The sequence below is a fragment of the Crenobacter intestini genome (genome assembly GCF_004919095.1).
GTDB classification, from domain to species: Bacteria; Pseudomonadota; Gammaproteobacteria; order Burkholderiales; family Chromobacteriaceae; genus Craterilacuibacter; species Craterilacuibacter intestini.
Genome location: NZ_STGJ01000010.1, coordinates 56,816 through 110,762, shown reverse-complemented (window position 1 = coordinate 110,762; position 53,947 = coordinate 56,816). Strand labels below are relative to the sequence as shown.

General features: G+C 66.9%; 58 protein-coding genes (2 of these 58 cut by a window edge). 23 read left to right on the top strand and 35 right to left on the bottom strand.

Annotated elements, in window-relative coordinates; genetic code table 11:
- On the bottom strand, positions 1 to 604 hold the 5' portion of the coding sequence (locus tag E5K04_RS10250) for an aminotransferase class I/II-fold pyridoxal phosphate-dependent enzyme (RefSeq protein WP_136553678.1). It extends 557 nt beyond the left edge of the window; 604 of the gene's 1,161 nt are visible here — the first part of the coding sequence; the start codon lies at positions 602 to 604; its stop codon lies off the left edge, out of view.
- Between the two features lie 114 nt (positions 605 to 718).
- Positions 719 to 1,498, bottom strand: coding sequence for a basic amino acid ABC transporter substrate-binding protein (locus E5K04_RS10245; RefSeq protein ID WP_136553676.1), 780 nt, complete (start codon positions 1,496 to 1,498; stop codon positions 719 to 721).
- A gap of 239 nt (positions 1,499 to 1,737) precedes the next feature.
- On the opposite strand from E5K04_RS10245, the gene E5K04_RS10240 reads away from it, so the two are divergent.
- On the top strand, positions 1,738 to 1,875 hold the full coding sequence (locus E5K04_RS10240) for an entericidin A/B family lipoprotein (RefSeq protein ID WP_136553674.1): 138 nt from the start codon (positions 1,738 to 1,740) through the stop codon (positions 1,873 to 1,875).
- A 114-nt stretch (positions 1,876 to 1,989) separates the two neighbouring features.
- Positions 1,990 to 2,238, top strand: coding sequence for a hypothetical protein (locus E5K04_RS10235; protein WP_136553672.1), 249 nt, complete (start codon positions 1,990 to 1,992; stop codon positions 2,236 to 2,238).
- Positions 2,239 to 2,241: 3 nt separating this feature from the next.
- On the opposite strand, the gene E5K04_RS10230 is transcribed toward E5K04_RS10235, so the two are convergent.
- The 16 genes from E5K04_RS10230 to E5K04_RS10155 form a co-directional block, all read right to left on the bottom strand.
- The gene (locus tag E5K04_RS10230; protein ID WP_136553670.1) at positions 2,242 to 2,823 is read right to left on the bottom strand and encodes a methyltransferase domain-containing protein; all 582 of its coding nucleotides are present in this window, start codon (positions 2,821 to 2,823) and stop codon (positions 2,242 to 2,244) included.
- An 89-nt stretch (positions 2,824 to 2,912) separates the two neighbouring features.
- Positions 2,913 to 3,041 (bottom strand): DUF3149 domain-containing protein, encoded by a 129-nt coding sequence (locus E5K04_RS10225; RefSeq protein ID WP_136553668.1) that lies wholly within the window; start codon positions 3,039 to 3,041, stop codon positions 2,913 to 2,915.
- A 196-nt stretch (positions 3,042 to 3,237) separates the two neighbouring features.
- Positions 3,238 to 4,122: a succinate--CoA ligase subunit alpha gene (gene sucD / locus E5K04_RS10220; protein WP_136553666.1), complete on the bottom strand. Its 885-nt coding sequence runs from the start codon at positions 4,120 to 4,122 to the stop codon at positions 3,238 to 3,240.
- Positions 4,123 to 4,149: 27 nt separating this feature from the next.
- Positions 4,150 to 5,319 (bottom strand): ADP-forming succinate--CoA ligase subunit beta, encoded by a 1,170-nt coding sequence (sucC, locus tag E5K04_RS10215; RefSeq protein WP_136553664.1) that lies wholly within the window; start codon positions 5,317 to 5,319, stop codon positions 4,150 to 4,152.
- A gap of 101 nt (positions 5,320 to 5,420) precedes the next feature.
- The gene (locus E5K04_RS10210; protein WP_136553662.1) at positions 5,421 to 5,684 is read right to left on the bottom strand and encodes a hypothetical protein; all 264 of its coding nucleotides are present in this window, start codon (positions 5,682 to 5,684) and stop codon (positions 5,421 to 5,423) included.
- Positions 5,685 to 5,705: 21 nt separating this feature from the next.
- Positions 5,706 to 7,139 carry a dihydrolipoyl dehydrogenase gene (gene lpdA / locus E5K04_RS10205; protein WP_136553660.1) on the bottom strand — a complete coding sequence of 478 codons (1,434 nt, stop codon included), beginning with the start codon at positions 7,137 to 7,139 and terminating at the stop codon, positions 5,706 to 5,708.
- Between the two features lie 40 nt (positions 7,140 to 7,179).
- On the bottom strand, positions 7,180 to 7,368 hold the full coding sequence (locus E5K04_RS10200) for a hypothetical protein (protein ID WP_136553658.1): 189 nt from the start codon (positions 7,366 to 7,368) through the stop codon (positions 7,180 to 7,182).
- A 57-nt stretch (positions 7,369 to 7,425) separates the two neighbouring features.
- Positions 7,426 to 8,676, bottom strand: coding sequence for a 2-oxoglutarate dehydrogenase complex dihydrolipoyllysine-residue succinyltransferase (gene odhB, locus E5K04_RS10195; protein ID WP_136553656.1), 1,251 nt, complete (start codon positions 8,674 to 8,676; stop codon positions 7,426 to 7,428).
- A gap of 55 nt (positions 8,677 to 8,731) precedes the next feature.
- Positions 8,732 to 11,560 (bottom strand): 2-oxoglutarate dehydrogenase E1 component, encoded by a 2,829-nt coding sequence (locus E5K04_RS10190; protein WP_136553654.1) that lies wholly within the window; start codon positions 11,558 to 11,560, stop codon positions 8,732 to 8,734.
- Between the two features lie 120 nt (positions 11,561 to 11,680).
- Positions 11,681 to 12,970, bottom strand: a complete 1,290-nt coding sequence (gltA, locus tag E5K04_RS10185; RefSeq protein WP_136553652.1) for a citrate synthase — start codon at positions 12,968 to 12,970, stop codon at positions 11,681 to 11,683.
- Between the two features lie 37 nt (positions 12,971 to 13,007).
- Positions 13,008 to 13,256, bottom strand: a complete 249-nt coding sequence (locus tag E5K04_RS10180) for an FAD assembly factor SdhE (protein ID WP_136553650.1) — start codon at positions 13,254 to 13,256, stop codon at positions 13,008 to 13,010.
- A complete protein-coding gene (locus tag E5K04_RS10175) occupies positions 13,253 to 13,963 on the bottom strand; it encodes a succinate dehydrogenase iron-sulfur subunit (RefSeq protein ID WP_136553648.1) in 711 nt (236 codons plus the stop codon). The genes E5K04_RS10180 and E5K04_RS10175 overlap by 4 nt, the downstream gene beginning before the upstream one ends.
- Positions 13,964 to 13,975: 12 nt before the next feature.
- Complete coding sequence (sdhA, locus tag E5K04_RS10170) at positions 13,976 to 15,763, bottom strand: succinate dehydrogenase flavoprotein subunit (protein ID WP_136553646.1); 1,788 nt, start codon at positions 15,761 to 15,763, stop codon at positions 13,976 to 13,978.
- Entirely contained in the window at positions 15,763 to 16,107 is a 345-nt protein-coding gene (gene sdhD / locus E5K04_RS10165) for a succinate dehydrogenase, hydrophobic membrane anchor protein (protein WP_136553644.1), read from the bottom strand. Before sdhD ends, sdhA begins: the two co-directional genes overlap by 1 nt.
- Entirely contained in the window at positions 16,101 to 16,475 is a 375-nt protein-coding gene (gene sdhC / locus E5K04_RS10160; RefSeq protein WP_136553642.1) for a succinate dehydrogenase, cytochrome b556 subunit, read from the bottom strand. Before sdhC ends, sdhD begins: the two co-directional genes overlap by 7 nt.
- A gap of 203 nt (positions 16,476 to 16,678) precedes the next feature.
- Positions 16,679 to 17,407, bottom strand: a complete 729-nt coding sequence (locus E5K04_RS10155; protein WP_136553640.1) for a GntR family transcriptional regulator — start codon at positions 17,405 to 17,407, stop codon at positions 16,679 to 16,681.
- A 196-nt stretch (positions 17,408 to 17,603) separates the two neighbouring features.
- Here E5K04_RS10155 and E5K04_RS10150 point away from each other — a divergent pair, with 196 nt between their 5' ends.
- The 3 genes from E5K04_RS10150 (at position 17,604) to lysS (ending at position 21,381) form a co-directional block, all read left to right on the top strand.
- Entirely contained in the window at positions 17,604 to 18,590 is a 987-nt protein-coding gene (locus E5K04_RS10150; RefSeq protein ID WP_136553638.1) for a malate dehydrogenase, read from the top strand.
- A 113-nt stretch (positions 18,591 to 18,703) separates the two neighbouring features.
- Positions 18,704 to 19,808 (top strand): peptide chain release factor 2 gene (prfB, locus tag E5K04_RS10145; protein WP_136553772.1). Its coding sequence is split into 2 segments (ribosomal slippage): positions 18,704 to 18,784 and positions 18,786 to 19,808, totalling 1,104 coding nucleotides; the frame shifts between segments, so codons are not numbered across the junction.
- Positions 19,809 to 19,875: 67 nt separating this feature from the next.
- Positions 19,876 to 21,381: a lysine--tRNA ligase gene (gene lysS / locus E5K04_RS10140; RefSeq protein ID WP_136553636.1), complete on the top strand. Its 1,506-nt coding sequence runs from the start codon at positions 19,876 to 19,878 to the stop codon at positions 21,379 to 21,381.
- Positions 21,382 to 21,525: 144 nt separating this feature from the next.
- Here lysS and E5K04_RS10135 read toward each other — a convergent pair whose 3' ends face one another.
- The 3 genes from E5K04_RS10135 to E5K04_RS10125 form a co-directional block, all read right to left on the bottom strand.
- Positions 21,526 to 21,864 (bottom strand): YmgD family protein, encoded by a 339-nt coding sequence (locus E5K04_RS10135; RefSeq protein ID WP_136553634.1) that lies wholly within the window; start codon positions 21,862 to 21,864, stop codon positions 21,526 to 21,528.
- A gap of 44 nt (positions 21,865 to 21,908) precedes the next feature.
- Positions 21,909 to 22,250 (bottom strand): hypothetical protein, encoded by a 342-nt coding sequence (locus E5K04_RS10130; protein ID WP_168929205.1) that lies wholly within the window; start codon positions 22,248 to 22,250, stop codon positions 21,909 to 21,911.
- Positions 22,251 to 22,365: 115 nt separating this feature from the next.
- Positions 22,366 to 23,025: a Crp/Fnr family transcriptional regulator gene (locus E5K04_RS10125; RefSeq protein ID WP_136553632.1), complete on the bottom strand. Its 660-nt coding sequence runs from the start codon at positions 23,023 to 23,025 to the stop codon at positions 22,366 to 22,368.
- Between the two features lie 105 nt (positions 23,026 to 23,130).
- Here E5K04_RS10125 and E5K04_RS10120 point away from each other — a divergent pair, with 105 nt between their 5' ends.
- Positions 23,131 to 24,057, top strand: a complete 927-nt coding sequence (locus E5K04_RS10120) for a sensor domain-containing diguanylate cyclase (RefSeq protein ID WP_136553630.1) — start codon at positions 23,131 to 23,133, stop codon at positions 24,055 to 24,057.
- A 63-nt stretch (positions 24,058 to 24,120) separates the two neighbouring features.
- On the opposite strand, the gene E5K04_RS10115 is transcribed toward E5K04_RS10120, so the two are convergent.
- A complete protein-coding gene (locus E5K04_RS10115; protein WP_136553628.1) occupies positions 24,121 to 25,488 on the bottom strand; it encodes a TrpB-like pyridoxal phosphate-dependent enzyme in 1,368 nt (455 codons plus the stop codon).
- Between the two features lie 173 nt (positions 25,489 to 25,661).
- Positions 25,662 to 27,068: an oxygen-independent coproporphyrinogen III oxidase gene (hemN, locus tag E5K04_RS10110; RefSeq protein WP_136553626.1), complete on the bottom strand. Its 1,407-nt coding sequence runs from the start codon at positions 27,066 to 27,068 to the stop codon at positions 25,662 to 25,664.
- 113 nt (positions 27,069 to 27,181) lie between these two features.
- On the opposite strand from hemN, the gene fnr reads away from it, so the two are divergent.
- Positions 27,182 to 27,931, top strand: coding sequence for a fumarate/nitrate reduction transcriptional regulator Fnr (fnr, locus tag E5K04_RS10105; RefSeq protein WP_136553624.1), 750 nt, complete (start codon positions 27,182 to 27,184; stop codon positions 27,929 to 27,931).
- 1 nt (position 27,932) lies between these two features.
- Here the strand turns inward: fnr and E5K04_RS10100 are convergent, their stop codons facing one another.
- From E5K04_RS10100 to E5K04_RS10090, 3 genes are read right to left on the bottom strand one after another with little or no spacing between them, the layout of a single operon-like run.
- Positions 27,933 to 28,394, bottom strand: a complete 462-nt coding sequence (locus E5K04_RS10100; RefSeq protein ID WP_136553622.1) for an NAD(P)H-dependent oxidoreductase — start codon at positions 28,392 to 28,394, stop codon at positions 27,933 to 27,935.
- On the bottom strand, positions 28,391 to 29,269 hold the full coding sequence (locus tag E5K04_RS10095) for a DUF1853 family protein (protein WP_136553620.1): 879 nt from the start codon (positions 29,267 to 29,269) through the stop codon (positions 28,391 to 28,393). The genes E5K04_RS10100 and E5K04_RS10095 overlap by 4 nt, the downstream gene beginning before the upstream one ends.
- A complete protein-coding gene (locus tag E5K04_RS10090) occupies positions 29,238 to 29,996 on the bottom strand; it encodes an RNA methyltransferase (RefSeq protein WP_136553618.1) in 759 nt (252 codons plus the stop codon). Before E5K04_RS10090 ends, E5K04_RS10095 begins: the two co-directional genes overlap by 32 nt.
- Before the next feature lie 138 nt (positions 29,997 to 30,134).
- On the opposite strand from E5K04_RS10090, the gene E5K04_RS10085 reads away from it, so the two are divergent.
- From E5K04_RS10085 to E5K04_RS10075, 3 genes are all read left to right on the top strand, one after another.
- On the top strand, positions 30,135 to 30,926 hold the full coding sequence (locus E5K04_RS10085; protein WP_136553616.1) for an inositol monophosphatase family protein: 792 nt from the start codon (positions 30,135 to 30,137) through the stop codon (positions 30,924 to 30,926).
- A 91-nt stretch (positions 30,927 to 31,017) separates the two neighbouring features.
- Positions 31,018 to 33,555 carry a DNA mismatch repair protein MutS gene (gene mutS, locus E5K04_RS10080; RefSeq protein ID WP_235844338.1) on the top strand — a complete coding sequence of 846 codons (2,538 nt, stop codon included), beginning with the start codon at positions 31,018 to 31,020 and terminating at the stop codon, positions 33,553 to 33,555.
- Between the two features lie 112 nt (positions 33,556 to 33,667).
- Positions 33,668 to 34,093, top strand: coding sequence for a hypothetical protein (locus E5K04_RS10075; RefSeq protein WP_136553614.1), 426 nt, complete (start codon positions 33,668 to 33,670; stop codon positions 34,091 to 34,093).
- Positions 34,094 to 34,139: 46 nt separating this feature from the next.
- Here E5K04_RS10075 and E5K04_RS10070 read toward each other — a convergent pair whose 3' ends face one another.
- Complete coding sequence (locus tag E5K04_RS10070; RefSeq protein WP_136553612.1) at positions 34,140 to 35,036, bottom strand: LysR family transcriptional regulator; 897 nt, start codon at positions 35,034 to 35,036, stop codon at positions 34,140 to 34,142.
- A 38-nt stretch (positions 35,037 to 35,074) separates the two neighbouring features.
- Entirely contained in the window at positions 35,075 to 35,326 is a 252-nt protein-coding gene (locus tag E5K04_RS10065) for a hypothetical protein (protein ID WP_136553610.1), read from the bottom strand.
- Positions 35,327 to 35,484: 158 nt separating this feature from the next.
- On the opposite strand from E5K04_RS10065, the gene E5K04_RS10060 reads away from it, so the two are divergent.
- From E5K04_RS10060 to E5K04_RS10025, 8 genes are all read left to right on the top strand, one after another.
- The gene (locus E5K04_RS10060) at positions 35,485 to 35,961 is read left to right on the top strand and encodes a helix-turn-helix domain-containing protein (RefSeq protein WP_136553608.1); all 477 of its coding nucleotides are present in this window, start codon (positions 35,485 to 35,487) and stop codon (positions 35,959 to 35,961) included.
- A gap of 104 nt (positions 35,962 to 36,065) precedes the next feature.
- Positions 36,066 to 37,661, top strand: a complete 1,596-nt coding sequence (gene aceB, locus E5K04_RS10055) for a malate synthase A (protein ID WP_136553606.1) — start codon at positions 36,066 to 36,068, stop codon at positions 37,659 to 37,661.
- A gap of 243 nt (positions 37,662 to 37,904) precedes the next feature.
- Entirely contained in the window at positions 37,905 to 38,870 is a 966-nt protein-coding gene (locus E5K04_RS10050) for an ABC transporter substrate-binding protein (protein ID WP_136553604.1), read from the top strand.
- 72 nt (positions 38,871 to 38,942) lie between these two features.
- Positions 38,943 to 39,842 carry an ABC transporter permease gene (locus tag E5K04_RS10045; RefSeq protein WP_136553602.1) on the top strand — a complete coding sequence of 300 codons (900 nt, stop codon included), beginning with the start codon at positions 38,943 to 38,945 and terminating at the stop codon, positions 39,840 to 39,842.
- Positions 39,842 to 40,636 carry an ABC transporter ATP-binding protein gene (locus E5K04_RS10040; protein WP_136553600.1) on the top strand — a complete coding sequence of 265 codons (795 nt, stop codon included), beginning with the start codon at positions 39,842 to 39,844 and terminating at the stop codon, positions 40,634 to 40,636. The genes E5K04_RS10045 and E5K04_RS10040 overlap by 1 nt, the downstream gene beginning before the upstream one ends.
- Before the next feature lie 64 nt (positions 40,637 to 40,700).
- Positions 40,701 to 41,384, top strand: coding sequence for an SIMPL domain-containing protein (locus tag E5K04_RS10035; RefSeq protein WP_136553598.1), 684 nt, complete (start codon positions 40,701 to 40,703; stop codon positions 41,382 to 41,384).
- Between the two features lie 73 nt (positions 41,385 to 41,457).
- Positions 41,458 to 42,063 (top strand): glutathione S-transferase N-terminal domain-containing protein, encoded by a 606-nt coding sequence (locus E5K04_RS10030; RefSeq protein WP_136553596.1) that lies wholly within the window; start codon positions 41,458 to 41,460, stop codon positions 42,061 to 42,063.
- Between the two features lie 70 nt (positions 42,064 to 42,133).
- Positions 42,134 to 43,057 carry a DMT family transporter gene (locus tag E5K04_RS10025; RefSeq protein ID WP_136553594.1) on the top strand — a complete coding sequence of 308 codons (924 nt, stop codon included), beginning with the start codon at positions 42,134 to 42,136 and terminating at the stop codon, positions 43,055 to 43,057.
- Here the strand turns inward: E5K04_RS10025 and xerD are convergent.
- The 7 genes from xerD to E5K04_RS09990 form a co-directional block, all read right to left on the bottom strand.
- Positions 43,042 to 43,926 carry a site-specific tyrosine recombinase XerD gene (gene xerD / locus E5K04_RS10020; RefSeq protein ID WP_136553592.1) on the bottom strand — a complete coding sequence of 295 codons (885 nt, stop codon included), beginning with the start codon at positions 43,924 to 43,926 and terminating at the stop codon, positions 43,042 to 43,044. The two genes, E5K04_RS10025 and xerD, sit on opposite strands and share 16 nt — an antisense overlap.
- Positions 43,910 to 44,380, bottom strand: coding sequence for a methylated-DNA--[protein]-cysteine S-methyltransferase (locus tag E5K04_RS10015; protein WP_136553590.1), 471 nt, complete (start codon positions 44,378 to 44,380; stop codon positions 43,910 to 43,912). Before E5K04_RS10015 ends, xerD begins: the two co-directional genes overlap by 17 nt.
- 89 nt (positions 44,381 to 44,469) lie before the next feature.
- Positions 44,470 to 44,838 carry a 50S ribosomal protein L19 gene (gene rplS / locus E5K04_RS10010; RefSeq protein ID WP_136553588.1) on the bottom strand — a complete coding sequence of 123 codons (369 nt, stop codon included), beginning with the start codon at positions 44,836 to 44,838 and terminating at the stop codon, positions 44,470 to 44,472.
- Position 44,839: 1 nt separating this feature from the next.
- Entirely contained in the window at positions 44,840 to 45,607 is a 768-nt protein-coding gene (gene trmD, locus E5K04_RS10005; protein ID WP_136553586.1) for a tRNA (guanosine(37)-N1)-methyltransferase TrmD, read from the bottom strand.
- Positions 45,607 to 46,113 carry a ribosome maturation factor RimM gene (gene rimM, locus E5K04_RS10000; protein ID WP_136553584.1) on the bottom strand — a complete coding sequence of 169 codons (507 nt, stop codon included), beginning with the start codon at positions 46,111 to 46,113 and terminating at the stop codon, positions 45,607 to 45,609. Before rimM ends, trmD begins: the two co-directional genes overlap by 1 nt.
- A 26-nt stretch (positions 46,114 to 46,139) precedes the next feature.
- Complete coding sequence (gene rpsP / locus E5K04_RS09995; RefSeq protein WP_136553582.1) at positions 46,140 to 46,391, bottom strand: 30S ribosomal protein S16; 252 nt, start codon at positions 46,389 to 46,391, stop codon at positions 46,140 to 46,142.
- 117 nt (positions 46,392 to 46,508) lie between these two features.
- A complete protein-coding gene (locus tag E5K04_RS09990; RefSeq protein WP_136553580.1) occupies positions 46,509 to 49,187 on the bottom strand; it encodes a bifunctional acetate--CoA ligase family protein/GNAT family N-acetyltransferase in 2,679 nt (892 codons plus the stop codon).
- 242 nt (positions 49,188 to 49,429) lie between these two features.
- Between E5K04_RS09990 and nadA the strand changes: the two genes are divergently transcribed.
- The 5 genes from nadA to E5K04_RS09965 all read left to right on the top strand — a co-directional run.
- A complete protein-coding gene (nadA, locus tag E5K04_RS09985) occupies positions 49,430 to 50,347 on the top strand; it encodes a quinolinate synthase NadA (protein ID WP_136553578.1) in 918 nt (305 codons plus the stop codon).
- A 167-nt stretch (positions 50,348 to 50,514) separates the two neighbouring features.
- Positions 50,515 to 51,258 carry a 5'/3'-nucleotidase SurE gene (gene surE / locus E5K04_RS09980; protein ID WP_136553576.1) on the top strand — a complete coding sequence of 248 codons (744 nt, stop codon included), beginning with the start codon at positions 50,515 to 50,517 and terminating at the stop codon, positions 51,256 to 51,258.
- Entirely contained in the window at positions 51,243 to 51,911 is a 669-nt protein-coding gene (locus tag E5K04_RS09975; RefSeq protein ID WP_136553574.1) for a protein-L-isoaspartate(D-aspartate) O-methyltransferase, read from the top strand. The genes surE and E5K04_RS09975 overlap by 16 nt, the downstream gene beginning before the upstream one ends.
- Before the next feature lie 65 nt (positions 51,912 to 51,976).
- Positions 51,977 to 53,065 carry a peptidoglycan DD-metalloendopeptidase family protein gene (locus E5K04_RS09970; RefSeq protein ID WP_136553572.1) on the top strand — a complete coding sequence of 363 codons (1,089 nt, stop codon included), beginning with the start codon at positions 51,977 to 51,979 and terminating at the stop codon, positions 53,063 to 53,065.
- A gap of 151 nt (positions 53,066 to 53,216) precedes the next feature.
- Positions 53,217 to 53,947, top strand: partial view of a histone deacetylase family protein gene (locus tag E5K04_RS09965; RefSeq protein ID WP_136553570.1) — the 5' portion only. The gene runs 235 nt beyond the window's last position; only the first 731 of its 966 coding nucleotides appear in the window; it begins with the start codon at positions 53,217 to 53,219; the stop codon falls past the right edge of the window.

Below are 53,947 nucleotides of genomic sequence, written 5' to 3'. Positions count from 1 at the left end.
CGTCGACGATCAGCCCGGCGCCCCTCTCCTTGCACAAGGCCCCGAGCGCGGCGACCTCAGCAGCGTCAAGCGAAGTGCCGGTCGGGTTGGCCGGCGTCGCGACCATCAGCGCGCGCGTATGCTCGCGCCAGGCCTCCCGCGCGAGCGCGGCGTCCAGCTGGTAGCGGGTGGCCGGCCCCACCGCGACGCTTTGCACGTCGCCGCCCAACAGGTGCACGAAGTGGCGGTTGCACGGGTAGGTCGGGTCGGCCAGCAACACGCCATCGCCCGGCGACACCAGCAGCGACAAGGCGATCAGGAGCGCGCCGGATGCGCCCGGCGTCACGATCACCCGCGCGGGGTCAAGTTCCACGCCCTGGCGCCGGTAGTCGGCCGCGATCGCCTCGCGCAGCGCCGGCAAGCCCTGCGCCGGCGTGTAGAAGGTCTGCCCGGCGCAGAGCGCCGCCTGCGCGGCGTCGATGATGGGCTGCGGCGTCGGGAAGTCCGGCTCGCCGATCTCCAGGTGGATCACGTCTCGCCCCGCCGCCTCCAGCGCGCGGGCGCGCTCGAGGATCGCCATCACCTCGAAAGGCGCGATATGCGCCAACCTTGCTGCCAACTGCATGTCGCCACCCATGACGAAATAATATCGATCTGACCACAGTTCGCCGCCGCCCACCAGCGGCGCATGAAAATGCCCCGGACGCGCCGGGGCATTGGCGGTAGCTGCCGCTGCGGCTCAGCTCTGGCCGAAGTACTTGTCGTGGATGGACTTGAAGGTGCCGTCTTCCTTGACCTTGCGGATGCCGGCGTTCAGCTTGTCCAGCAGCGCCTGGTCGCCCTTGCGCACGGCCATGCCGTAGTACTCCTTGTCGAAGTCGATGCCCTCGACGATGTCGAGCTTGTCGGCGCCGTTGTACTTGATGAAGTTGGCCACCACGCCGTTGTCGCCGATGGACGCCTGCACGCCGCCGTTCTCCAGCTCCTTGAGCGCGAGTTCGAGCGACTCGAAGCGCTTGATGTCGGTGCTGGTCGCGCCCAGCAGCTTCTGCGCGATGGTGTCGCCGGTCGAGCCGGTCAGCACCGAGACCTTCATGCCCTTGAGCGCCTCGGCGTTGGCGATCTGCTTGCCCTTGGGCAGCACCACCAGCTGGGTCGCCTCGAAATAGGGCTCGGTGAAGTCCATCGACTCCTTGCGCTGCTCGGTGATAGTGATCGCCGACATCAGGAAGTCGCTGTCACCGTTGGAGAGGCCGTTGAAGATCCCTTCCCACGGGGTGTTGCTCATCTGAACCTTGATGCCGGCCGCGTCGGCCACCGCCTGCGCAAGCTCGATCTCGAAGCCCTGCAGCTTGCCGTCGGCGCCGACCGACTCAAACGGCGCGAACGCGGCGTTCACGCCCATGCGGTAGACCTGCGGCTCGGCTGCAGCCTGCGCAGGTTCGGCCTCCTGCTTGCCGCCGCATGCGGCGAGCACGACCGAGAGTGCGACCATCGTTGCCTTGACCCAGTGTTTCATGACTTGTCCCTTCGACTTTGTTGGCGGGCCCGTTCGGACGGGATAATTTATTCAAATTGGCTAATCAGGATAAAGCAAAAGCTGCCAACAGTCTGCAAGTTGCCAAGCAAAAAATATCAAAAAACAGGAGGTTCAGCGCAGGAAAGCCTGAAGACCCCACCATCGGTGGTGGCGGAGCGCGGCGGCGCGGCCTATGTTGTCTATGGCCACCGTGCGCCACCGACAAGAGAGGGAACAAGATGAAGACGATCATGCTGGTCCTGATGGGGACCTTGCTGCTGTCCGCCTGCAACACCATGGCGGGGATGGGTCAGGATGTCTCGGCGGCGGGAAGCGCCGTCAGCAACGCGGCCGACGACGTGAAGGCCAAGATGTGAGCGGCAAGCGGCTGCGGGCTTAACAGCCGGCAATGATAGGTAGATAATCAGGCAAACGCCGCCGTATCCCGGCAGCCTGGCGCGGGACGGCGGCGCAGCCACCAGGAGTCGAACATGCCCGTCCTGCTTGGTCTTGCCCTTGCCCTGCACGCCTGCTGGCCGGTCCTTGGCCGCCAGCTCAAGGGGGTCGCCGTCACGCCCCGCCACTGCCAGCTCGCACTTATTGCCGGCTGCGTCGAGATCGGCATCGCCGGCCTCCTGCTCGCCTCGCACGACGCGCTCGCCGTCTGGCTGTTTGCCGCGCTGCCAAGCGCGGTCTACCTCGCCGCCGTCTCGATCGATGTGCTCAGCGCCGACGCGTAAGCGTCAGCGCCGCCGCCAGCTCATCCAGAACTCCCCGCCGGAAAACACCGGCAGGCTGTCGTCCATCGCCTCGCACTCCACGCAGTCGAACGCGCCGCCCAGCAAGTCGTCAAGCGCCTGCCGGCTCGCGCCGAACGGCGGCCCCTTCGGCCGCTCGGCGATAAAGAACGCGCCGGCAAGCCACCCGCCGGGGCGGACCAGGCGCGCCATCGCCTCGGCGTACGCCGGCCACAACCGGGGCGGCAACGCGCACAGGAAGGCGCGCTCGTATACCCAGTCGTAGTGCCCGGCCAGCGCGAACACGTCTGCCTGGCGCACATGGCGTGCGTAGGGGCCGAGTGCGTCGCGCGCGGCCGCGAGCGCGGCCTCGCTGAAGTCGACGCCGTCCGGCGCAAAGCCGGCGTCGGCAAGATAGGCTACCTCGTAGGCGGCGCCGCAACCGGGCAGCAATACGTCCCTGCCCGGCTGTTGCCGCGCAAGGAAGGCCGCCAGAGCGGCCGGGATGGCGCCCGCGCTGTCCCAGGGCTTCACCCCGCCCAGATAGCGGGCTTCCCAGAAGTCGGGCCGGCTGCTGTCCTGTGCCATGTCTGTTTCACGCGAAAATAAATGAATATAGCAGCAAACAAAAAAAGGCGGCCGTCACGGCCGCCAATGGCTCTTCCTTCCTGCAAGAACTACTTGCCGCCCCGGGTACGCTGGTAAATGACCATCAGGATCACGCACACGATGACGGTCGTCACCCCGATCACCGCCAGACTCGCGACACCGACCTCGTCGGACAACAACTGACGCCACAATTCCATCTCGACCTCTCGATAATGTCATTTGGATTAACGTCAGATTAGATGACCGCGCCCATGGCAGGGTTGACCAAGGTCAAGCCACGCCCACTTTCCGCGCCGGCGCGGGCACAGGCTGGCCGCGCCGATGCATGCATCGCCACACCCATGAAAAACGCCCCGCTAGGCGGGGCGTTCAGGCAGACCGGCGGGTGCCGGATCAGATCATGTTCTTGCTCTTGAGCAGTTCATACATGGTCTTGCCGATTTCGGCCGGGCTACGGGTGTAGGCGATGCCTGCTCGCTCGAAGGCCTTGAACTTCTCTTCGGCCGTACCCTTGCCGCCGGAGATGATCGCGCCGGCGTGGCCCATGCGCTTGCCCTTCGGCGCGGTGACGCCGGCAATGTAGCCGACCACCGGCTTGGTCACGTAGGCCTTGGCGAACTCGGCCGCTTCTTCTTCGGCCGAGCCGCCGATCTCGCCGATCATCACGATCGCGTCGGTGTCCGGGTCGTCCTGGAACAGCTTGAGCGCGTCGATGTGGCTGGTGCCCGGGATCGGGTCGCCGCCGATGCCGATACAGGTCGACTGGCCGAGGCCCAGCGCGGTGGTCTGCGCGACGGCTTCGTAGGTCAGCGTGCCGGAGCGCGACACGATGCCGATGCGGCCCGGGTTGTGGATGTGCCACGGCATGATGCCGATCTTGCACTCGCCCGGGGTGATGATGCCGGGGCAGTTCGGGCCGATCAGGCGCACGCCCGCTTCGTCGACGGCCTTCTTCACGTACAGCATGTCCAGCGTCGGCACGCCTTCGGTGATGCACACCACCAGCTTCACGCCAGAGTCGATCGCCTCGAGGATGGAGTCCTTGGCGAACGCTGCGGGTACGTAGATCACCGAAGCGTCAGCCTGGGTCTCGCGCACCGCATCCTTCATGGTGTTGAACACCGGCAGGCCCAGGTGCTCGGAACCGCCCTTGCCCGGGGTCACGCCGCCCACCACCTTGGTGCCGCACTTCAGCGCCTGCTCGGCGTGGAACGTGCCGTTCTTGCCGGTGAAACCCTGCACCAGCACCTTCGTGTCTTTGTTAACGAGAACGCTCATCTTGATTTCCTTGTTCGGTGCTGGTTTTTACAGGGCGGCGACCGCGGCGACGATCTTCTCGGCCGCGTCGTTCAGGCCCTGCGCGGAGGTCAGCTTCAGGCCGGACTCTTCCAGCAGCTTGGCGCCCAGCTCGGCGTTGTTGCCTTCCAGACGGACGACGACCGGCACGGTGACGTTGACTTCCTTCACGGCGGCGATGATCGCCTCGGCGATCATGTCGCAGCGCACGATGCCGCCGAAGATGTTGATCAGCACGCCCTTGACCGAGCTGTCGGCCAGGATCAGCTTGAACGCCTCGACCACGCGTTCCTTGGTGGCGCCGCCGCCGACGTCCAGGAAGTTGGCCGGCTGGCCACCCTTGAGCTTGATGATGTCCATGGTCGCCATCGCCAGGCCGGCGCCGTTGACCATGCAGCCGATATTGCCTTCCAGCGCGACGTAGTTAAGGTCGAACTCGGACGCCTTCACTTCACGCTCGTTCTCCTGGCTCTTGTCGCGCAGCGCGGCAAGGTCCGCGTGGCGGAACAGCGCGTTGGAGTCGAGGTTGATCTTGCCGTCGACGCAGGCGAGTTCGCCGTTCTCGCGCAGCGCGAGCGGGTTCACTTCGAACAGGGCGAAGTCGTTCTCGACGAAGGCCTGGTAGGCGCCCAGCATCAGCTTGCTGAACGCGGCGACCTGGCCGCCCTTCAGGCCCAGCGCGAACGCGGCGTCGCGGGTCTGGAACGGCTGCATGCCGACCAGCGGGTCGACTTCGATCTTGATGATCTTCTCCGGGGTTTCCTCGGCGACCTTCTCGATCTCGACACCACCTTCGGTCGACACCATGAACACCACGCGCTGGCTGCCGCGGTCAACCACCGCGCCCAGGTACAGTTCGCGCTCGACCGGGTACATGTCCTCGCACACCAGCACCGAGTTCACCGGCTGGCCGGCCGCGTCGGTCTGGTAGGTGACCAGGTTCTTGCCGATCAGCGTCGCGGCGACGTCGGCCGCCTCTTCGCGGGTCTTCACGACCTTGACGCCGCCGGCCTTGCCGCGGCCGCCGGCGTGCACCTGCGCCTTGACGACGGCGAACTTGCCGCCGAGGGTGTCGTACGCCGCAGCTGCCTCTTCCGGCGACTTGGCCAGAATGCCCTTTTGCACCGGCAGGCCGTAACGGGCCAGCAGCTCTTTAGCTTGGTATTCGTGCAGGTTCATCTATGGTTTCCTCTTATGGATTCGGGCAGCCGGCACAAGGCCACCCTCAGCTGTACCCCCGGGTCTCCCCTCGGGCCAGGACTTACGCTACGGGTGATTCTTCAGGCCGCGAACACGGTGCGGATCACGACAATCATCGCGCCACCGGCCGCGGCGACAATCAGCGGTCCCTTCAGCCGGCGGCGCGCGGCCGCCGACATCAGGAACACCGACACGGGAAAGGTCGCGCCGGCCAGAAACAGGCGCACGCCCCTGACGCGGTCGTACACCGACGCTTCGTCGAACGCCACCTTGACCGCCCACATCGCGCCGGCCACCACCAAAAGCACGCCGAGCATCACCGCATTGGCAATCAGGTCCGCCATGGTCCCTTCCCCTCGCCGCGCTTAGCCGTGCAGCGCGCGCTTGTCGGCTGCCAGCGCCGCCTCGTGCACCACTTCGGACAGCGACGGGTGCGCGTGGACGATGCGGGCCAGGTCTTCGCTCGCCGCCTTGAATTCGAGCGCGAGCACGCCCTCGGTCACCAGTTCGGACACCATCGGGCCGATCATGTGCACGCCGAGGACGCGGTCGGTCTTCGCGCAGGCGAGCAGCTTGACGGTGCCCTGCGCGTGGTCGAGCCCCAGCGCGCGGCCGTTGGCGGCGAAGCCCGAGGTGCCCTTCTTGTACTCGATGCCTTCGGCCTTCAGCTGCTCTTCGGTCTTGCCGACCCAGGCGATCTCGGGGCTGGTGTAGATCACCCACGGGATCGCGCCGAAGTCGACGTGAGGCTTCTGGCCGGCGATGCGCTCGGCCACCGCGACGCCCTCTTCGGACGCCTTGTGCGCCAGCATCGGGCCGCGCACCACGTCGCCGATCGCCCACATGTTCGGCAGGTTGGTGTGGCAGTGCTCGTCGACCACGACAAAGCCGCGCTCGTCGACCTGCAGGCCGACGTTGCCGGCGCCCAGGCCGTCGGTGTTCGGCACGCGGCCGATCGAGACGATCAGCTTGTCGAACTCGGCAAGCTTCTGCTCGCCGTTCAGCTCGTAGGCGACGGTCACCTTGTCGCCCAGGTTCTTGATCTCGCCGATCTTCACGCCCAGCTGGATGTCGAGGCCCTGGTCACGGGTGAAGGTGCGCAGCGCCTCCTTGGCGATCTGCTGGTCGGCTGCGGCGAGGAAGGTCGGCATCGCCTCGAGGATGGTCACCTCGGCGCCCAGACGCTTCCAGACCGAACCCATCTCCAGGCCGATCACGCCGGCGCCGATCACGCCCAGGCGTGCCGGCACGGCGGTCAGGTTCAATGCGCCTTCGTTGTCGAGCACGGTCACGTTGTCGACGGCGACGCCCGGCAGCGGACGCGGACGCGAACCGGTGGCCAGGATCACGTGGGTCGCGTGCACGGTGTCGACGACCTTGCCGTCGACGGCCACCTCGACCACCCAGCGCTCGTTCTCGCGCGACTTGAGCGAAGCGACGCCGTGCAGGCTGGCGACCTTGTTCTTCTTGAGCAAGAAGCCGATGCCGCCGGTGAGCTTGTCGACGATGCCGTCCTTGCGCTCGATCATCGCCGGCACGTCGATCTTCACGCCTTCGACGGTGATGCCGTGGCGCGCGAAGTCGTGCTGCGCGGCGTGGAAGTTCTCGCTCGACTGCAGCAGCGCCTTGGACGGGATGCAGCCGACGTTCAGGCAGGTGCCGCCGAGCGCGGGCTTGCCGCGCTTGCCGACGAAAGCGTCGACGCAGGCGGTCGAGAAGCCCAGCTGGGCCGCGCGGATGGCGGCCACGTAGCCGCCGGGGCCGCCGCCAATCACGACGACGTCAAACTGTTGACTCATGGTTTCCCCTTGTTGTGCCCGGTGCGCCACGCGCGCCGGGTCAGGATGTCTTGCTTACGGTCAGAAGCAGCAGGCCAAAACCGATCATGAACAGGGTGAGGATGATCTTGCCGAACAGCGAGAACCAGTCCTCCTTGACCCCCATGCTGCGCTTCTTCACCGTCAGGAAGGCCAGCGCGAAGCCGGCGAGGATGGAAGCGATTCCGTAGAACCAGTCAGGGATAGTCATAAAGCTCCGTTCATGTCTTGCGGCGGCCCGCCGCGCGAACGCGGCGGGCCGTCTGGATTACAAATCAAGGATGAGGCGGGCCGGGTCTTCCAGCAGGTCCTTGATGGTCACCAGCGTCAGCACCGCCTCACGGCCATCGATGATACGGTGGTCGTAGGAGAGCGCAAGATACATCATCGGGCGCACCACCACCTGACCATTTTCAACGACCGCGCGGTCCTTCGTCGCGTGCATGCCCAGGATGGCCGACTGCGGCGGGTTGATGATCGGGGTCGACATCATCGAGCCGAAGGTGCCGCCGTTGGTCACCGAGAAGGTGCCGCCGGTCAAGTCTTCCAGCGCGAGCTTGCCGTCGCGCGCCTTCACGGCGAAGTCGGCAATCTGTTTCTCGATCTCTGCGATCGACATCTGGTCGGCGTTGCGCAGGATAGGCACCACCAGGCCGCGCGGGCTGCCCACCGCGATGCCGATGTCGAAGTAGCCGTGGTAGACGATGTCGTTGCCGTCGACCGAGGCGTTGACCACCGGGTACTTCTTCAGCGCGGCGACCGCGGCCTTGACGAAGAAGGACATGAAGCCGAGCTTGACGCCGTGTTCCTTCTCGAACTTGTCCTTGTACTTGGCGCGCAGGTCCATCACCGGCTTCATGTTCACTTCGTTGAAGGTGGTGAGGATGGCGTTCTGCGACTGGCTCTGCAGCAGGCGCTCGGCGACGCGCTGGCGCAGGCGGCTCATCGGCACGCGCTGCTCCGGGCGGTCGGACAGCAAGGCGCCGACGTTGACGGCAGCCGGGGTCGACGCGAGCGCGGTGCCGCTGGCAGCGGCCGCCGGCGCGAGCACCGGGCCGGCCTGCGCCGGCGCGGCCGGGCGCGCGGCCGCCGCGGCGGCGACGTCTTCCTTCAGGATGCGGCCGTCGCGGCCGGAACCGGCCACCGCGCCGAGGTTCACGCCGGTCTCGGCGGCGAGCTTGGCGGCGGACGGCATCGCGGCACCACCGGGTGCGGCCGCCGGGGCGGCGGCGGCCACCGGAGCGACCACGGCGGCGGCCGGGGCGACGTCACCTGCCTTGGCGGCGGTGTCGATGCGCGCCAGCAATTGGCCGGAGACGACGGTCGCGCCATCCGCTTCGATCAGCTCGACGATCACGCCGGCCTGCGGTGCCGGCAGTTCGAGCACGACCTTGTCGGTCTCCAGGTCGATCAGGTTCTCGTCGCGGGCGACGGCTTCGCCGACCTTCTTGTGCCAGCTCATCAGGGTGGCTTCGGACACGGACTCGGGCAGTTGCGGGACTTTGACTTCGATGATCATGTTCTTCTCCGTGCGGGGCCGGCCACCGGCCCCGCCTTGCAGGTCAGGTGTTGTCTTACTTGCCGAACGACAGGGCTTCTTCGACGAAAGCCTTCAGTTGCGCGACGTGCTTGCTCATGTAACCGACTGCCGGCGACGCCGAAGACGGGCGGGCGGCGAACGACAGCGCCTGCTTGGCGCCCATCAGGTCTTCCAGGCGGTGGCGGATCTGGTACCAGGCGCCCTGGTTCTTCGGCTCTTCCTGCACCCACTTCACTTCGCGTGCGTTCGGGTAGCGCGCTAGTTCGGCGGCGAGCTGTTCGGTCGGGAACGGGTAGAGCTGCTCGATGCGCACGATGGCGACGTCCTGCTCGAGCTCGCGCTCCTTGCGGCCGGCGACGAGGTCGTAGTAGACCTGGCCCGCGCACAACAGCACGCGCTTGACCTTCTTCGGGTCGGCCATGCCGGTGTCGCCGATCACCGGGCGGAAACTGCCCTGGGTCAGGTCTTCCAGCGGGCTCATCGAGTCCTTGAAGCGCAGCAGGCGCTTGGACAGGAAGATCACCAGCGGCTTGCGGTACGGGCGCAGCATCTGGCGGCGCAGCAGGTGGAACATCTGCGCGGCCTCGGACGGCATCACCACCTGGATGTTGTGCTCGGCGCACAGCTGCAGCCAGCGCTCGAGGCGGGCCGACGAGTGTTCCGGGCCCTGGCCGTCGTAGCCGTGCGGCAGGATGTTGGTCAGGCCGCACAGCCGGCCCCACTTGGTTTCGCCGGAGGCGATGAACTGGTCGATCGCGACCTGCGCGCCGTTGGCGAAGTCGCCGAACTGCGCTTCCCAGATCACCAGCTGGTCGGGCGCCGAGCACGCGTAGCCGTACTCGTAGGCGAGCACCGCTTCCTCGTTGAGGATGGAGTCGATCACCAGGAAGTCGCCCTGGTTGTCCGACATGTTGCGTAGCGGCACGTAGGCGCCGTCGTCCCACTTCTCGCGGTTCTGGTCGTGCAGCACGGCGTGGCGGTGGCTGAAGGTGCCGCGGCCGGAGTCTTCGCCGGAGATGCGCACGCCGTAGCCGGACTCGACCAGGCTTGCGTAGGCGAGCGTCTCGGCCGCGCCCCAGTCGACCGGCTGCTCGCCGTTCGCCATCGCGACGCGCGCCTTGAGCACCTTGTCGACGGTCGAATGCAGCTTGAAGCCTTCCGGCACCTGGGTGAGCTTGGCGGTCAGGCGCTGCAGGTCGGCCTGCGGCAGCGAGGTGTCGGTCGGGTGCGCCCAGTGGGTGCCGAAGAACGGCGTCCAGTCGAGCGCGAAGTCGCGGTGGTAGTTGGTCAGCACGGTCTGTTCGACGTGCTCGCCCTTGTCCAGCGCGTCGCGGTAGGCCTGGATCATCGCCTGCGCCTCGTCGGCGGAGAGCACGCCCTCGGCGGCCAGGCGCTCGGCGTACAGCGCGCGCGCGCCCGGGTGCTTGGCGATCTTCTTGTACATCATCGGCTGGGTCAGGTACGGGTCGTCACCCTCGTTGTGACCGAGCTTGCGGAAGCAGACGAGGTCGATCACCACGTCCTTGTTGAACGTCATCCGGTAGTCGAGCGCGGCCTGCATCACGAAGCACACCGCTTCCGGGTCGTCGCCGTTCACGTGGAAGATCGGCGCCTCGATCATCTTGGCGACGTCGGTACAGTAGGTCGTCGAACGGATGTCGCGGGTGTCCGAGGTGGTGAAGCCCACCTGGTTGTTGATCACGATGTGCAGCGTGCCGCCGGTACCGTAGCCGCGGGTCTGCGACAGGTTGAAGGTGCCCTGGTTGACGCCCAGGCCGCCGAAGGCGGAGTCGCCGTGCAGCAGCACCGGCACCACCTGGCGGCGCTCGGCGTCCTTGCGGCGCTGCTGGCGCGCGCGTACCGAGCCTTCGACCACCGGGTTGACGATCTCGAGGTGCGAGGGGTTGAACGCCAGCGACACGTGCATCGGGCCGTTCTGGGTCGGGATGTTGGACGAGAAGCCCATGTGGTACTTCACGTCGCCGGAGGCCAGTTCAACCGCCGGCTTGCCCTCGAACTCGGCGAACAAGTCGCGCGGCAGCTTGCCCAGCGTGTTCACCAGCACGTTCAGGCGGCCGCGGTGCGCCATGCCGATGATCAGTTCCTGCACGCCCTGCTCGGTGCCGTGCTGGATCAGGTGGTCAAGCGCGGCGATCATGCTCTCGCCGCCTTCCAGCGAGAAGCGCTTCTGGCCGACGTAGCGGGTGTGCAGGTAGCGCTCGAGCGTCTCGGCGGCGGTGATCTGCTTGAGGATACGGCGCTTCTTGTCGGCGTTGTAGCGCGGGGTCGACAGTTCGCCCTCGAAGCGCTTCTGCACCCAGTGCTTCTCGGCGCTCTGCGTCACGTGCATGTACTCGACGCCGATATTGCCGCAGTAGGTCTGCTTCAGGCGGGCGAGGATCTCGGACAAGGGCAGCTTCTGCGGGCCGACCAGCGACCCCACGTTGTACTGCACCGCCATGTCGGCGTCGGTCAGGCCGTGGGTGGCCGGGTCAAGCTCGGGCACCTGCGCCTGGTCCATGCGCTTCAAGGGGTCGAGGTTGGCGTGGCGCGAGCCGAGCACGCGGTAGGCGGAGATCAGCTTGAGCACCGCGACCTGCTTTTGCATCGACTCCCACTCGGCGACCGGGCTGACGCGCTGGCCGGCGGCGGGCTTCTTGGCCAGCTCGACGAAGGACTGCTGGATCGGCGCGTGCGGCACGTCGCGCTCGGCGGCACCCGGCGCCTGCGCAAGCTTGTCGAAGTAATCGCGCCACTGGTCGGGAACTGTCGTCGGATCGGCGAGGTACTGCTCGTACAGTTCCTCGATAAAGGGGGCATTCCCACCGAACAGGTAGGAATGACCGTACATGGATTGCATCATGGGTTGGACCCTTTGATTCGGTTGTTGACTGCTACCAGAAGCGCTCTGGCAAGTGGCCCCACTTGCCGCAGCGCTCCCCGGAGAAAAAGGCTGGCCGCCTGGGCGGCCAGCCTGCCAGGCTTAGCGGTCCGACAGCTGCTGCACGTCGCGGCGCGGGGCGCCGGTGTACAGCTGGCGCGGACGGCCGATCTTCTGCTGCGGGTCGGAGATCATCTCGTTCCAGTGGCTGATCCAGCCGACGGTACGCGCCAGAGCGAAGATCGGGGTGAACATCGACACCGGGATGCCGATCGCGGAGAGCACGATGCCCGAGTAGAAGTCGACGTTCGGGTACAACTTGCGCTCGATGAAGTACGGGTCTTCCAGCGCGATCTTCTCCAGCGCCATCGCCAGCTTGAACTTCGGGTCGTCCTGCAGGCCCAGTTCGCCCAGCACCTCGTCGCAGGTCTGTTTCATGATCGCCGCGCGCGGGTCCATGTTCTTGTACACGCGGTGGCCAAAGCCCATCAGCTTGTAGCGCTTGTCCTTCACGCCCTGCATGAACTCGGCGACGTTGTCGACACTGCCGATCTCGTCGAGCATCTTCAGCACGGCCTCGTTGGCGCCACCGTGCGACGGGCCCCACAGGCAGGCGATGCCGGCGGCGATGCACGCGAACGGGTTGGCACCGGACGAACCGGCCAGGCGCACGGTCGAGGTCGACGCGTTCTGCTCGTGGTCAGCGTGCAGGGTGAAGATGCGGTCGAGCGCGCGCGCGAGCACCTTGTTCACCACGTACTCTTCGCACGGGGTGGAGAACATCATGTGCAGGAAGTTCTCGGCGTAGGTCAGGCCGTTCTTCGGGTAGGAGAACGGCAGGCCCTTGTTGTAGCGGTATGCCTGCGCGGCGATGGTCGGCAGCTTGGCGATCAGGCGGTGCGCCGACACTTCGCGGTGGTGCGGGTCGGTGATGTCCAGCGAGTCGTGGTAGAAGGCGGAGAGTGCGCCGACCACGCCGACCATCACGGCCATCGGGTGCGCGTCGCGGCGGAAGCCCTTGAACACGGTGAACAGCTGGTCGTTCAGCATGTTGTGGCGCAGGATCTTCCTGTCGAAGTCGGCCTTCTGCGCCGGCGTCGGCAGCTCGCCGTTCATCAGCAGGTAGCACACTTCGAGGTAGTCGCAGTGCTCGGCCAGTTGTTCGATCGGGTAGCCGCGGTAGTAGAGCTGGCCCAGGTCACCGTCGATGAAGGTGATCTTCGACTCGCACGAGGCGGTGGCGAGGAAGCCCGGGTCGAAGGTGAACATCCCGGTCTTGCCGAAGGTGCGGATGTCGACGACTTCCGGACCCAGGGTACCGGCGAGCACCGGCATTTCGATGGTATCGCGGCCTTCGTTGAAGGTCAGCGCAACTTTCTTGTTGGTTTCCACAGCTTAACTCCCATGTGATGGTTGGTGCAGCCCGCTCTTAAACGGAACGCAGCATGGCGACGATGGGTGCCAGTTCGGCATCTTCTGTGTCGGCCTTGCCGTTAACGAGATCCAGAAAATCGGTGTCCGGCAGCTCGAGCAGCCGCGTGTACGCGGCAAACTCGGCCGGGGTCAGCGCGTCGTAACGCGTCTCGAGGAACCGGGTCAGCACCAGGTCCAGTTCGAGCAGCCCCCGGCGCGAGCGCCAGCGGATCCGTTTCTTTTCGATCGGATCGATTTCACTCATACCGCGCGCTTGACCATCAGGTCCTTGATCTTGCCGATCGCGCGCGTCGGGTTCAGCCCCTTCGGGCAGACGTCGACGCAGTTCATGATCGTGTGGCAGCGGAACAGGCGGTACGGGTCTTCCAGGTTGTCCAGACGCTCGTTGGTCGCCTCGTCGCGGGTGTCAGCGATAAAGCGGTAGGCGGCCAGAAGGCCCGCCGGGCCGACGAACTTGTCCGGGTTCCACCAGAAGCTGGGGCACGAGGTCGAGCAGCACGCGCACAGGATGCACTCGTACAGGCCGTCGAGTTCCTTGCGGTCCTCCGGCGACTGCAGGCGCTCGCGCTCGGGCGCCGGCGAGTTGTTGACCACGTACGGCTTGATCGAGTGGTACTGCTTGAAGAACTGCGTCATGTCGACGATCAGGTCGCGGATCACCGGCAGGCCCGGCAGCGGGCGCAACTCGATCGGCTGCTTGAGGTCGCGCACGTCGGTCAGGCAGGCGAGGCCGTTCTTGCCGTTGATGTTCATCGCGTCCGAACCGCACACGCCCTCACGGCAGGAGCGGCGGAACGACAGCGTCTCGTCCTTGACCTTGAGCTTGACCAGCGCGTCCAGCAGTTTGCGGTCGGTCGAATCGATCTCGACCGCGATGTCCTGCATGTACGGCTTGTTGTCCTTCTCCGGGTTGTAGCGATAGACGCGGAACTGGATGGTTTCGGTAGTCATGGGTCTGTCGCCTCAGTAGGAACGGGTCTTCAGGGCAATCGTCTCGACGGACAGCGGCGTCAGGTTGACCGGCTTGTACTCCAGGCGGTTGCCGTCGCGGTGCCACAGCGTGTGCTTGAGCCAGTTCTGGTCGTCGCGGCCGTTCGGGGTCGCCTCGCAGTCGATCGCGTCGTCGCGCACGTGCGCGCCGCGGCTCTCGGTGCGCGCGTTGGCCGAGATCATGGTCGCCTTGGCCACCTCGATCAGGTTTTCCAGCTCGAGCGCCTCGATGCGCGCGGTGTTGAACACCTTGGACTTGTCGGCAATCTCGGTGGTCTTGACCATCTGTTCGACCTTGAGGATCTCCTCGACACCCTTGGCCAGCATGTCCTTGAAGCGGAACACGCCGCAGTGCGTCTGCATCACGCGCTGCATCGCCGAACGCGCCTCGTGCACGTTGGTGCCGTTCTGCTGGCCGTCCAGGCGCGCCACGCGGGCGAGCGAGCGCTCGACGTCACCCATCGCGAGTTCCGGCAGGTCGGCCGGCTGGGTCTTGATGAACTCGATCATCGAGTTGCCCGAGCTCTTGCCGAAGACCAACAGGTCGAGCAGCGAGTTGGTACCGAGGCGGTTGGCGCCGTGCACCGACGCGCACGCGCATTCGCCGGCGGCGTAGAAGCCCTTGACGATCGCGGAGTGGTTGTCGGTGGTCGACAGCGTGACCTCGCCCTTGAAGTTGGTCGGGATGCCGCCCATCTGGTAGTGGCAGGTCGGCACCACCGGGATCGGCGCCTTGATCGGGTCGACGCCGGCGAACTTGATCGAGATCTCGCGGATGCCCGGCAGCTTGGACATGATCACCTCGGGGTCGAGGTGGGTGATGTCGAGCAGCACGTGGTCCTTGTTCGGGCCGCAGCCGCGGCCTTCGTTGATCTCGGTGACCATCGCGCGCGACACCACGTCACGCGAGGCGAGGTCCTTGGCGTTCGGCGCGTAGCGCTCCATGAAGCGCTCGCCGTCCGCGTTGCGCAGGATGCCGCCTTCGCCGCGCACGCCTTCGGTGATCAGCACGCCCGCGCCGGCGACGCCGGTCGGGTGGAACTGCCAGAATTCCATGTCTTCCAGCGGGATGCCCGCGCGCGACGCCATGCCCAGGCCATCACCGGTATTGATGAAGGCGTTGGTCGACGAGGCGTAGATGCGGCCGGCGCCGCCGGTGGCGAACAGCGTCGCCTTGGCCTGGAACACCACCACTTCGGAGGTTTCCATTTCCATGGCGACCACGCCCTGCACCGCGCCGTCCTCGTCGCGGATCAGGTCGAGCGCCATCCACTCGACGAAGAACTGGGTGTTGGCGCGCACGTTGCGCTGGTACAGCGCGTGCAGCATCGCGTGGCCGGTACGGTCGGCCGCCGCGCACGCGCGGCGCACCGGCTTCTCGCCGAAGTTCGACATGTGGCCGCCGAACGGACGCTGGTAGATGGAACCGTCGGCGTTGCGGTCGAACGGCATGCCGAAGTGCTCGAGTTCGACGACGACCTTGGGCGCCTCGCGGCACATGAACTCGATCGCGTCCTGGTCACCCAGCCAGTCCGACCCCTTGACGGTGTCGTACATATGCCAGTGCCAGTGGTCCTGCTCGGAGTTGCCGAGGCTGGCGGACACGCCACCCTGTGCGGCGACGGTATGCGAGCGGGTCGGGAAGACCTTGGTGATCACGGCCGTTTTCAGGCCGGCTTCGGACAGTTGCAGCGCCGCGCGCAGGCCGGCACCGCCCGCCCCCACGATTACCGCATCGAAATGACGAACAGGAATGCTCATTACAGGCCCCAGACAACTTTAACCGAGTACATGAAACACGCGACCAGCCACACGATGGTGAACACGTGCAGGGTCAGGCGCAGGCCGACCGGCTTGACGTAGTCCATCCACACGTCGCGGATGCCGACCCATACGTGCAGGAACAGCGCGAGCAGCGTCACCTGGGTGAAGATGCGCACCCAAGTCTCGCTGAACAGCGCCTTCCAGCCGTCGAAGTCGGAGGGGATGGACAAGAGCAGCAGCACCAGCGCGACGGTGTAGGCGACCATGATCACCGCGGTGACGCGCTGCATCAGCCAGTCGCGCAGGCCGTAGTGCGCGCCGATAACGTGACGATTTACCATACGAGAACCCCCAGGATCACGGTCAGGGCCAGACTCACGGCGAGCACCGCCTTGGCGGTGGCGCGAGCGGTTTCAAGTTCCAGGCCCTTGTGGACGTCGAGGAACAGGAAGCGGATGCCGGCGCAGAAGTGGTGCAGGTAAGCCCACAAAAAGCCGATCAGCACCAGTTTCATCAGCGGATGGGCGATGACGGCGCGGAAGGTTTCGAAGTCCGCGGCTGAGCTCAGAGAGCCGGCGAACAGGTACATCAGAAGAGGCAGGGAGAGAAAGAGCGCGACACCACTGACCCGGTGCAGGATCGAGACAATGCCCGGCACGGGCAGCCTGATCTTGGCCAGGTCGAGGTGCTTCGGTCGTTGCTTCTGCATATGGCTTCCTAAGATTGCTTCTTGACCAAGCGGTTGTAACCAGGCTCCGCAAAACGAAGCCGCCGAGGCGGTCGACCGTCCGGTCTCCACACCCGATTCGTCATATTGATGCAATGCACTGCATGCAATATGACCGAACGATTCTAACAAAGACCACGACCCCGTTCACGCTGTCGGCATTTTTTTGCGGCAGCGCCGCAGCCTCAGACACCCACCGTGTACGCCAGCCGCTCGGTCAGACACAGGCGCTGGCGCCATACCGTGCGCCGCCCTTCGGTGTCGTCGAACAGCTCGAGCACCGACAACGCCGGCATCCCGGCCCCTACCCCGAACAGCGCCGCGTCCTCGCGTGCAAGCGTCTGCACCCGGTACTGCGCGAGCGCAGGCTTCACGCGGACCCCGAAGCGGGCCACCAGCTGGGCGACCCCCAGGGAGCGCGAGCGCAGCGTCCGCGCGTCAACCCCCTCGAAGCGCTCGGCCGACAGCAGCACCTCGTCCAGCGCGACCGCCTCGCCGCCGCGCCGCCACAAGAAGCGCAGCTGGTGCAGCGCAGCGTGACGGCGCAGGCCGAGCACCTCGGCAACCTCCTCGCTGGCGGCTACACGCGCCACGCCGAGCAACTCGCGCGACAGCGGGTCCGGGCTCTCGCCGACCAGCACCGGCGACACCAGCCGCGCGTGTCCCCAATCGCTCTCGGGCGGCGCGACAAAGGTTCCCTTGCCCTGCACCCGCTCGAGCACGCCGTCGGCGACCATCTCGCCCAGCGCCTTGCGTACCGTGCCCTGGCTGACCGAGAGCTGGGCGGCCAGCTCCCACTCGCTGGGCAGCGGCTCGCCGCCGTCCCATTCACCCTCGCACACCCGTTCGAGCAGCAGCGTGCGCACCTGCCGGTACAAAGGTTCCCGACTGACCACGCCCGCTCGCTTTCCCATGCTTTTTACCACTGAATTCCATTCGAGTAAACAGGAGTCTTATATAAGACACATGATCACAATCATAGCGCCGGCCAGAGCGGCCGGCAACACCGGAACAAAGCAGCACAAATCAATAAAGTCCCGTGTTACACTCGCTCGCACTCTTTATTGCAGAGCACAAGTGTCAAGCCGTTTATCAAAGGAGAATAAGCTGATGAAAGCCCCCGTACGTGTTGCCGTGACCGGTGCAGCCGGCCAGATCGGTTACAGCCTGTTGTTCCGCATCGCCAGCGGCGAGATGCTGGGCAAGGACCAACCGGTCATCCTGCAGATGCTGGAGATCCCGAACGAAAAGGCCCAGCAGGCGCTGCAAGGCGTGATGATGGAACTGGAAGACTGCGCGTTCCCGCTGCTGGCCGGCATGGTCGGTACCGACGACGCGATGGTCGCCTTCAAGGACGCCGACTACGCGCTGCTGGTCGGCGCTCGTCCGCGCGGCCCGGGCATGGAACGTGCCGACCTCTTGTCGGCCAACGCCGAGATCTTCACCGCACAGGGCAAGGCGCTGAACGCCGTCGCCAGCCGTGACGTCAAGGTGCTGGTGGTCGGCAACCCGGCCAACACCAACGCCTACATCGCGATGAAGAGCGCGCCGGACCTGCCGGCCGGCAACTTCACCGCCATGCTGCGCCTGGACCACAACCGCGCCGCCAGCCAGATCGCCGCCAAGACCGGCAAGCCGGTAGCTGCCATCCGCCACCTGACCGTATGGGGCAACCACTCGCCGACCATGTACGCCGACTACCGCTTCGCCACCATCGGCGGCGAAGGCGTCAAGGCGATGATCGGTGACGAGGCTTGGAACCGCGACGTATTCCTGCCGACCGTCGGCAAGCGCGGCGCCGCCATCATCGCGGCACGCGGCCTGTCCTCCGCCGCGTCCGCCGCCAACGCGGCGATCGACCACATGCGCGACTGGGCGCTGGGCACCAACGGCGAATGGGTGACCATGGGCATCCCTTCCGACGGCAGCTACGGCATTCCGGAAGGCGTGATGTACGGTTTCCCGGTTACGTGCGAAAATGGCAAGTACACCATCGTGCAGGGCTTGGAGATCGACGAATTCAGCCGCGAGCGCATGAACGTGACGCTGAACGAACTCGAAGAAGAGCGCGCAGCCGTCGCCCACCTGCTCGCCTGATCAGCAGCATCTAGAATGAAGCGCACCTTACGGGGTGCGCTTTTTTGCCTTTTTTGCCGCCGGCACGATATATTTGCATTTGCTAATTCTCTGACGTTCAGGAGACCCCAATGATTGAAGCCGAAGTCCTCAACCAGATCGATGCCAAGATGGACGATCTGGCCGCCCGCCTGACCGACATTCGGGGGTATCTTTGACTACGACGGCAAGAAGGACCGTCTGGAAGAAGTCTCCCGCCTGACCGAAGACCCCGAGATCTGGAACGAGCCCAAGAAGGCCCAGGAACTCGGGCGTGAGCGCAAGGCGCTCGAGGACGTCGTGCTGGTGATCGAGGGCATCTCCGCGACCGTCGCCGACAGCCGCGAGCTGTTCGAGATGGGCAAGGAAGAAGGCGACGACGACACCGTGCTCGCCGTGCAGGCCGACCTTGATGATGCCGAGGCCAAGCTCGCCCAGCTCGAGTTCCGCCGCATGTTCAACGACCCGATGGACCCGAACAACTGCTTCGTCGACATCCAGGCCGGCGCGGGCGGCACCGAGGCGCAGGACTGGGCCGGCATGCTGCTGCGCATGTACCTGCGCTGGGCCGAACGCCGCGGTTTCAAGGTCGAGGTACTCGAGGAATCCGAAGGCGACGTCGCCGGCATCACCAGCGCGACGATCAAGATCGAAGGCGAGTACGCCTACGGCCTGCTGCGTACCGAAGTCGGCGTGCACCGCCTGGTGCGCGTGTCTCCGTTCGACTCCAACGCGCGCCGCCACACCTCGTTCTCGTCGGTATTCGTCTACCCCGAGGTCGACGACTCGTTCGAGATCGACATCAACCCGTCCGACGTGCGTACCGACACCTACCGCGCGTCCGGCGCCGGCGGCCAGCACATCAACAAGACCGACTCGGCGGTGCGCCTGACGCACATGCCGACCGGCATCGTCGTGCAGTGCCAGAACGACCGTTCGCAGCACCGCAACCGCGACGAGGCGTGGCAGATGCTGCGCGCCAAGCTGTACGAGCTCGAGCTGAAGAAGCGCAACGCCGCCAAGCAGGAGCTCGAAGACAGCAAGACCGACGTGGGCTGGGGCCACCAGATCCGTTCCTACGTCTTTGACCAGTCGCGCATCAAGGACCTGCGTACCGGCTACGAAGTCGGCAACATCAAGGCCGTGATGGACGGCGACCTCGACGGTTTTATCGAAGCTAGCCTCAAGCAAGGGGTGTAGTCATGTTGGTCAATCTGACCCGTATGCGGTGCCGACACCGCGCTATTTGCAGCCAAGTGGAGTGAAAATGTCTGAACACGAAATCGCATCGCCCAGCCAGGACGAAAACCAGATCATGGCCGAGCGCCGCAGCAAGCTTGCCGAAATCCGCAAGCAGGGCGTCGCCTTCCCCAACGACTTCCGCCGCAAACACATGGCAGGCGACCTCGCCCGCCAGTGCGAAGGCAAGGACAAGGAAGCGCTGGAAGCCGAGAAGATCGAAGTCGTCGTTGCCGGCCGGATGATGCTCAAACGTGTGATGGGCAAGGCCAGCTTCGCGACGCTGCAGGACAGCACGGGCCGGATCCAGCTCTACATCAACGACCAGGGCGTCGGCGCCGACGTGCACGAGGCGTTCAAGCACTGGGACCTAGGCGACATCTTGGGCGCCCGTGGCGAACTCTTCCGCACCAACAAGGGCGAACTGTCGATCAACGTCACCGAGCTGCGCCTGCTCTCCAAGAGCATCCGCCCGCTGCCGGACAAGTTCCACGGCCTGGCCGACCAGGAGCAGAAGTACCGCCAGCGCTACGTCGACCTGATCATGAACGACGACTCGCGCGACACCTTCATCAAGCGCTCGAAGATCGTGCAGGCCGTGCGTGACGTGATGGTCGGCGAAGCCTACCTCGAAGTCGAAACGCCGATGATGCACCCGATCCCGGGCGGCGCCGCGGCCAAGCCCTTCGTCACTCACCACAACGCGCTGGACATGCCGCTCTACCTGCGCATCGCGCCGGAGCTGTACCTCAAGCGCCTGGTGGTCGGCGGCCTCGAGCGCGTGTTCGAGATCAACCGCAACTTCCGCAACGAGGGGATGAGCACCCGCCACAACCCCGAGTTCACCATGATGGAGTTCTACGAGGCGTACTGCGGCTACCAGCGCATGATGGAAATGACCGAGAAGGTCATCCGCGCCTGCGCGATGGCGGCCTGCGGCACCACCCGCATCAGCTACGGCGGCAAGGATGTCGATTTGGAGAGCCCGTTCGCGCGCTTCACCATCGTCGGCGCGATCAAGCACTTCAACCCGCAGTACACCGACGAACAGCTGGCTGACACCGAATGGCTGAAGAGCGAAATCAAGAAGCTCGGCGGCAAGCTGCCGCCGGCGCCGGGCCTAGGCAGCCTGCAGCTCGCGCTGTTCGAGGAATGCGCCGAAGGCCTGCTGTGGAACCCGACCTTCATCATCGACTACCCGGTCGAAGTCTCGCCGCTGGCCCGCGGCTCGGACGCCAACCCGGCGATCACCGAACGCTTCGAGCTGTTCGTGGTCGGCCGCGAGCTCGCCAACGGCTACTCCGAGTTGAACGACCCGGAAGACCAGGCCGCGCGCTTCATGAGCCAGGTCGAGCAGAAGGACGCCGGTGACGACGAGGCGATGCACTATGACGCCGACTACATCCGCGCGATGGAATACGGCCTGCCCCCGACCGGCGGCTGCGGCATCGGCATCGACCGCCTGGTGATGCTGCTGACAGACGCCCCGTCGATCCGCGACGTGATCCTGTTCCCGCACATGCGCCCCGAGTAATCTGGCTATCCGTGTAAACGAAACCCCGCAGGCTCGCGCCTGCGGGGTTTTTTACTCCGAAACAGCCCACCCGGCGCCGAAACGCACGCAAGAAAAAGCCCGCGCCATATGGCACGGGCTGCGGTTCCCGGGTGGGGAGAGGAATTACTTGCTGGCGACGCTGCGCATCGCGCGGTCGACCGCGTTGATCAGCAGGCCGTCCGGGTCCTTCTTGCACACGTCGCCCATCACCTTGACGACACGCGCGTCGAGGTCCTTGGCCGGCTTGATCTTCAGGCTGCGCGCTTCGACGCTGGCGTTACCCATGCTGGCCACCACGTCGGCGACGTAAGCCGCGTCGGTCTTCGCTTCGGCGCTCGCCTCGGCGCAGGTCATCAGGTACTCGGAGGCCAGGCCCGGCAGCTTGGCCGGCTCGGCCGCAACGGCGGCACCCGCGAACACCGAAGAGAGCAGGCCCAGCGCAATCATCGTCGTCTTTTTCATCGTCACATTCCCTTAATTCTTGATCGTTCGTTACGTATCTTGGTTCAGTTCAGCAGCGCGCCGCCGGCGCCACCGATCACCGCGCCCTTGAGCGCGCCTTCGATGCCGTTGCCGGAGAGCAGGCCGAGACCTGCGCCAAGCACCGCGCCGGTCTTCGCGCCTTGCCGCGCCTTATGACCCTTGTAGCCCTTCTGGCCGACCGCCCCCAGACCGCCACCGACCACCGCGCCGCCGATCGCGCCCTTCAGGCCGTTGCCGGTCAGCAGGCCGACGCCGGCGCCGAGGATGGCACCGCGGCTGACCTTGCTGGCGTGCGCCACGGCTGGCATTGCCAGCGTTACGGACGTCAGCAGCACCAGCAGGGTGCGGGAAATACCTTTACGCATTTGCATACCTCCGAAGAATCCAGTTTGACGTCAGTCTAGGCAGGCGGACACGGGTATGCCACGCGAAGTGAAGTAGTTCACACTCACTTTCATTTATCCGGTTTGCTGCACTGCTTTAAAAACGCGCGGGCAAGGGACGCAACAGGCGGATGCCGCCCTCCTCGTCGACCCCGACATAGCCGCCGGCCTTCAGCTCGCGCAGGATGCGGTTGACCATTTCGCGGCTCAAGCCGATGCGCTCGCCCAGTTCGCGCTGGGTTAGCACCATCCGGGGCGCGAACGGGCGCTGCCGGGTATAGGTGTCGATGTTTTCCAGCACGCGCTTGAGGCGGCGGTAGCCGCTGGGTTCGGCGAGCATGGACACGAAGCCCAGCAGGTGGTGCACCGACTGTGCGAGCTGGCCGGCCACCGCGCGCCAGCGCGCGGGGTCGGCATCGAAGGCAGCCACCAGTGCGGCGTTCGGCAGGATCAGGCAGCGGGTGTCGCGCAGCGCGTGGATGGCGACCCCGTAGGCCTCGACACTGAGCAGGCCGTGCAGGCCGATGATGTCGCCGGGCAGGATGTAGCCGTAATTGAAGCTGCGCCCGGGGCGCTCGCCCGCCGCGTACGCGGCCATCAGCCCGTATTCGACCAGGATCACCTGGTCGGCGGCCTGCTCAGCGGTGCAGACTTCGCTGTCGGCGGTGAAGGTGTGTTCGCTTGCATGCGCGCGCAGCGCCTCGCGCTCGGCGGCCGGCCAGCCGGCAAACAGCGGAAAAAGAACGGATAGGTCCATCGGCTTGGATGCCTCGCCTGTCAAAGGTTCACTGCCGACATCATACCCCCTCAAAAAAATGCAGGCCTCCGTCTAGACTCAATTCATGACAGGAGGGACACATCGATGCTGCCCGACGAGAAGGCATTCCAATCTCTGATCGACACCGTGCAAGGCGCACTGTTGCTGCTCTCGCCCGAGGACGGGCGCGTATTTGCCGCCAACCAGCTGGCGGCCATCCTGCTGGGCGTGCCGCACGCGGAACTGCTTGGCGAATCGTTTTTCCAGCATCTGGTCAACCGGGCCGACGAGCGTAGCCTGCTGGACAAGCTGGGCACGCAGGGCATCGTGTACAACGAGGCGGTCACCGTGCAAAGCCGCGCCGGGCGCAAGTTCGAGGTGCAGCTGTCGCTGCGCCACATCGACTTCCAGCGGCGGGTGCTGATGGTCAGCTTCAGCGACCGTACCGAGCTTGCATTGCTCGGGCGGCTGCTCGAGAGCGAACGCGGCGCGTTGGAGAAGATGCTCAAGCTGGTGCGCGAGCTCAAGCCCTCGGCCGAGACCGGCAACCCCGACGACTACCTGTCAGGCGTGCTCGACATGCCCGCGCTGTTCGCCGGCCTTGCGCAGGAGGTCGGGCGTGCCGGCCGCTACAACCAGCCTTTGTCGGCGATGCTGGTATCGGTCGAAGGCGTGGGCGGCCAGGAACTGGACGCTGAGACCGCCGGCTATATCCGCCGGATGACCGGCAGCCTGTGCCTGCAAAGCGCACGCGACAGCGACCTGGTCGCCCGCCGCGACGACGGCTGCCTGCTGGTGGTGCTGCCGCACACCCCGCTGCAGGGGGCGACCCGCGCCGCGCGCCGGCTGATCGCCCAGTTCAGCCGCCAGCGCTTCAGCATCGGCAGCGAGGAGCGCAACGCCGCGGTGTGCATCGGTTTGACTTCGCTCAGGCGAGACGAGACCTCGCTCAAGCCGCTGATCCAGCGTCTGGACACCGCCCTGGCGCGCTCGCGCGCGCAGGGGGTGAACACCCTCTCCCGCCAGCCCTGAGCCTCGCCTCCAGTGCAAAAAGGCCGGGCAATGCCCGGCCTTGTTGTTTGCGGCCCTTGCAGTTCAGACGCCTTCAGCCACCCTGGGCAGGCGCGCGAGCGCGTCGCGGATCGCTTCGGCCGGGTAGTCGAAGTCCTCGAGCTCGCCGGCGAAGTAGCGGTCGTAACTTGCCATGTCGAAGTGGCCGTGGCCGGACAGGTTGAAGAACAGCGTCTTCGCCTCGCCGCTTTGCTTGCAGCGCAGCGCCTCGTCGATGCACGCACGGATCGCGTGGCAGGACTCGGGCGCCGGGATGATGCCCTCGCTGCGCGCGAAGGTGATGCCGGCCTCGAAGGTTGCCAGCTGCGGCACCGATACCGCCTCGACCAGCCCCTCGTGGTAGAGCTGCGAGACCAGGCTGCTCGCGCCGTGGTGGCGCAGGCCGCCGGCGTGGATGCCCGGCGGCATGAAGTCGTGCCCCAGCGTGTACTGCTTCATCAGCGGGGTCAGCCCCACCGCGTCGCCGAAGTCGTACGCGTAGTGGCCGCGGGTCAGGCTCGGGCAGGAAGTCGGCTCGACCGCGACCAGCCGCACCGGCTTCTTGCCTGCCGCGTTGTCGGCAAGAAAGGGAAAGGCGATGCCGCCGAAGTTGGAGCCGCCACCGCACGGTGCGAAGATCATGTCCGGCCAGTCGCCGGCGATCTCGAACTGCTGCTTCGCCTCCAGTCCGATCACGGTCTGGTGCAGCAGCACGTGGTTGAGCACCGAGCCCAGCGCGTAGTTGGTGTCGGCGCGGCCGGCCGCCTCCTCGACCGCCTCGGCGATCGCCAGCCCCAAGGAACCCGGGCTGTCCGGGTGGGCGGCCAGCGCGGCGCGGCCCGACGCGGTCAGCTCGCTCGGGCTTGCCAGCACCTCGGCGCCCCAGGTCTGCATCATCGAGCGGCGGAACGGTTTCTGCTGGTAGCTCACCCGCACCATGTACACGCGCACGTCGATGCCGAACACGCCGCCGGCGAACGACAGCGAGCTGCCCCACTGGCCGGCGCCGGTCTCGGTGGTCAGCCGGGTGATGCCCTCGCGCTTGTTGTAGTAGGCCTGCGGCAGCGCGGAGTTGAGCTTGTGCGAGCCGGCCGGGCTCGCGCCCTCGTACTTGTAGTAGATCCTGGCCGGGGTGCCCAGCGCCGCTTCCAGACGGTGCGCGCGAACCAGCGCGGTCGGCCGCCACAACTGGTAGAGCTCGCGCACTTCCTGTGGGATCGGGATCCAGCGCTCGCGGCTGACCTCCTGCTCGATCAGCGCGTCGGGGAAGATCGCCGAGAGCGCGTCGGGCGACAGCGCCTTGCCGTCGGCACCGAGCACCGGCTCGGGCGGGTTCGGCATGTCGGCGACGACGTTGTACCAGTGGGTCGGGATCGCGGATTCGGGCAGCAGGATGCGGGTGGTCTGTGGCATGGGCACTCCTCGGTCAGTTCGATGGGCAACTAGAAACGGTGCAGGCAGATGACGTCGTGGGCGAACACGGGTTCGCGCTGGATCAACCGGAACATGAAAAAACCCCGTCAAGGACAGGGTTCGAGGGTACATGACAAACAGCTTGAGCGACAAGCCGCGGCCTACGCGGCCGGTCAGATCGTCTTCGAGTAGCGCGCGTGGGTCGCCTTCTCGCGCAGATGGCGGTCGAACACCATCGCGATGTTGCGGATCAGGAAGCGCCCGCGCGGGGTCACCAGCAGGAACTCGCCGTCGAACGACAGCAAGCCCAGCTGCTCCAGTTCGGCGAGCCTGGGCATCTCGGCGGCGAAGTAGTCGGCAAACTTGATGCCGTACACCTCCTCGATCGCCGGCACCGACAGCGAGAAGCGGCACATCAGCGCCTGGATCACCGAGCGGCGCAGCACGTCGTCGCCGTCCATCCGGTAGCCGCGCATCACCGGCAGCTTGCCCTCGTCGAGCGCGGCGTAGTAGCTGTCGAGCTCCTTCTGGCTTTGCACGTAGCTGCCGCCGACCTTGCCGATCGACGACACGCCCAGGCCGACCATGTCGCAGTCGGCGTGCGTCGAGTAACCCTGGAAATTGCGCTGCAGCCGCCCTTCGGCCAGCGCGCGCGCCAGGTCGTCGTCGGGCTTGGCGAAGTGGTCCATGCCGATGAACACGTAGCCGGCCTTCTCCAGCGCAGCGACCGCGTCCTGCAGGATGTCGAGCTTGACCGCCGGCGTCGGCAGCTCGGCCTCGTCGATGCGCCGCTGCGGCATGAAGAGCTGCGGCAGGTGCGCGTAGTTGTAGAGCGCGACGCGATCCGGGGCGATCGCGATCACCCGGGCGAGGGTCGCGGCGACCGACTCGCGCGTCTGCAGCGGCAGGCCGTAGATCAGGTCGACGCTGACCGAACGGAAGCCCGCCGCGCGCGCGGCCTCGATCACTTCGACGGTTTCCTCTTCGCTTTGCACGCGGTTGACCGCCACCTGCACCGCCGGGTCGAAGTCCTGGATGCCGACGCTCATGCGGTTGAAGCCCAGTGCGGCCAGATGGAACACCGTGTCGCGGCCGACCTTGCGCGGGTCGATCTCGATCGAGTACTCGCCCTCGGGCAGGAAGTCGAAACGCGACTTGAGCATGCCCATCACGCGCTCGAGCTGCGCGTCGGACAGGAAGGTCGGCGTGCCGCCGCCAAAGTGCAGCTGGGCGACCTTCTCGCGGCTGCCGACCGCGCGGCAGACCAGGTCGACCTCCTTTTCCAGGTAGTCGAGGTAGCGGTCGGCGCGGCTCTTGTCCTTGGTGATGATCTTGTTGCAGCCGCAGTAGTAGCAGACGGTGTTGCAAAAAGGCACGTGCACGTACAGCGACAGCGGGCGGCGGTTGGCGCCGATCTTGCGCTGGCCCAGCGCGCGGCGGTAGTCCGCCTCGCCAAAGGCCGGGCCGAAACGGTCGGCGGTCGGATAGGAGGTGTAACGCGGGCCGGCGCCGTCCAGCTGCTCGATCAGCTTGCGGTCGAATTCGCAACGGGTCGGCGAATAGAGAGGGTGTGCATTCATATCATCTGGTTTCTATGGTCATTCTGCCGCCACAATGGTAAATTCGCACGGTTGTTGCCAACCCCGCTTTGACCAACGTCAAGCTTCTTGTCCCAAGCGCCTTGGATTTTTCGATGCCCGAACAGAACAACAGCAACCTGCACGCCATGAAGGTGACCTGCTCGAACTGCACGCTGCGCGAGCTGTGCCTGCCGATCGGCCTGAACCGCGAGGAGCTGTCGCAACTGGACGCGGTCATCCGACAGAGCCGCCGCTTCCGCCGCGGCGACTACCTGTTCCGCAGCGGCGAGCCGTTCAAGTCGCTGTTCGCGATCCGTACCGGTTTCTTCAAGACCTGCATGTCTAGCCAGGACGGCCGCGAGCAGGTGACCGGCTTCCATATGTCGGGCGAGCTGCTCGGCATGGACGGCATCTCGGCCAACGTGCACGGCTGCGACGCGATCGCGCTGGAGGACAGCGAGGTGTGCGAGCTGCCGTTCTCGCGCATGCAGTGCCTCAGCCGCGAGATCCCGTCGCTGCAGCACCACTTCTACCGGCTGATGAGCCGCGAGATCGTGCGCGACCAGAGCATCATGCTGCTGCTGGGCAACATGAAGGCCGAAGAGCGGCTGGCCGCCTTCCTGCTCAATGTCTCGCAGCGCCTGGCCACCCGCGGTTTCGCCGCCAACGACTTCATCCTACGGATGAGCCGCGAGGAAATCGGCAGCTTCCTCGGCCTCAAGCTGGAGACGGTCAGCCGCACGCTGTCGAAGTTCCAGCAGCAAGGCTGGATCACCGTCGACCACAAGCATATCCAGCTCGTCCAGCCCGAAGCGCTCAAGGCGCTGATCTCCGGCTGCACGCACGCCCACCAGCACGCCTGAGCTACCACAGCCCGACCCCGAGGCCGGCGGACAATGTCCGACCGGCCTCGCGTGCGTTTTCCAGCGCCGCGCCATCCGGCTCGCCGCGCACCAAGAGCGCCGGCAGCACCTCGTTCATCCGCCAGCCGGTCACGATCCGCCTGATGCTCGACAGCGCACCGCTGCCGTCGTTGCCGGCCGACACCAGCACGCAGAATGGCCGTCCGGCGAGCGCGTGTTCGCACGGGTAGAAGCAGCGTTCGAAAAAGTCCTTCAGCGCACCGGCCATGTAGCCGAACTTCTCCGGCGTCGCCAACAGCAGCGCGTCCGCGGCCAGCAGCTCGTCCGGCCGGCCATCCAGCGCATGGCTGAGCAGCACCCGCACCTCGCCGTCCGCGCACTCGCGCGCGCCCTCGGCGAAGGCTTCGGCCAGTTGCAGGGTGCGCCCGCCCTGCCCCGCCCACACGATCAGCAGCGTCTTCATCCGCCCCCCTCCCTCATCGCCCGGTCAAGCCAGCCGGCCGGCAGCACGAAACCGCGCGCGCACTCGAGCCAGACGCCGTCCACCTCGCGCAGCTGCGCGACAAGCTGCGGCCGCGTGATGGCGGCCAGCCGCGCACGCAGCGCCGCTTCACTGACCGGCGCCTCCGCCGCGCACGCGGGCGACAGCCAGCACGCGTGCGCGAGGTGCAGCCAGCCGTCGGCGCCGGCAAGCGCGGGCCACGGCTTGCCGATCGCCGCGAACCAGCCATCAGCATGCGCCGACTGCCAGCGTGCGGCCGGCACGAAACGCCAGCCGGCCAGCCACGCAGCCGCCTGGCAGCCTGCAAAGCCTTCCGGCAGCAAGGCGCGCGCGGCCGGGTGGCGGGAGAGCGCGAGCTGGCTCAACAGCTTGGCCGACTTGAGCGCCCAGCTGTCGTTCAGCGCGGGGCCGAGCAGGTGCCCCGGTTCGACTTCGAGGTAGAACTTGCAGGCCAGCTCGACATGCCAGGGCTCGCCTGCGAGCCTGAGCAGGAAGTCGAATTCACCGACGGTATGCGCGGCGCAGTCGCGCACCGCGAGGCCGTGCGCGACAAGCGCCACGCCCGGCGCATGCGCACACCAGAAGCCGAACAGCGCCTCGGCGTAGTGGCCAAGCCGGCGCCCCGGGCGCGCGGCGAGCCAGGCCTCCAGCGGCGCGGAGTCTTGCGAGAGTGCTAAGAGCGCGTCCTGCCAGCCGGGAGTCAGCAGTCGTTCGCGCGGCAGTTGCGGGGAAAAGGGGAAAGGCGCGCGGCTGCCGAGCAGCCACGCGAGGTCGCGCACCGCCTGCGGCGCGCGGCGCAGGGGCTCAGCGGCCGTTATTGTCCGGTCCGAGCGCACGGTTCACCTGTTTGAGGAAGCCGCGCAGGATGTCAACTTCGTCGCGCTGCAGGTCGGCCCGCGCGAACACGCCGCGCATGCGCCGCATCAGCCGCTCCCCGTTGCGGCGGCGGAAGAAGTCGAGCGTGTCCATCGTCTGCTCCAGGTGCTGGCAGAAACCCTCGACCTCGGCAAGCGTCGCCTGCTCGCCCTCGGGCTTCAGGTAGTCGACGGCGAAGCCGGTGTGGCTGAACAGCTCGTAGGTCATCACCTGCACCGCCATCGCCAGGTTCAGCGAGAAGTAGTCGGGGTTGCCGGGGATGGTCACCAACCGGTTACAGAGCAGCACCTCTTCATTGGAGAGGCCGAAGGTCTCGTTGCCGAACACCAGCGCGACCTGCTCGCCGTCCCGCGCCCGCGCCACCAGCTCGGGCGTCGCCTCGCGCGGCGTCAGCAAGGGAGACGCCAGTTCGCGGCGGCGGCTGGTCAGCGCGCAGGCGACGGTCACGTCGGCGAGCGCCTCGGCCAGCGTCGCGACCACCCGCGCGTTCTCCAGCACGTCGACCGCGCCGGAAGCGAGGACGTTGGCCTCTTCGCTCGGGAACACCTTGGGCTCGACCAGACAGAGCCGGGTGAGCCCCATCGTCTTCATCGCGCGTGCGGCCGAGCCTATATTGCCCGGGTGGCTGGGCCGGGCCAGCACGACGCGAATGTTCTTCAGGAAATCAGGGACTTGGGGTTTATTCATCGGCTCTTTGCGCGTACAATCGCGCCCATTCAATAGAAACCCCGCGCTCGCGCCGGGTTTTTTTGTTCCTTAACCAGATTACAGCACGTGGCGGCGCCGGTAGCGGCGGCGCCTGCGTGCACCTTACAGGGGTCGATCATGCATCCTATGCTCAACGTCGCGGTCAAGGCCGCCCGCCGTGCCGGCAACGTCATCCAGCGCGCGTCGCTGAACCTCGACACCATCCGTGTCGAGAAGAAGAAGTCGAACGACTTCGTCACCGAAGTGGACCGCGCCGCCGAGCAGGCCATCATCGACGTGATCAACGAAGCCTACCCGCGGCATGCGATTCTAGCAGAAGAGTCCGGTGCCAAAGGCATGGGCGGCGCGGAGTTCGAGTGGATCATCGACCCCATCGACGGCACCACCAACTTCATCCACGGCCACCCGCAGTACGCGATCTCGATCGCGCTCGCGCACAAGGGTCAGATCCAGCAGGCCGTGGTGTTCGACCCCAACCGTAACGACCTCTACACCGCGACCCGCGGCGTCGGCGCCTTCCTCAACGACCGCCGCATCCGCGTCTCGCGCCGCATCCAGCTGAACGAATGCGTGATCTCCACCGGTTTCCCGGTGGTCGACCAGAGCATGATCGACACCTACCTCGCCATCCTCAAGGACGTGATCGGCAAGAGCGCCGGCGCACGCCGCGAGGGCGCCGCGTCGCTCGACCTGTGCAACGTCGCCTGCGGCCGCGTCGACGGCTTCTTCGAGTTCAACCTCAAGCCGTGGGACATCGCCGCGGGCAGCCTGATCGTGCAGGAAGCGGGCGGCATCGTCACCGACATGCACGGCGAGCAGACCTGGCTGGAGTCCGGCGACATCGTCGCCGCCAGCCCGAAGGTGCTCGCGCAACTGCTGCAGATCATCGCCCCGCACGTCAAGGGCTGACGCGCCCCAGCGCATCGCGTAAAATCCGAACGCCCCGCCCGGCCTGCCCGGCGGGGCGTTTGTTTGTCCGAACCCCCACATAGAGCCGCCCATGAGCCAGACCCACACCCCGATGATGCAGCAATACCTCGCGATCAAGCGCGAGCACCCGGACAAGCTGGTGTTCTACCGCATGGGCGACTTCTACGAGCTGTTCTACGAGGACGCCGAAAAGGCTGCCCGCTTGCTCGACATCACGCTGACCACCCGCGGCGCGTCCGCCGGCGTGCCGATCAGGATGGCCGGCGTGCCCTACCACGCGGCCGAGGGGTACCTCGCGCGGCTGGTGAAGCTTGGCGAGTCGGTCGCCATCGCCGAGCAGATCGGCGACCCGGCGACCAGCAAGGGCCCGGTCGAGCGCAAGGTGGTGCGGGTGGTCACCCCGGGCACGCTGACCGACGCCGCGCTGCTCGACGACAAGCGCGACAACCTGGTGCTCGCGCTCAACAGCGTGAAGGGCGTGCTCGGCCTCGCCTGGCTGTCGCTCTCCAGCGGCGAATTCAAGGTCATGCAGACAAGCGTCGACGAGCTCGTCAGCGAGCTGGAGCGCCTGAAGCCGGCCGAACTGTTGCTGCCCGAGGACAACCCGCTGCCCATCGTCGAGACGCTGGGCGTGCCCTGCCGCAAGCTGCCGTCCTGGCAGTTCGACGCCGAGTCGGGCAAGACCACGATGACCCGCCACTTCGGCACCCGCGACCTCGCCGGCTTCGGCGCCGACGCGCTGACCGTCGCCGTCGGCGCGGCAGGCGCCTTGATCGAGTACGTGCGGCTGACCCAGGGCAGCGAGCTGCAACACATCCAGGCGCTGGCGGTCGAGTCGCTGGGCGACCTGGTGCGCATGGACGCGGCGACCCGCCGCAACCTGGAACTGACCGAGACGCTGCGCGGCGAGAGCTCGCCGACGCTCGCCTCCCTGCTCGACACCTGCGAGACCGGCATGGGCAGCCGCCTGCTGCGCCACTGGCTGCACCACCCGCTGCGCGGGCACGCCGCCTTGCGCGCGCGCCACGAGGCGGTGCGCGCGCTGCTGCCCAGCTACGCGGCGCTGCGCGAGACCTTGTCCGGCGTCGCCGACATCGAGCGGATCAGCGCGCGCATCGCGCTGGGCAGCGCACGTCCGCGCGACCTCTCGGCGCTGCGCGACTCGCTCTCGGCGCTGGGGCAAACCCGCGCGCTGGCGCGCTCGCTGCCCTCGCAGCTGCTGGCCGAACTGGCCGCCGCGCTGCCGGAAGACTCGCCGCTTGGCGGGCTGCTCGCGCACGCCATCCTGCCCGAGCCTTCTGTGCAGTTGCGCGACGGCAACGTGATCAACCACGGCTACTCGGCCGAACTCGACGAATTGCGCGCGATCCAGCAGAACTGCGGCGACTTCCTGCTCGAGCTGGAGGCGCGCGAGCGCGCGCGCAGCGGCATCAGCACGCTGAAGGTCGAGTACAACCGCGTGCACGGTTTCTATATCGAGGTCAGCCGCGCGCAGTCGGACAAGGTGCCCGACGACTACCGCCGCCGGCAGACGCTGAAGAACGCCGAGCGCTATATCACGCCGGAGCTGAAGGCCTTCGAGGACAAGGCGCTGTCTGCCAACGACCGCGCGCTGGCGCTGGAGAAGCAGCTCTACGAGGCGCTCATCGGCGAACTCGCCGCGCATGTGGCCATGCTGCAGAAGGCCGCGCACGCGGTCGCCGCGCTCGACGTGCTCTCCGCCTTCGCCGAACGCGCCGACGCCGGCCGCTACGTCGAACCCGAACTGGTGCCGGATGCGCGCCTAGACATCGTCGGCGGCCGCCATCCGGTGGTCGAGGCCGGCCTCGAGCGTTTCATCGCCAACGACACCCGGCTGGCCGACGCCCGCCGCCTGCTCTTGATCACCGGCCCCAATATGGGCGGTAAGTCGACCTATATGCGGCAGACCGCGCTGATCACCCTGCTCGCCCACGTCGGCAGCTTCGTGCCGGCCGAGGCGGTGGTGCTCGGCCCGATCGACCGCATCTTCACCCGCATCGGCGCGTCGGACGACCTGGCCGGCGGGCGCTCGACCTTCATGGTCGAGATGACCGAGGCGGCCAACATCCTCAACAACGCGACCGAACAAAGTCTGGTGCTGATGGACGAGGTCGGCCGCGGCACGTCGACCTTCGACGGCCTGGCGCTGGCGTGGGCGATCGCGCGCGCGCTGATCGAGAAAAACCGCAGCTACACCTTGTTTGCGACGCACTATTTTGAACTGACGCGGCTCGCCGCCGAGTTCCCGGCGGTCGCCAACGTCCACCTGTCGGCCGTCGAGCACAAGAACAGCATCGTGTTCATGCACCATGTCGAGGAAGGCCCGGCCAGCCAGAGCTACGGGCTGGCGGTCGCGCAGCTGGCCGGCGTGCCGGCCAGGGTGATCCGCGAGGCGCGGCGCCACCTGGCCGAGCTCGAGGAGCAGTCGGTGTCGGCACAGCAGCCGGACCTGTTCGCGCCGTCGCGCGCACCGGCCGCCCCAGAACCGCACCCGGTCACCGCGGCGCTCGCCGACGTCGACGTCGACGCGCTGACCCCGCGCGAGGCGCTCGCGCTACTGTATGAGCTAAAAACGCAACTCGATTGAAGCATAAGTCATCACGGTGAAAATAATCTTGCGCCGCGATACAAATATTCCATCAGGTTGTCTATAGTCAGCTTGTACAATTCTTATATAGAGAGCTAGGAAAGTGCAGACCATGGCCCATACCGAAACGAGGAGCGGCATCCAGCGCCTGTTCAACCTGCCCGAGGACGCCGAAGGCCTGCCGCTAGCGGCAGTCGAGGACCGGGCAAGCCGTCGACTGAGCGAATTCTCGGCGTTCGCCTTGCAGACCCTGTCCGAAATGGGGATCACCATTCCGCCGGCGGTCAGCTTCGTGTCCTGCCCCAACTGTCAGCTGGAGATCAACAGCCAGCACCCGCACGCGGCAGAAATCCAGGCGTGGCTGAACGAGAGCCTGGAAGCGCAGGAGCGTTTCAAGAAGGTCGAGGTGCTGTACGAGCTGATCCGCGCCAGCGAACTGGCCGGCCAGACCATTCCGCCGTCGGTCTGCTTTCACGTCGGCCTGACCAGCGCCGGCGCGATCGCCTACTTCGAGACTTTCGTCCCGCGCTGCAGCTGACCGTAGCGCCGCCGCGGCCAGACGCGGCGGCAACCTCCCGCCCGCCTCAATCCCAATAGCCGGGCGCGTCGTAACAGCCTTTCAGGAACTCGATGAACACCCGCACCCGCTGCGGCAGGAAGCGCCGCTGCGCGACCACCGCGCACACCGGGTAGTCCGGCGACGAGAAGCTGTCGAGCACCGTCACCAGCCGTCCGTCGGACAGGTCATCCTTCACCTCCCACAAGGACCGCCAGGTCAGCCCCAACCCCCTAAGCGCCCAGTCGTGCAGCACCGCGCCGTCGCTGCATTCGAGCGAGCCCGACACCCGCAAATTGACCGGCCGGCCGTCGACGACGAACGCCCAGCCGCGGCTCTGGCTCTCGCCGAGCGACAGGCAGTTGTGGCGCGATAGGTCGTCCAGCGTGCGCGGGATGCCGTGCTCCGCAAGATAGGCCGGCGAGGCGACCACCACCCGCCGGTTGCCGGCGAGCCTGTGCGCGATCAGCGAAGAGTCGGCCAGGTCGGAGATGCGGATCGCACAGTCGATGCGTTCGCGCGCCAAATCGACCAGCCGGTCGGAGAGGTCGAGCGCCACCTTGACGTCAGGATGCAGCGCCTGGAAGGCCGGCAGGTGCGGCGCGACGTGTCGGCGGCCGAAGCCGGCCGGCGCGGACAGCCTGAGCACACCGCGCGCGCGCGCGTTGCCGGCGCCGACCGCCGCCTCTGCGTCGGCCAACTCCCCCAGGATGCGCTGCGCCTCCTCGAAGAACGCCGCCCCCTCCTGCGTCGGCGTGACGCTGCGCGTGGTGCGCAGCAAGAGCCGCGCGCCGAGGCGGTTCTCCAGCGCGTCCAGCCGGCGGCCGACCATGGCCGGGCCGACGCCTTCGGCACGCGCGGCGGCGGACAGGCTGCCCAGCGTGACCACCGCGACAAAGGTTTCCAGTTGCTTGAACGCGTCCATGGGCAAAATCGGGCAAAGCACCCATCTTAGCGCATCCTTCAGCCGGGCAAGACCAGCTCGCCGGCCAGTCGGGCCGCAAGGTACTGAGCCAGCCGCGTGCGTTCGGCTCGGACACTGTCCGGCGACTGCCGCAGCAGGGCGTATGCGCGCTCGACGCGCATCGCAAGCGTGCCGTCGCCCGGCCCCGCCGCGACGGCCGCGTCCAGCATCACCGCCAGCTGCCAGCGCGGCAGTTCGTCCGTCCCGGCCGAGGGTTGCAGCCAGGTGCCCCCCGTTGCCCCGTGTAGCATTTCCGCTGCAGCGCGGCGCGGTTGCCAAGATTGACTGCCCATTCGCCCCACCCTTTTTCAGTAAATTCCAATAAACTGCGTACTCGCTTCAGGATGCCAGCGATGAGCGGCTGCTGCACGCGCAAATTCCCCAAATGGATAAATTACCAAGCAATAAAATGACAGATACGGGTCTCGGACACGCCAAGACGGCCATCCTGATGGGCGAGATGACCGTCCCCCATCTGCGGGCGGTCTACCACGCTTTCGACGGGGACCTGCTGCTTGCGCTGGTGCTGGGCGAGCTCTCCCACCGCTCGCTGTCGAAACTGTTCGAGCGCCATGGCGGCGAGCACCCCGACCTCGACCAGTGGCTGCGTCTGCCCGAAGACGAACGCGCGCGCTACCTGCGCCCGTGCAATGCCTTTTCGCTGGCAGAGGCAACCGGCATCCCGCGCGAGACGGTTCGCCGCAAGGTCAAGATCCTGGTCGACAAAGGCTGGGTGCACGAGGCGCCGAACAAGCAGCTGACAATCACCGACGAGCCGGCCCGCCTGTTCGCGCCGCTCTATCTGTCCCTGAGTGAGCAGTGCACACGCATCGGTGAAGCCTTGCGCGGAGGGACGTCGTACACGCGCCCCGCCGGCGCCTATTAGGCAGACAAAAGTAAAAGAAGCTGTGCATCACAAGCGCTTTTACGCCGATTAAAATATCAATACACTGACCGAAAACCTGTTGTCCTAAACAAAGGAGTTTGGTCATGTCCGTTCAACTGCCGCAAGGCGTCGAGATCCTCGCGCCGCTCACGCCCGAGTTCGAGTCCATCCTGAGCGCCGACGCGCTCGCCTTCGTCGCCAAGCTGCACCGCAAGTTCGAGGGCACCCGCCGCGAACTGCTCGCCCGCCGCCTGCTGCGCCAGGCTGAACTGGACGCCGGCCGCCTGCCGGACTTCCTGCCGGAAACCGCCGCCGTACGCGCCGGTAACTGGCAGATCGCGCCGCTGCCGGCCGACCTACTGGACCGCCGCGTCGAGATCACCGGTCCAGTCGAGCGCAAGATGATGATCAACGCGCTCAATTCCGGCGCCAAGAGCTTCATGGCCGACTTCGAGGACTCCAACTGCCCGAGCTGGGAAAACCAGATCAGCGGCCAGATCAACGTGCGCGACGCGTACCGCAAGTCCATCGCCTTCACCAGCCCCGAGGGCAAGCAGTACGCGCTGAACGACACCATCGCCACGCTGATCCTGCGCCCGCGCGGCTGGCACCTGATGGAGAAGCACGTCAAGGTTGACGGCGAGATCGTCTCCGGCGCGCTGTTCGACTTCGCGCTGTCGTTCTTCCACAATATCCACTACCTGGTCGGCGAAGGCCGCGCGACCTACTACTACCTGCCGAAGATGGAAAGCCATCTGGAAGCACGCCTGTGGAACGACGTGTTCGTGTTCGCGCAGAACGAGCTGTCCGTCCCGCAAGGCACCATCAAGGCGACCGTGCTGATCGAGACCATCCTCGCCGCCTTCGAGATGGACGAGATCCTGTACGAGCTGCGCGAGCACAGCTCGGGCCTGAACGCCGGCCGCTGGGACTACATCTTCAGCTGCATCAAGAAATTCAAGAACAACAAGGACTTCTGCCTGGCCAACCGCGGCGCGATCACCATGACGGTGCCGTTCATGCGCGCCTACGCGCTGTTGCTGCTGAAGACCTGCCACAAGCGCCAGGCGCCGGCGATCGGCGGCATGGCTGCGCTGATCCCGATCAAGAACGATCCGGTCGCCAACGAGAAGGCGCTGGGCGGCGTGAAGGCCGACAAGGACCGCGACGCGGGCGACGGCTACGACGGCGGCTGGGTCGCGCACCCGGGCCTGGTGCCGGTCGCGATGGAAGCGTTCAGCGCCGTGCTGGGCGACGCGCCGAACCAGATCGGCAAGCAGCGTGACGACGTGGTGGTCAAGGCGTCCGACCTGCTGAACTTCCAGCCGGAAGCGCCGATCACCGAGGCTGGCATGAAGCTCAATATCGACGTCGGCATCCAGTACCTCGGCTCGTGGATCTCCGGCAACGGCTGCGTGCCGATCCACAACCTGATGGAAGACGCTGCCACCGCCGAGATCTCGCGCGCGCAGATCTGGCAGTGGATCCGTTCGCCCAAGGGCGTGCTCGACGACGGCCGCAAGGTCACCCAGGAACTGTTCGCGGCGTTCCACGCCGAAGTGGTCGCCGACCTGAAGGCCAAGCTGGGCAGCCGCTGGACCCGCCAGTACGAGGACGCCGCGCGCATGTTCGCCGAGCTGACCAGCTCGGACGACTTCGTCGAGTTCCTGACCCTGCCGGGCTACGACTACATCGACTGAGCCGCCCGCTGGACGCGACAGGCCACCCGCAAGCGGGTGGCTTTTTTTGCGCCAGAAAATAGCCAGCATATTGCTACGGAATAACCAGCCAACACCCCACACGCGACCACCTCATGGGATTTGCAGCAATATAAAACCAATAAATATACAAATCGCGCACATTTGAAGCCGGGCACTCCCTGCACGCGATCATGCAGTGCAATAAGATTGCCGAAAATATCCAGAACACAACCGGAGCCCGCCATGCCCAAGACCACCCAAGCCCTGCTCGCCGCGCTGATCGCCGCCGGCGCCGCCCTGCCCGCCGCCGCCGCTGACATGAAGTCGGTCGCCATCACCGCCATCGTCGACCACCCCGCGCTCGACGCCGCCCGCAAGGGCGTCGAGGACGAGCTGAAGGCTGCGGGTTTTGTCGCCGGCAAGAACCTCAAGCTGCAGTACCAGAGCGCGCAGGGCAACACGGCGACCGCCGCGCAGATCGCGCGCAAGTTCGTCGGCGACAAGCCGGATGCCATCGTCGCCATCGCCACCCCCAGCGCGCAGGCCGCCGCTGCCGCCACCCGTTCGATCCCGGTGGTATTCACCGCGGTAACCGACCCGGTCGCTGCCAAGCTGGTGCCGTCGTGGAAAGCCGGCGGCGGCAACGTGACCGGCGTGTCCGACAAGCTGCCGATCGGTGCGCAGGTCGACCTGATCCAGCAGGTCAAGCCGGGTGCCAAGCGGGTCGGCATGGTGTACAGCCCGGGCGAGGTCAACTCGGTGATCGTCGCGCGCGAGCTGAAGGAAGAGCTCGGCAAGCGCGGCATGACGCTGGTCGAGTCGGCCGCGCCGCGCACGGTCGACGTGGCGCCGGCCGCGAAGAACCTCGCCGGCAAGGTCGACGTGATCTACACCAGCACCGACAACAACGTCGTCTCCACTTACGAGTCGCTGGCCGCCGTCGCCGCGCAGGCCAAGCTGCCGCTCATCGCCGCCGACACCGACTCGGTCAAGCGCGGCGCGATCGCGGCGCTCGGCCAAAACTACTACGACATCGGCCGCCAGACCGGCCGCGTCGTGGTGCGCATCCTCAAGGGCGAACAGGCCGGCGCCATCGCGCCGCAGATGGGCCAGAAGCTGAGCCTGGTGGTCAACCCGGCCGCCGCGCAGAAACAGGGCGCGCCGCTGTCGGCGGAGCTGGCCAAGCGCGCCAGCGAAACCGTCAAGTAAGCGTGCATCGCAGGCGGGGGAAATCCCCCGCCCCAGCCGGCCGCAGAAGCCGGCACCTCCCGGAGCCATACCATGTCCATGATCGCCCTGATGGGCGCGCTGGAAATCGGCCTCGTCTTCGCGCTGGTCGCGCTGGGCGTGCTGATCTCCTTCCGCATCCTGAATTTCCCCGACCTGACGGCCGATGGCAGCTTCCCGCTGGGCGGCGCGGTCGCCGCCACGCTGATCGCCGGCGGCCACGACCCCTATACCGCCTGCCTGATCGCCATGATCGCGGGCGCGGCCGCCGGCTGGTGCACCGCCTGGCTCAACGTGCGGCTGAACATCCTGCAGCTGCTCTCCAGCATCCTGGTGATGATCGCGCTCTATTCGATCAACCTGCGCATCATGGACGCGCCAAACGTGCCGCTGATCGGCGCGCCGACCGTGTTCTCGCCGCTGATCGGCGACGACTTCGAGTCGGCTTACCTGGTGCAGCCGGCGGTGCTCGCCGCGGTGGTGATCGCCGCCAAGCTGCTGCTCGACGTGTTCTTCGCGTCGCAGGCCGGGCTCGCGATGCGCGCGACCGGCGCTAACCCGCGCATGGCGCGTGCGCAGGGCATCTCGACCGACCGCATGACGCTGGCCGGCATGGCGCTCTCCAACGCGCTGATCGCGCTGGCCGGCGCGCTCTACGTTCAGACGCAGGGCGGCGCGGACATCTCGATGGGCATCGGCACCATCGTGGTCGGCCTTGCCGCGGTCATCATCGGCGAGACGCTGATCCCGGCACGCACCTTGTGGGTGGTGACGCTGGCCACCGTGCTGGGAGCGCTGCTCTACCGCGTGATGATCGCGTTCGCGCTGAACGCCGAATTCATCGGGCTGGCCGCGCAGGACCTGAACCTGGTCACCGCCTTGCTGGTCGGCTTCGCGCTGGTGTTGCCGCTCTTGAAAGCCAAGGCGAACGCCGCCCGCGGGAGGACCGCCTGATGCTCGCCGCCCACAATCTGACCAAGACCTTCAACCCCGGCACGCCGATCGAAAACCCGGTGCTGCGCGGACTGTCGCTCACCATAGAAAGCGGCCAGTTCGTCACTGTGATCGGCAGCAACGGCGCTGGCAAGTCGACCTTCCTCAACGCGATCTCGGGCGACGTGACGCCGGACGGCGGCACGCTGGCGATCGACGGCCAGGACGTGTCCCGCCTGCCGAGCTGGCAGCGCGCCGGCCTGGTCGCCCGCGTGTTCCAGGACCCGATGGCCGGTACCTGCGAGGCGCTGACCATCGAGGAGAACCTCGCGCTCGCCTGGCAGCGCGGGCAGCGCCGCGGGCTCGGCCCGGCGGTGAAAAAGGCGCAGCGCGAGTTGTTCCGCGACAAGCTCGCCACCCTCAGGCTCGGCCTGGAAAACCGGCTGGCAGACCGCATGGGCCTGCTCTCGGGCGGCCAGCGCCAGGCGGTCAGCCTGCTGATGGCGTCCCTGCAGCCCTCGCGCATCCTGCTCTTGGACGAGCACACCGCCGCGCTCGACCCGAAGACCGCCGCCTTCGTGCTCGAGCTGACCGACCGCATCGTGCAGGAAAACAGGCTGACCACGCTGATGGTCACCCACTCGATGCGCCAGGCGCTCGACCACGGCGGGCGCACCGTGATGCTGCACCAGGGGCGGGTGGTACTCGACGTGGACGGGGAGACGCGCGCGCGCATGCAGGTGGCCGACCTGTTGTCGATGTTCGAGAAGACCCGCGGCGAGACGGTGGACGACGACGCGCTGTTGCTGGGCTGAGTGCGGGCGGCCCCTTGTGCGGCTATCATGGCAAACATCGCACCTTGATCCATGGAGCATTGCCATGAAGCTATACGGCCTCGCCTTCGCCGCCCTGTTGCCGTGTGCCTCCGTGCTGGCCGAGCCGGTGGTGCTCAACCTGAGCGCCAACGCCTCGCGAGAAATCGCCAACGACGAGATGGTCGCCCGCCTCTACGTGCAGGCCGACGCAGCAAGTCCGGCCGTCCTCGCCCGAGAGCTGGGCGGTGCGCTCGAGCGCGCGCGCAAGGAGGCCGCGCGTTACCCGCAGCTTTCCTTCGCGCAGGCCGGTTACAACAGCTGGCCCGAATACGGCAAGGACAGGAAGGTGAACGGCTGGCGCGGCCGCGCCAGCGTGACGGTCAGCGGCCGAGACCTGCAAGCGGCGTCCGAGCTGGTCGCCCGCCTGCAAGGCTTCATGCTGATCGAGAGCATCGGCTTCCAGGTCTCGGAGTCGGCGCGCCGCGCGGCGCAGCAGGCACTGATCCCCGAGGCGCTCGCCGACATCGACGCGCAGGCGCGCGTGGTCGGCCGCAGCCTCGGCAAGCCGCGCCAGGCGGTGCGCGAGCTGACGCTGAACGGTCCGGGCGGCGGCGCGCCGATGCCGGTGTTCGCGCAGGCCAAGTTCGCCGTCGCCAACGCCGAGGCCGGCGCACCGGCCCCGGTCAACTGGCAGCCGGGCGTCAGCCGCATCGGCGTCGACGCGAGCGCTCGCGTAGAACTGCAGTGACAGCCGGCACGCGCCGCGTTACAGTTAGGGCAAGGACGGCGCCAGCCGTCCTGTCCATTTCCCTGCACGCATCATGAAGCTGATTTCCTCCCCTACCAGTCCGTTCGCCCGCAAGGCCCGCATCGTGCTGGCCGAAAAAAAGATCGACTGCCCCGTCGTCGAGTTGTCTCCGTGGGATGACGCGGAAGCCGTCGCCCGCTACAACCCGCTGGGCAAGGTCCCCGTACTCGAGCTGGACGACGGCAGCACGCTGTTCGACTCGCGCGTGATCGCCGAGTACCTCGACAGCATCTCGCCGGTCTCCCGCCTCTACCCGCAGGAGCGGCGCGCGCTGGTCGAGACCCGCCGCTGGGAAGCGCTGGCCGACGGCGTGTGCGACGCGCTGGTCGCAGCCGTCATCGAACGGCGTCGCCCGGAAGCCTTGCAGAGCGCCGCGAGCATCGAACGCCAGCTGGAAAAAGTCGAGCGCGGCCTCGCCGCGATGGCCGACGCGCTCGGCGAGCGCGTCTGGTGCAACGGCGAGGCGTACGGCATCGCCGACATCGCCTGCGGCTGCTGCCTCGACTACGTCAGCCTGCGCCTGCCCGAACTCGACTGGCGCGAACGCCACCCGGTACTCGCCCAGCACGCCGACAAGCTCGCGGCCCGGCCGGCGTTCGCCGAGACCCGCCCGGCCTGAGACGCCGCTTGCGCTGCGTCAACAGCGAGCAAGCACACCTGTTTTAAGCTGCGGTTTTTGGAACCGCTCCGTGTCCACGCTGACCGCCTTTGCGCCGCACCCGGCGCAGCGGCGCGCGCTCGTGCAACTGACGCTTGGCGTCTGCTGCCTCGCCGCGTCGCCGCTCCTGGTGCGCCTGTCGCATGTCGGGCCGATCGCCTCGGCCTTCTACCGCCTGCTGCTCGCCCAACCCGTCCTGCTGTTGCTGATGTACGGCCGCCTCGCCGGGGTACCCGTCCGCACGCCTGAAGCCGGCCGGCACCACCGCGTCTGGGCGTGGGTCGCCGGCGCCTGCCTCGGCCTCAACCTCGCCTTGTGGAACCAGTCGCTGACCATGATCAGCGTCGCCAACGCCACGCTGATCGACAACCTGGCGCCGGTCTTCATCGCCCTGTTCGCCTGGTTTGCCTTCGGCGAACGCCCGGGTGCCCGGCTCAGTGCAGGCATGCTGCTCGCCGTCGGCGGCGCGTCCTTGCTCGCGCTGGGCGAGAGCGCCGGTGCAGGCTCCGGCGCCGTGTTCGAAGGACACTTGATCGCGCTGGCGGGGGCGGTGTTCTACGCCGCCTACTTTCTCGCGCTCAAGCCGGCGATGGCCGGCGGCCGCTTCGAGACGGTGATGCTGGAGAGCAGCCTCGCCGCGACGCTGACGCTGGCACCCCTGATGCTGATCTCGGGCGAACACTGGTGGCCGCAAGGCTGGATGGCGTGGGGCATCCTGCTGATGATGGCGCTGTGCGTGCACTGCGCAGGACAGGGTCTGGTCGGCAAGGGTTTCGCCGCCCTGCCGGCATCTTCGGCTTCGCTGTTGCTGCTGTTGCAGCCGGTGATCTCGGCCGCACTCGCCTGGCTGATGTTCGGCGAGGCGCTGGGCGCGCTGCAACTGGCCGGCGCCAGCGCGGTGCTTGCCGGGCTCTACTGGGCCGGCGGCGGCGGGCACGATCAGCCGCGCGGGTGATGGCGCGCGTGCAAGGCGCGCAGGCGTTCGCGCGCGACATGCGTGTAGATCTGCGTGGTCGAGATGTCGGCGTGGCCGAGCAATAGCTGGACCACGCGCAGGTCGGCGCCGTGGTTGACGAGGTGGGTCGCGAACGCGTGGCGCAACGTGTGCGGGCTGACGCCCGTCAGGCCCAGCATGCCGGTGTAGCGCTTGACCAGTTGCCACGCCATCTGCCGCGTCATCCCGGCGCGGCGCACCGTCACGAACACTTCTTCGCAGGCGCGCCCCGACAGCAACAGCGGGCGCGCCTCGGCCAGATAGACGGCCAGCCACTGCTGGGCGGGCTCGCCCATCGGTACCAGCCGCTGCTTGTTGCCCTTGCCTATGGTCGACACCACGCCGGCGGCCAGGTCCAACTCCGACAACTGCAGGCCGACCAGTTCGGACACCCGCAGGCCGGTCGCGTACATCAGCTCGAACATCGCCCGGTCGCGCAGCCCCAGCGGCGTCGCCGTATCCGGCGCCGCCAGCAGCGCGTCGACGTCCGCCTCGCTGAGCGTGCGCGGCAGCGTGCGTCTGGGTAGCGGCCCCTTCAGGCGCTGCGCCGGGTCGTCGGCACGCTGCCCGCTATCGAACAGGAACAGGTAGAAACGGCGGCAGGCGGCGATCAGCCGCGCGCGGGTGGCCGGCTTTTCGCCGTCCTGCGGCTGCAGGGCGGCTGCCAGGGCCTCGGCACCGGCCGTCGCTAGGCCGCCCCCCTCCCCGTCCAGCCGCGCGGCGAGTTTGGCAAGGTCGCGCCGGTACGCGTCGAGCGTGTTGCGCGACAGCCCGTCGGAGAGCAGCAGGTGGTCGACGAACAGGTCGATCAGTTCAAGGTCTTCGTTCATGCGCAAGCAACCAGCGCTTGACCGACAGCATGCCGCCGTCCGTCGAATGGTTGAATCCGCCCAGCCCCCGCGCGGCGACCACCCGGTGGCACGGGATGAAGATCGGCAGCGGGTTGTCGCCGCAGGCGGTGCCGACCGCGCGCGCGACCGACCCCACCCGCTGCGCCAGCGTCTGGTAGCTGACGACCTCGCCCGGCGGCACCCCGGCGATCGCCTGCCACACACGCAGGCGGAACGGCGTGCCGCGCGGCGCGAGCGGCACCGTGAAGCGAAAGCGCGGGTCGGCGAACCAGGCGTCCAGTTCAGCCGCGGCCCGCGCGGCGAGCGAGCCGGCGGCAGGCGTGACCAGCGGCGCGTCCGGCGTCAGGAAGTCGACGCGCAGCAGCGCGTCGTCCGCGCACACCAGCCCGAGCCGGGTGCAAGGGGTGGCGATCACCGCGTCGTAGGCGTCCATCACGGCGCTCCTTACAGGCATGAAAAAAGCGCAAGGCATGCCTTGCGCTTCGGGTCGCGGCAGGTGAAGCGATGCTCCACCCTGCTGCATTAACCAGCCTTGCGGGCCGGCAGCTTTTCCTTGATGCGTGCGGACTTGCCGGTACGACCACGCAGGTAGTACAGCTTGGCGCGACGCACGTCACCGCGGCGCTTGACTTCGATCGAAGCCACCAGCGGGGAGTAGGTCTGGAAGGTACGCTCAACGCCTTCACCGGCGGACAGCTTGCGCACGATGAACGAGCTGTTCAGGCCACGGTTGCGCTTGGCGATCACCACGCCTTCGTAAGCCTGCAAACGCTCACGGTTGCCTTCCTTCACCTTCACCTGGACGATAACGGTATCGCCCGGTGCGAATTCGGGAATGGTCTTGCCCAGGCGGGCGATTTCTTCGTTTTCCAGTTGCTGGATCAGGTTCATCTTAATGCTCCGGTTTTTGGGAATCTTGTTCCTGCTGGTACTCTGCCAGCAGCCGAGATTCCTGTTTTGTAAACGGACGACCTTCGAGCAGTTCCGGGCGACGTTGCCACGTCCTTCCCAGCGACTGCTTGAGCCGCCATTTGGCGATCAGCGCATGATTGCCGGACAGCAATACATCCGGCACCCGCATGCCCTGATACTCTTCGGGCCGCGTATAGTGCGGGCAATCGAGCAGGCCGTGGGCGAACGAATCCTCGTCCGCCGACTGGGCGTCACCCAATACCCCGGGCAGCAAACGCAGCACCGTATCCGTCAGCACCATCGCCGGCAGCTCGCCGCCGGAGAGGACGTAGTCGCCGATGGAAATTTCCTCGTCGACCTCGGTACGGATCAGCCGCTCGTCGACGCCTTCGTAGCGCCCACACAGCAGGATCAGCCCCGGCCGTGCCGACAGCTCGACCGCCTTGCGGTGGCTAAGCTGCGTGCCCTGCGGCGACAGGTAGACCACGTGGCTGTCCGCCACGCCGGCTGCGGCCTGCCGCGCACGCGCGGCGCCGATCGCCGCGGCCAGCGGCTCGATCATCATCACCATGCCGGGGCCGCCCCCGTAAGGCCGGTCGTCGATGGTGCGGTAATTGTCGTGGGTGAAATCGCGGGGATTCCACGCCGCGAAGTCGCAGACGCCGATCTGGACTGCCCGCCGGCTGACGCCGAAACGGGTGACCGCGTCGAACATCTCCGGGAACAGCGAGATGGCGTCGATCAGCATCAGTAGTCGAGCCCCCAGTCGGCCGTCAGCCGGCCACCGGCAAGATCGACTTCGAGGACCACCTGCTCGACAAAGGGCAGCAGGCGTTCCTTGCCATGATCGTCGAGGACCAGTACATCGTTGGCCCCGGTCTGCATCAGGTTCTTCACCTTGCCCAGTCGCTCGCCGGCCGGGTTGAACACTTCAAGGCCGATCAGGTCGGTCCAGTAGTATTCCCCCTCACCGGCTGCCGGCAGCTCGGCACGGGCAACGGCGATCTCGCAACCGCGCAGCGCGTGCGCCGCGTCGCGGCCGCTGACCCCCTCGAGCTTGGCCACCAGCGCCTTGGGCTGGACGGCACCTTCCTCGAAGGTATACGCCGACCAGCTGCCATCCTTGCCCAGCCACCAGACAGGGTAGTCGAACAGGCTATCGGCGTACTCGGTATCCGCGTGGATCTTCACCCAGCCGCGGACGCCGAAGGCGCCGCTGATATAGCCCATGACCACCAGGTCTTCGCTGCGCATGGTTTCCGTCTTCAATTCAGGACGGATCAGGCAGCCGCCTTGGACTGCTCCTTGAGCAGCTTGGCGACGGAGTCGGTCACCTGGGCGCCGGTACCGATCCAGTGGTTGACGCGGTCCATTGCGAAGCGGACGCGCTCTTCCTTCTCGTTGGCGACCGGGTTGTAGAAGCCAACGCGCTCGATGAAGCGGCCGTCGCGGCGGCTGCGGGAGTCGGTTACAACGATGTTGTAGAACGGACGGTTCTTGGAACCACCGCGAGACAGACGGATCACTACCATTGTCGTTTGTCCTTGAAAAATTCGGAACGTAGAAAAGCGTGCAATTCTATGGCAGTTTTTCCTTATCTGGCAAGCGTTTAATCCCGCCGCGCGCGGCCGGGGGCAACGCCCGCCACGCTACAGCGGCTTGCTGACGATGGTCAGCGCGCGGTCCTCCGGATGCGTCTGCACCTCGAAGCCCAGCCGGTGCATCAGCTTGAGCATACCCTTGTTGGCGGCCAGCACCTCGCCGCGCATGGTGGTCAGCCCCTGTTCGCGCGCCGCGTCGAACAGCACCCCCATCAACAGCTGGCCGATCCCCTTGCCCTGCCAGTTGTCGGCAACCTCGAGCGCGAACTCGCACGAGGCCATGTCCGGGTCGGTGATGTAGCGGGCGACGGCGAGCATTTCCTCGCCCGCCTCGCCGTCGCGCACCATCGCCAGCGCCATCTCGCGGTCGTAATCAAGCTGGGTGAAACGTACCAGCATCTGCTGCGACAGCTGCTTGATGCTCGACAGGTAGCGGTTGTAGCGGCTCTCGTCGGACAGGTTGCGCACGAACGCCTGCTGCATCTGCGCGTCCTCCGGACGGATCGGGCGGATTCGCACGCGCGTGCCATCGGTCAGGGCGGCCTCGCTGACGCGGTGCGTCGGGTACGGCATGATCGCCATATGGCGGTAACGCAGCGTGTCGGGCTCGACCGCCTGCACGATGATGCGCGCGTCCAGCGCGAGCACGCCGTTTTCGTCGACCAGAAGCGGGTTGGCGTCCAGCTCGCGGATCTGCGGCAGCTCGCACACCATCTCCGAGACCCTGAGCAGCACCTCCTGCAACGCGTCCTGGTCGATCGCCGGCAGGTTGCGGAACGCGCCCAGCGTCTTGCCGACCCGGGTACGCGCGACCATGCGCCCGACCAGGTAGTCGTTCAGCGGCGGCAGCGACAGCGCGTAGTCCTGCAGCACCTCGGCCGCGATGCCGCCGGCGCCGAACAGCATGACCGGGCCGAAGGTCTCGTCGTGGCTGACGCCGACCATCACCTCGCGCGCGTGCCCGCGCTTCTTCATGGCTTGCACCGAAATGCCGGAGAGCCGCGCGTCCGGGCGCAGCCGGCGCACCCCCTCGACAATGCCGGCCCACGCCTGGCGCAGGCTCGCCTCGTTGCCGATATTGAGCTCGACCCCGCCGACGTCCGACTTGTGGATGATGTCGGGCGAGTCGACCTTGAGCACCACTGGGTAGCCGATCCCGGCAGCCAGCGCGATCGCCTCGTCCTCGCTGCGGGCCAGTTCGGTGCGGTTGACCGGCACGCCGAACGCGGCGAGCACCGCCTTGGACTCGCGCTCGGAGAGCAGGCGACGCCCTTCGGCGAGCGCGCCGTCGATCACCTCGCGCGCGGCGGCCAGGTCGGGCGCGCGCCGCTCGCCCTCGAGCGGCCCCGGCGTCTGCAGCAGCAATTGCTGGTTCTCGTGGTAGGCCGCGAGGTTGCGGAAAACCTCGATCGCGAACTCGGGCGCCCTAAAGTGCGCGCACTTGTTCTTGGAAAACAGCTCGCGGCTCTCGGACACCTTGGCGTCGCCCAGCCACGACAGGAAGATGGGCTTGCCGGTCTCCCGCTGCAGCCCGACCATCAACTGGGCGGTGGTCAGGTGGTCGGTGCCGGCCTGCGGCGTGAAGACCACCAGCACGCCGTCGACGCCCGGGTCGTCCAGGCAGGCCTTGACCCCGCTGCGAAAGCGCACCGGCGAGGCGTCACCGATGATGTCGACCGGGTTGCCGCGCGACCAGTTGCGCGGCAGCACGTCGTCGAGGCGGGCAACGGTCTCGGGCGACAGGCGGGCGAGCTCGACCCCGTTGGCGCGCGCGCTGTCCGCGGCGAGCACGCCCGGACCGATGCCGTTGGTGACGATCGCCAGCCGCCGTCCGCCGACCCGGTAGTTGGCGGCCAGCACCTTGGCCGCGGTAAACAGCTGGGCGATGGTCTGCACGCGCAGCACGCCACCGCGCGAGAGCGCGGCGTCGAACACGTCGCTGCTCTCGAGCATGTGCGGGTGCAGCGTCAGCTCGGCCGCCTCTTCGTCGTCGTGGCGGCCGGACTTGATCACCACCACCGGCTTGGTACGCGCGGCGGCCCTGAGCGCACTCATGAAACGGCGCGCGTCGTGGATATGGTGGACGTGCAGCAGGATGCCCTGCGTGAAGCTGTCGGCGACCAGGTAGTCGAGAATCTCGCCGAAGTCGACGTCGAGCGCGGTGCCCACCGAGATCACGCTGGAAAAGCCGATCCCCTTGCTGTCGGCCCAGTCGAGCATCGCCGTGCAAAGCGCCGACGACTGCGACACCAGCGCTAGGTTGCCCGCCTTGACCCGGCTCGTGTAGTTGGTCGCGTTGAAGCCGGCGACCGGGCGCATCAGCCCGAGCACGTTGGGGCCGAGCACGCGAATGCCGTGTTCGCGCGCGATGGCGAGCGCCTCGGCCATCAGTTCGCGGTCGGATTCTTCGCTGTCGGAAAACTCCTTGGCCAACAGCATCGCCTGCACGCCCTTCTTGCCGCAGTCGCGCATGATCGCGGGCAAGGTCCTGAGCGCGGTGGTGACGATCGCCAGCTCGATCGGCGCCTCGATCTGGCGCACGGACGCGGTCGCCGGCACGCCGCCGACCGTCTTGTGGTTGAGGTTGACCGGGTAGAGCTTGCCCTGGAAGTTGCCGGCGAGCAGGTTGGCGAACACGGCCTGGCCGACCGAGCCCGGGGTGTCGCTCGCGCCGACGACGGCGACGCTGCGCGGGGAAAACAGGGGAGTCAGGTAATGGGGCTTCATGGATCTGTTCCGGGTAAGCGGCCGTAAACACGGGCGGGCCTGGCTACGCCTGTGCCAGTCTAACCCAAAGCAATTGCCAACCGGCGCCCATGGATTACACTAGCATGCACCACCGGCAGAGGCCGGGTGGCGCCGGGTACGCAAACTTGTTACGCTGTAGCGTTTCCCGACGAAATATTGCACCGCAACAATCGCCACGTCGAGTCCGGCCTGCATCCGACCACGGAGTTTACGAACAAATCATGACGAACCGCGTCGTCACCCTTGCCCACTACTACACGCAACCGGAAATCCAGCAGATGGCCGACAAGGTCGGCGACAGCCTGGAATTGTCGCTATACGCCCGCGAGGCGGAAGCCGACACCATCGTGTTCGCCGGCGTGCGCTTCATGGCCGAAACCGCCAAGATCCTCAACCCGCAAGCCCGCGTGATCCTGCCCGACGCCGGGTCGACCTGCTCGCTGGTCACCCAGACCGACGTGACCGCGCTCAAGCGCTGGCGGGAGAGCCACCCGGACCACGTGCACGTGTCGTACATCAACTCGAGCGCGCAGCACAAGGCACTGTCCGACTGGATCGTCACCAGCCGCAACGTCGACGACATCATCGCCCACCTGTACGCCGAGGGTAAGAAGGTCATCTTCTCGCCCGACCGCAACATGGGCGCTTACCTCAACTACCAGTACGGCTACGATATGCCATTATGGTCGGCGGTATGCGAGGTGCACGACAAGTTCAACGAGGCTGCGCTGCAGGAGGCGTTCGACGCGGTACCGGGCAGCAAGTACCTGATCGCCCACCCGGAGAGCCCGCTGCCGGTACTGAAGAAGGCCGACTACGTCGGTTCGACGTCCGGCATGCTGAACTGGGTCAAGGCCTACCAGGGCGATGCGCGCGCGGTGATCTTCGTCGCGACCGAGGACGGCATCCTCTACAACATGGGGCTGGCCCGCCCGGACCTCGACCTGCGCCAGGCGCCGATCTACGCCGGCTGCCAGTGCAACTCCTGCCCGTACATGAAGATGAACACCATCGAAGCCGTGCGTCGCGCACAGCAAGGTGAAGGTACCGAGATCGACTACCTGGGCGAGGCCGAGATGGCCGCCGCCCGCGTGCCGATCGAACGCATGCTCGAGTTCAGCCGCCGCTACTACGCGTAAGGCAGGCCCGGCGCCCGCCCGCAAGCCCTCGCCCGCGCGAGGGCTTTTTGTTGCGCGCAAACGCGCGCTTCCCGCCGGCGACCCGGCCATTGCCGCATTTTTGCGCAACCCGCTTGGGTGGCACCGCCGGCGAGGATACAATCGGACACTCGCACTAGAGGCCCGCCATGAGATTCCTGATCAGCAACGACGACGGTTATTTTGCCCCCGGGCTCGCCGCCCTGGCGGCCACGCTCGGCCGCCACGGCGAGGTGGTTGTCGTCGCGCCGGAGCGCGACCGCAGCGGCGCGAGCAATTCGCTGACGCTGGATCGGCCGCTGACGCTGCGCCAGGCCGCCAACGGCTTTCACTACGTCAACGGCACGCCGACCGACTGCGTGCACCTGGCGGTCACCGGCTGGCTGGACTTCCGCCCCGACATGATCTTCTCCGGGATCAACCACGGCGCGAACATGGGCGACGACACCATCTACTCCGGCACCGTCGCCGCCGCGACCGAGGGCTACCTGCTCGGCATCCCGTCGGTAGCCGTCTCGCTGTGCGGCAAGAGCGGGCAGAACTTCGCGACCGCCTGCCACGTCGTGGATGGGCTGGTCGAACGCTTCCGGGCCCGCCCGTTCGGCGCGCCGGTGCTGCTCAACGTCAACGTGCCGGACATCCCGCTGCCGGCGCTCGCCGGCGTGACGACGACCCGTCTGGGCCGCCGCCACCACGCCGAACCGGTGATCGAGGCGCGCAACCCGCGCGGCGAAGCCGTGTACTGGGTCGGCGCGGTCGGCGCCGCGCAGGACGCCGGCGAAGGCACCGACTTCTGGGCCACCGCAAACAACCTGGCGTCGGTCACCCCGCTGTCGATCGACCTCACCGCGTACCCCCAACTGGACGGAGTCAAGGCATGGTTGCAACCGTAGGCCCGCGCGCGCACGGCTGGGGGATGATGTCGGAGCGCACGCGCGCGCGGATGGTCGAACGCCTGCACCAGGGCGGCATCCGCGACGAACGCGTGCTGGAGGCGATGCGGCGGGTGCCGCGCCATGTCTTCGTCGACGAGGCGCTGGCCAGCCGCGCGTACGACGACGTGTCGCTGCCGATCGGCCACGGCCAGACCATCTCACAGCCGTTCACCGTCGCCCGAATGACCGAGCTGCTGCTCACCGGCAGGCCTGCCGGCAAGGTGCTCGAGATCGGCACCGGCTGCGGCTACCAGAGCGCCGTGCTGCTGGAGAGCGGCGCCGACGTCTATTCGATCGAACGGCTGGGCCCGCTGCTCGCCAAGGCGAGGCAAAACCTGCGCGCGGCGAAACTCATCCACGCGCGGCTGGTCCATGCTGACGGCCACGCTGGTTTGCCCGACGTGGCGCCGTTCGACGGCATCATCATGACCTGCGCGGCGCGCTTCGTGCCGCAGGCGCTGGTCGACCAGCTGGCCGAAGGCGGCCGCATGATCATGCCGCTGGGCGACGACGAGCAGTACCTGCTGCTGCTCGAGAAGACCCCGCAGGGCCTGCGGCAGACCCGGCTCGACCCGGTCAAGTTCGTCCCCCTGCTCAGCGGCCGCGCCTGACCCGGCAGGCCCCCGAATCCAACGCGGACGGCGCACGGCGCCGCCCACCAGATGACATGAACAGCATGAACAAGAACCGAAACCCACGCTCCACCCTGCTCAAGCTCGCCGGTACCGGCACCCTGCTCCTGCTGACGGCCTGCGCGCAAACCTCGCAGCCGGCCGCGCCCATCGTCAGCGGCGGCGCCCAGTCGCCCGCCTACGGCGCCGCGCCGGCCACGCCGCAGATGCAAGGCGGCGCCGAGGCGATCGCCCTGCCGGTCGGCGCGTCCGCGCAGGCGCTCGGCGCGAAGACGCATATCGTGCAGCCGGGCGAGAACCTGTACCGCATCTCGCTGAACAACGGCCTCAAGCACCAGGACGTCGCGCGCTGGAACGGCATGGAAACCTTCGACATCAAGGTCGGCCAGGTGCTGCGGCTGACGCCGCCTGGCGGCGCGGCCAGCGTCGCCGGCAGCGCCCCCGCCGCCGCGCCGGTCGTCCGCGCCAGCCCGTCGCCGGCACCGGCTGCCGTTGCCGACGGCACGCTCAAGCCCTACCCGCAGGCGCTGAAACTGCCGTACAGCGCCCAGGCGGGGAGCGAACTTGCCCGACTTAGCGAAGGCGGCGCAGGGGCCGCGCCGGCCGCCAAGACGCCGGCGCCGATTATCGCGGCCGCTCCCGTTGTCGCGGCGTCACCGGCGGCCAAGCCCGCCGCCACCGCTCCGGCAGCCGCCCCCGTCAAGCAGGCGGAAGCGCCAGCCAGCAAGGCGGCCACCGACAGCACGCCGCAGCCGGTGGCGGCAGGGACGGGCCGCTGGCTGTGGCCGACCGAGGGCAAGGTAGTCGGCCGCTTCAACGACAAGAACAAGGGGATCGACATCGCCGGCAAGGCCGGCCAGCCCGTCCTCGCCTCGGCCGACGGCAAGGTGGTGTACAGCGGCAACGGCCTCAAGGGCTACGGCAAGCTGATCATCGTCAAGCACGACAAGGAATTTCTGACCGCGTACGCGCACAACAGCGACCTCTTGGTCAAGGAAGGCCAGAGCGTCAAGCAGGGGCAGAAGATCGCGCTGATGGGCAATACCGACGCCGACCAGGTCAAGCTGCACTTCGAGATCCGCGAATTCGGCAAGCCGGTCAACCCGGAAAACCACCTGGGCAGCCAGCCCTGATTGGCTTTCCCTCCACACCCGGCGTCCCTTGCGCGCGGCGTCCCACAACGGGCCGCCGCGCGTTTGCATTCACCGGCCGATTAGAGCAAACTCTATCAAAAGGTCATAATCTGACCGCCCGCCGCAAGCGCAAGCAAGTAAGGACGTTCCCTTGTTTTCCTGGCTCAAGAACCGCTGGCACCGCACCGGCCTGACCGCGTATATCACCCACAAGGACTGCCTCGGCCACAATATGGGCGTCGGCCATCCGGAATGCCCCGAGCGGCTGATCGCGATCCGCGACCAGCTGATGGCGTCGCAACTGTTCGACAGCCTGCAGGAGGTCGAAGCGCCGCAGGTGACGATGCAGCAGCTCACCCGCGTGCATCCGCCCCGTTACGTCGAGTACCTGGAAGCCTGCGCGCCGCACGTCGGCACCTTCCGCATCGACCCGGACACCGCGATGTCGCCGGGCACGCTGGCCGCCGCGCAACGCGCGGCCGGCGCGGTGGTCAAGGCGGTCGAACTGGTATGCGAGGACAAGGCGCCCAACGCGTTCTGCGCGATCCGCCCGCCGGGCCACCACGCGGAGAGCGCCAAGTCGATGGGGTTCTGCTTCTTCAACAATATCGCCGTCGGCGTCGCCCACGCGCTGTCTGTGTACAAGTACGAGCGGGTGGCAGTCATCGACTTCGACGTCCACCATGGCAACGGCACCGAGGAAATCTTCAAGGACGACCCGCGCGTGATGATGGTGTCGACCTTCCAGCACCCCTTCTTCCCGTACAGCGGCGACACGCCGGCCGGCAGCAACCCCAACCTGCACAATGTTCCGCTGAAGGCCGGCAGCGGCAGCCGCGACTTCCGCGAAGTCGTCGAGACGGTCTGGCTGCCCTTGCTGCA

What these genes read in the sequence shown, in the direction of transcription:
- E5K04_RS10015 (WP_136553590.1), bottom strand. Translation starts at nt 44,380, where the DNA reads ATGGACGCCTACGACGCGGTGATCGCCACCCCTTGCACCCGGCTCGGG.
- E5K04_RS10155 (WP_136553640.1), bottom strand. Translation starts at nt 17,407, where the DNA reads ATGGGAAAGCGAGCGGGCGTGGTCAGTCGGGAACCTTTGTACCGGCAG.
- hemN (WP_136553626.1), bottom strand. Translation starts at nt 27,068, where the DNA reads ATGAATGCACACCCTCTCTATTCGCCGACCCGTTGCGAATTCGACCGC.
- E5K04_RS09975 (WP_136553574.1), top strand. Translation starts at nt 51,243, where the DNA reads ATGGTTGCAACCGTAGGCCCGCGCGCGCACGGCTGGGGGATGATGTCG.
- E5K04_RS10075 (WP_136553614.1), top strand. Translation starts at nt 33,668, where the DNA reads ATGGCCCATACCGAAACGAGGAGCGGCATCCAGCGCCTGTTCAACCTG.
- surE (WP_136553576.1), top strand. Translation starts at nt 50,515, where the DNA reads ATGAGATTCCTGATCAGCAACGACGACGGTTATTTTGCCCCCGGGCTC.
- E5K04_RS10150 (WP_136553638.1), top strand. Translation starts at nt 17,604, where the DNA reads ATGAAAGCCCCCGTACGTGTTGCCGTGACCGGTGCAGCCGGCCAGATC.
- E5K04_RS10045 (WP_136553602.1), top strand. Translation starts at nt 38,943, where the DNA reads ATGTCCATGATCGCCCTGATGGGCGCGCTGGAAATCGGCCTCGTCTTC.
- E5K04_RS10230 (WP_136553670.1), bottom strand. Translation starts at nt 2,823, where the DNA reads ATGGCACAGGACAGCAGCCGGCCCGACTTCTGGGAAGCCCGCTATCTG.
- rimM (WP_136553584.1), bottom strand. Translation starts at nt 46,113, where the DNA reads ATGCGCAGCGAAGACCTGGTGGTCATGGGCTATATCAGCGGCGCCTTC.
- sucC (WP_136553664.1), bottom strand. Translation starts at nt 5,319, where the DNA reads ATGAACCTGCACGAATACCAAGCTAAAGAGCTGCTGGCCCGTTACGGC.
- lysS (WP_136553636.1), top strand. Translation starts at nt 19,876, where the DNA reads ATGTCTGAACACGAAATCGCATCGCCCAGCCAGGACGAAAACCAGATC.
- E5K04_RS10120 (WP_136553630.1), top strand. Translation starts at nt 23,131, where the DNA reads ATGCTGCCCGACGAGAAGGCATTCCAATCTCTGATCGACACCGTGCAA.
- E5K04_RS10175 (WP_136553648.1), bottom strand. Translation starts at nt 13,963, where the DNA reads ATGACTACCGAAACCATCCAGTTCCGCGTCTATCGCTACAACCCGGAG.
- E5K04_RS10115 (WP_136553628.1), bottom strand. Translation starts at nt 25,488, where the DNA reads ATGCCACAGACCACCCGCATCCTGCTGCCCGAATCCGCGATCCCGACC.
- E5K04_RS10100 (WP_136553622.1), bottom strand. Translation starts at nt 28,394, where the DNA reads ATGAAGACGCTGCTGATCGTGTGGGCGGGGCAGGGCGGGCGCACCCTG.
- sucD (WP_136553666.1), bottom strand. Translation starts at nt 4,122, where the DNA reads ATGAGCGTTCTCGTTAACAAAGACACGAAGGTGCTGGTGCAGGGTTTC.
- sdhC (WP_136553642.1), bottom strand. Translation starts at nt 16,475, where the DNA reads ATGCAGAAGCAACGACCGAAGCACCTCGACCTGGCCAAGATCAGGCTG.
- rplS (WP_136553588.1), bottom strand. Translation starts at nt 44,838, where the DNA reads ATGAACCTGATCCAGCAACTGGAAAACGAAGAAATCGCCCGCCTGGGC.
- E5K04_RS10210 (WP_136553662.1), bottom strand. Translation starts at nt 5,684, where the DNA reads ATGGCGGACCTGATTGCCAATGCGGTGATGCTCGGCGTGCTTTTGGTG.
- rpsP (WP_136553582.1), bottom strand. Translation starts at nt 46,391, where the DNA reads ATGGTAGTGATCCGTCTGTCTCGCGGTGGTTCCAAGAACCGTCCGTTC.
- E5K04_RS10240 (WP_136553674.1), top strand. Translation starts at nt 1,738, where the DNA reads ATGAAGACGATCATGCTGGTCCTGATGGGGACCTTGCTGCTGTCCGCC.
- odhB (WP_136553656.1), bottom strand. Translation starts at nt 8,676, where the DNA reads ATGATCATCGAAGTCAAAGTCCCGCAACTGCCCGAGTCCGTGTCCGAA.
- lpdA (WP_136553660.1), bottom strand. Translation starts at nt 7,139, where the DNA reads ATGAGTCAACAGTTTGACGTCGTCGTGATTGGCGGCGGCCCCGGCGGC.
- E5K04_RS09990 (WP_136553580.1), bottom strand. Translation starts at nt 49,187, where the DNA reads ATGAAGCCCCATTACCTGACTCCCCTGTTTTCCCCGCGCAGCGTCGCC.
- aceB (WP_136553606.1), top strand. Translation starts at nt 36,066, where the DNA reads ATGTCCGTTCAACTGCCGCAAGGCGTCGAGATCCTCGCGCCGCTCACG.
- fnr (WP_136553624.1), top strand. Translation starts at nt 27,182, where the DNA reads ATGCCCGAACAGAACAACAGCAACCTGCACGCCATGAAGGTGACCTGC.
- nadA (WP_136553578.1), top strand. Translation starts at nt 49,430, where the DNA reads ATGACGAACCGCGTCGTCACCCTTGCCCACTACTACACGCAACCGGAA.
- E5K04_RS10125 (WP_136553632.1), bottom strand. Translation starts at nt 23,025, where the DNA reads ATGGACCTATCCGTTCTTTTTCCGCTGTTTGCCGGCTGGCCGGCCGCC.
- E5K04_RS10060 (WP_136553608.1), top strand. Translation starts at nt 35,485, where the DNA reads ATGACAGATACGGGTCTCGGACACGCCAAGACGGCCATCCTGATGGGC.
- E5K04_RS10070 (WP_136553612.1), bottom strand. Translation starts at nt 35,036, where the DNA reads ATGGACGCGTTCAAGCAACTGGAAACCTTTGTCGCGGTGGTCACGCTG.
- E5K04_RS10090 (WP_136553618.1), bottom strand. Translation starts at nt 29,996, where the DNA reads ATGAATAAACCCCAAGTCCCTGATTTCCTGAAGAACATTCGCGTCGTG.
- E5K04_RS10190 (WP_136553654.1), bottom strand. Translation starts at nt 11,560, where the DNA reads ATGATGCAATCCATGTACGGTCATTCCTACCTGTTCGGTGGGAATGCC.
- E5K04_RS10130 (WP_168929205.1), bottom strand. Translation starts at nt 22,250, where the DNA reads ATGCGTAAAGGTATTTCCCGCACCCTGCTGGTGCTGCTGACGTCCGTA.
- E5K04_RS10235 (WP_136553672.1), top strand. Translation starts at nt 1,990, where the DNA reads ATGCCCGTCCTGCTTGGTCTTGCCCTTGCCCTGCACGCCTGCTGGCCG.
- E5K04_RS10030 (WP_136553596.1), top strand. Translation starts at nt 41,458, where the DNA reads ATGAAGCTGATTTCCTCCCCTACCAGTCCGTTCGCCCGCAAGGCCCGC.
- E5K04_RS10035 (WP_136553598.1), top strand. Translation starts at nt 40,701, where the DNA reads ATGAAGCTATACGGCCTCGCCTTCGCCGCCCTGTTGCCGTGTGCCTCC.
- E5K04_RS10225 (WP_136553668.1), bottom strand. Translation starts at nt 3,041, where the DNA reads ATGGAATTGTGGCGTCAGTTGTTGTCCGACGAGGTCGGTGTCGCGAGT.
- E5K04_RS10065 (WP_136553610.1), bottom strand. Translation starts at nt 35,326, where the DNA reads ATGCTACACGGGGCAACGGGGGGCACCTGGCTGCAACCCTCGGCCGGG.
- sdhA (WP_136553646.1), bottom strand. Translation starts at nt 15,763, where the DNA reads ATGAGCATTCCTGTTCGTCATTTCGATGCGGTAATCGTGGGGGCGGGC.
- E5K04_RS10040 (WP_136553600.1), top strand. Translation starts at nt 39,842, where the DNA reads ATGCTCGCCGCCCACAATCTGACCAAGACCTTCAACCCCGGCACGCCG.
- E5K04_RS10245 (WP_136553676.1), bottom strand. Translation starts at nt 1,498, where the DNA reads ATGAAACACTGGGTCAAGGCAACGATGGTCGCACTCTCGGTCGTGCTC.
- E5K04_RS10050 (WP_136553604.1), top strand. Translation starts at nt 37,905, where the DNA reads ATGCCCAAGACCACCCAAGCCCTGCTCGCCGCGCTGATCGCCGCCGGC.
- E5K04_RS10200 (WP_136553658.1), bottom strand. Translation starts at nt 7,368, where the DNA reads ATGACTATCCCTGACTGGTTCTACGGAATCGCTTCCATCCTCGCCGGC.
- xerD (WP_136553592.1), bottom strand. Translation starts at nt 43,926, where the DNA reads ATGAACGAAGACCTTGAACTGATCGACCTGTTCGTCGACCACCTGCTG.
- E5K04_RS10085 (WP_136553616.1), top strand. Translation starts at nt 30,135, where the DNA reads ATGCATCCTATGCTCAACGTCGCGGTCAAGGCCGCCCGCCGTGCCGGC.
- E5K04_RS10180 (WP_136553650.1), bottom strand. Translation starts at nt 13,256, where the DNA reads ATGAGTGAAATCGATCCGATCGAAAAGAAACGGATCCGCTGGCGCTCG.
- trmD (WP_136553586.1), bottom strand. Translation starts at nt 45,607, where the DNA reads ATGCTGATCGACGCCATCTCGCTGTTCCCGGAGATGTTCGACGCGGTC.
- E5K04_RS09970 (WP_136553572.1), top strand. Translation starts at nt 51,977, where the DNA reads ATGAACAAGAACCGAAACCCACGCTCCACCCTGCTCAAGCTCGCCGGT.
- mutS (WP_235844338.1), top strand. Translation starts at nt 31,018, where the DNA reads ATGAGCCAGACCCACACCCCGATGATGCAGCAATACCTCGCGATCAAG.
- E5K04_RS10135 (WP_136553634.1), bottom strand. Translation starts at nt 21,864, where the DNA reads ATGAAAAAGACGACGATGATTGCGCTGGGCCTGCTCTCTTCGGTGTTC.
- sdhD (WP_136553644.1), bottom strand. Translation starts at nt 16,107, where the DNA reads ATGGTAAATCGTCACGTTATCGGCGCGCACTACGGCCTGCGCGACTGG.